The organism is Cupriavidus sp. PB-02, from assembly GCF_058252315.1.
Genome location: NZ_CM177695.1, coordinates 1639021 through 1696691, shown reverse-complemented (window position 1 = coordinate 1696691; position 57671 = coordinate 1639021). Strand labels below are relative to the sequence as shown.

Annotated in this window: 48 protein-coding genes and 1 pseudogene (2 of these 49 only partly in view); 26 read left to right on the top strand and 23 right to left on the bottom strand. The window is 65.6% G+C overall.

The window, feature by feature from the left end; genetic code table 11:
• Positions 1 to 855, bottom strand: the 5' portion of a protein-coding gene (locus AC10V3_RS28520) for an alkaline phosphatase D family protein (RefSeq protein WP_022538720.1). Its footprint begins 1155 nt before the window's first position; the window shows 855 of its 2010 coding nt (coding positions 1-855); the start codon lies at positions 853 to 855; the stop codon falls past the left edge of the window.
• 267 nt (positions 856 to 1122) lie between these two features.
• The gene (locus AC10V3_RS28515; protein ID WP_022538719.1) at positions 1123 to 2646 is read right to left on the bottom strand and encodes a Fic family protein; all 1524 of its coding nucleotides are present in this window, start codon (positions 2644 to 2646) and stop codon (positions 1123 to 1125) included.
• A gap of 354 nt (positions 2647 to 3000) precedes the next feature.
• Here AC10V3_RS28515 and AC10V3_RS28510 point away from each other — a divergent pair, with 354 nt between their 5' ends.
• Entirely contained in the window at positions 3001 to 3384 is a 384-nt protein-coding gene (locus tag AC10V3_RS28510; protein ID WP_022538718.1) for a hypothetical protein, read from the top strand.
• A gap of 317 nt (positions 3385 to 3701) precedes the next feature.
• On the top strand, positions 3702 to 4280 hold the full coding sequence (locus AC10V3_RS28505) for a cysteine peptidase family C39 domain-containing protein (RefSeq protein ID WP_022538717.1): 579 nt from the start codon (positions 3702 to 3704) through the stop codon (positions 4278 to 4280).
• Between the two features lie 56 nt (positions 4281 to 4336).
• Here the strand turns inward: AC10V3_RS28505 and AC10V3_RS28500 are convergent, their stop codons facing one another.
• Positions 4337 to 5047 carry a DUF899 family protein gene (locus AC10V3_RS28500; RefSeq protein ID WP_022538716.1) on the bottom strand — a complete coding sequence of 237 codons (711 nt, stop codon included), beginning with the start codon at positions 5045 to 5047 and terminating at the stop codon, positions 4337 to 4339.
• A 371-nt stretch (positions 5048 to 5418) separates the two neighbouring features.
• Here AC10V3_RS28500 and AC10V3_RS28495 point away from each other — a divergent pair, with 371 nt between their 5' ends.
• The 5 genes from AC10V3_RS28495 (at position 5419) to AC10V3_RS28475 (ending at position 10677) form a co-directional block, all read left to right on the top strand.
• Entirely contained in the window at positions 5419 to 7746 is a 2328-nt protein-coding gene (locus AC10V3_RS28495; protein WP_490923818.1) for an FdhF/YdeP family oxidoreductase, read from the top strand.
• A 108-nt stretch (positions 7747 to 7854) separates the two neighbouring features.
• On the top strand, positions 7855 to 8727 hold the full coding sequence (gene fdhD / locus AC10V3_RS28490; protein WP_490923817.1) for a formate dehydrogenase accessory sulfurtransferase FdhD: 873 nt from the start codon (positions 7855 to 7857) through the stop codon (positions 8725 to 8727).
• The gene (locus tag AC10V3_RS28485; protein WP_022538713.1) at positions 8721 to 8897 is read left to right on the top strand and encodes a hypothetical protein; all 177 of its coding nucleotides are present in this window, start codon (positions 8721 to 8723) and stop codon (positions 8895 to 8897) included. The genes fdhD and AC10V3_RS28485 overlap by 7 nt, the downstream gene beginning before the upstream one ends.
• Before the next feature lie 66 nt (positions 8898 to 8963).
• Positions 8964 to 10424, top strand: a complete 1461-nt coding sequence (locus tag AC10V3_RS28480; protein WP_022538712.1) for an aminotransferase-like domain-containing protein — start codon at positions 8964 to 8966, stop codon at positions 10422 to 10424.
• Positions 10411 to 10677, top strand: coding sequence for a helix-turn-helix domain-containing protein (locus AC10V3_RS28475; protein WP_022538711.1), 267 nt, complete (start codon positions 10411 to 10413; stop codon positions 10675 to 10677). Before AC10V3_RS28480 ends, AC10V3_RS28475 begins: the two co-directional genes overlap by 14 nt.
• 18 nt (positions 10678 to 10695) lie before the next feature.
• Here the strand turns inward: AC10V3_RS28475 and moaA are convergent, their stop codons facing one another.
• The 9 genes from moaA to AC10V3_RS28430 form a co-directional block, all read right to left on the bottom strand.
• Positions 10696 to 11805, bottom strand: a complete 1110-nt coding sequence (gene moaA / locus AC10V3_RS28470; RefSeq protein WP_490923816.1) for a GTP 3',8-cyclase MoaA — start codon at positions 11803 to 11805, stop codon at positions 10696 to 10698.
• A gap of 150 nt (positions 11806 to 11955) precedes the next feature.
• A complete protein-coding gene (locus tag AC10V3_RS28465; RefSeq protein WP_490923815.1) occupies positions 11956 to 12783 on the bottom strand; it encodes an HlyD family secretion protein in 828 nt (275 codons plus the stop codon).
• The gene (locus AC10V3_RS28460; protein WP_490923814.1) at positions 12780 to 12992 is read right to left on the bottom strand and encodes a DUF1656 domain-containing protein; all 213 of its coding nucleotides are present in this window, start codon (positions 12990 to 12992) and stop codon (positions 12780 to 12782) included. Before AC10V3_RS28460 ends, AC10V3_RS28465 begins: the two co-directional genes overlap by 4 nt.
• Complete coding sequence (locus AC10V3_RS28455; RefSeq protein WP_490923813.1) at positions 12979 to 15075, bottom strand: FUSC family protein; 2097 nt, start codon at positions 15073 to 15075, stop codon at positions 12979 to 12981. The genes AC10V3_RS28460 and AC10V3_RS28455 overlap by 14 nt, the downstream gene beginning before the upstream one ends.
• Positions 15076 to 15079: 4 nt before the next feature.
• Positions 15080 to 15217 carry a DUF2474 family protein gene (locus AC10V3_RS28450; protein WP_022538706.1) on the bottom strand — a complete coding sequence of 46 codons (138 nt, stop codon included), beginning with the start codon at positions 15215 to 15217 and terminating at the stop codon, positions 15080 to 15082.
• The gene (gene cydB / locus AC10V3_RS28445) at positions 15217 to 16224 is read right to left on the bottom strand and encodes a cytochrome d ubiquinol oxidase subunit II (protein ID WP_041682086.1); all 1008 of its coding nucleotides are present in this window, start codon (positions 16222 to 16224) and stop codon (positions 15217 to 15219) included. Before cydB ends, AC10V3_RS28450 begins: the two co-directional genes overlap by 1 nt.
• A 13-nt stretch (positions 16225 to 16237) precedes the next feature.
• The gene (locus tag AC10V3_RS28440) at positions 16238 to 17686 is read right to left on the bottom strand and encodes a cytochrome ubiquinol oxidase subunit I (protein WP_022538704.1); all 1449 of its coding nucleotides are present in this window, start codon (positions 17684 to 17686) and stop codon (positions 16238 to 16240) included.
• 244 nt (positions 17687 to 17930) lie between these two features.
• On the bottom strand, positions 17931 to 18053 hold the full coding sequence (locus AC10V3_RS28435) for an MFS transporter small subunit (protein WP_022538703.1): 123 nt from the start codon (positions 18051 to 18053) through the stop codon (positions 17931 to 17933).
• Positions 18054 to 18091: 38 nt separating this feature from the next.
• A complete protein-coding gene (locus tag AC10V3_RS28430) occupies positions 18092 to 19522 on the bottom strand; it encodes an L-lactate MFS transporter (protein WP_022538702.1) in 1431 nt (476 codons plus the stop codon).
• Positions 19523 to 19830: 308 nt separating this feature from the next.
• On the opposite strand from AC10V3_RS28430, the gene AC10V3_RS28425 reads away from it, so the two are divergent.
• From AC10V3_RS28425 to AC10V3_RS28410, 4 genes and pseudogenes are all read left to right on the top strand, one after another.
• Positions 19831 to 21234, top strand: coding sequence for a sigma-54-dependent transcriptional regulator (locus tag AC10V3_RS28425; protein WP_490923812.1), 1404 nt, complete (start codon positions 19831 to 19833; stop codon positions 21232 to 21234).
• Positions 21207 to 23261, top strand: a complete 2055-nt coding sequence (locus tag AC10V3_RS28420) for a sensor histidine kinase (RefSeq protein ID WP_490923811.1) — start codon at positions 21207 to 21209, stop codon at positions 23259 to 23261. Before AC10V3_RS28425 ends, AC10V3_RS28420 begins: the two co-directional genes overlap by 28 nt.
• Before the next feature lie 175 nt (positions 23262 to 23436).
• Positions 23437 to 24194, top strand: a pseudogene (locus AC10V3_RS28415) (ChbG/HpnK family deacetylase).
• A gap of 347 nt (positions 24195 to 24541) precedes the next feature.
• A complete protein-coding gene (locus tag AC10V3_RS28410) occupies positions 24542 to 25039 on the top strand; it encodes a VOC family protein (protein WP_022538697.1) in 498 nt (165 codons plus the stop codon).
• Positions 25040 to 25198: 159 nt separating this feature from the next.
• On the opposite strand, the gene AC10V3_RS28405 is transcribed toward AC10V3_RS28410, so the two are convergent.
• The gene (locus AC10V3_RS28405) at positions 25199 to 26551 is read right to left on the bottom strand and encodes a dicarboxylate/amino acid:cation symporter (protein WP_022538696.1); all 1353 of its coding nucleotides are present in this window, start codon (positions 26549 to 26551) and stop codon (positions 25199 to 25201) included.
• A gap of 582 nt (positions 26552 to 27133) precedes the next feature.
• Here AC10V3_RS28405 and AC10V3_RS28400 point away from each other — a divergent pair.
• Positions 27134 to 27541, top strand: coding sequence for a PPC domain-containing DNA-binding protein (locus tag AC10V3_RS28400; protein WP_022538694.1), 408 nt, complete (start codon positions 27134 to 27136; stop codon positions 27539 to 27541).
• A gap of 45 nt (positions 27542 to 27586) precedes the next feature.
• Here the strand turns inward: AC10V3_RS28400 and AC10V3_RS28395 are convergent, their stop codons facing one another.
• Entirely contained in the window at positions 27587 to 27823 is a 237-nt protein-coding gene (locus tag AC10V3_RS28395) for a LysR substrate-binding domain-containing protein (protein WP_022538693.1), read from the bottom strand.
• Between the two features lie 682 nt (positions 27824 to 28505).
• Here AC10V3_RS28395 and ilvD point away from each other — a divergent pair.
• Positions 28506 to 30365, top strand: a complete 1860-nt coding sequence (gene ilvD, locus AC10V3_RS28390; RefSeq protein WP_490923810.1) for a dihydroxy-acid dehydratase — start codon at positions 28506 to 28508, stop codon at positions 30363 to 30365.
• 408 nt (positions 30366 to 30773) lie between these two features.
• Here the strand turns inward: ilvD and AC10V3_RS28385 are convergent, their stop codons facing one another.
• A complete protein-coding gene (locus tag AC10V3_RS28385; RefSeq protein WP_454753553.1) occupies positions 30774 to 31391 on the bottom strand; it encodes a LysE family translocator in 618 nt (205 codons plus the stop codon).
• Between the two features lie 79 nt (positions 31392 to 31470).
• Entirely contained in the window at positions 31471 to 32094 is a 624-nt protein-coding gene (locus AC10V3_RS28380) for an FMN-binding negative transcriptional regulator (RefSeq protein WP_454753141.1), read from the bottom strand.
• Positions 32095 to 32179: 85 nt separating this feature from the next.
• Here AC10V3_RS28380 and pdxR point away from each other — a divergent pair, with 85 nt between their 5' ends.
• A complete protein-coding gene (pdxR, locus tag AC10V3_RS28375; RefSeq protein WP_454753140.1) occupies positions 32180 to 33715 on the top strand; it encodes a MocR-like pyridoxine biosynthesis transcription factor PdxR in 1536 nt (511 codons plus the stop codon).
• A 30-nt stretch (positions 33716 to 33745) separates the two neighbouring features.
• Here pdxR and AC10V3_RS28370 read toward each other — a convergent pair whose 3' ends face one another.
• Positions 33746 to 35080 carry an aminotransferase-like domain-containing protein gene (locus tag AC10V3_RS28370; protein ID WP_490923809.1) on the bottom strand — a complete coding sequence of 445 codons (1335 nt, stop codon included), beginning with the start codon at positions 35078 to 35080 and terminating at the stop codon, positions 33746 to 33748.
• 86 nt (positions 35081 to 35166) lie between these two features.
• Between AC10V3_RS28370 and AC10V3_RS28365 the strand changes: the two genes are divergently transcribed.
• Complete coding sequence (locus AC10V3_RS28365; RefSeq protein WP_454753138.1) at positions 35167 to 35784, top strand: DJ-1/PfpI family protein; 618 nt, start codon at positions 35167 to 35169, stop codon at positions 35782 to 35784.
• A 187-nt stretch (positions 35785 to 35971) separates the two neighbouring features.
• Here the strand turns inward: AC10V3_RS28365 and AC10V3_RS28360 are convergent, their stop codons facing one another.
• From AC10V3_RS28360 to AC10V3_RS28345, 4 genes are read right to left on the bottom strand one after another with little or no spacing between them, the layout of a single operon-like run.
• Positions 35972 to 37030, bottom strand: a complete 1059-nt coding sequence (locus AC10V3_RS28360; protein WP_454753137.1) for a VWA domain-containing protein — start codon at positions 37028 to 37030, stop codon at positions 35972 to 35974.
• Positions 37027 to 38022, bottom strand: a complete 996-nt coding sequence (locus AC10V3_RS28355; RefSeq protein ID WP_454753136.1) for a DUF58 domain-containing protein — start codon at positions 38020 to 38022, stop codon at positions 37027 to 37029. Before AC10V3_RS28355 ends, AC10V3_RS28360 begins: the two co-directional genes overlap by 4 nt.
• Entirely contained in the window at positions 38000 to 39013 is a 1014-nt protein-coding gene (locus AC10V3_RS28350; protein ID WP_454753135.1) for an AAA family ATPase, read from the bottom strand. The genes AC10V3_RS28355 and AC10V3_RS28350 overlap by 23 nt, the downstream gene beginning before the upstream one ends.
• Positions 39014 to 39025: 12 nt before the next feature.
• Complete coding sequence (locus AC10V3_RS28345) at positions 39026 to 39949, bottom strand: S1C family serine protease (RefSeq protein ID WP_490923807.1); 924 nt, start codon at positions 39947 to 39949, stop codon at positions 39026 to 39028.
• A 74-nt stretch (positions 39950 to 40023) separates the two neighbouring features.
• Between AC10V3_RS28345 and AC10V3_RS28340 the strand changes: the two genes are divergently transcribed.
• Positions 40024 to 41088 carry a VWA domain-containing protein gene (locus AC10V3_RS28340; protein WP_454753134.1) on the top strand — a complete coding sequence of 355 codons (1065 nt, stop codon included), beginning with the start codon at positions 40024 to 40026 and terminating at the stop codon, positions 41086 to 41088.
• Between the two features lie 136 nt (positions 41089 to 41224).
• On the opposite strand, the gene AC10V3_RS28335 is transcribed toward AC10V3_RS28340, so the two are convergent.
• Complete coding sequence (locus tag AC10V3_RS28335; protein WP_490923805.1) at positions 41225 to 42931, bottom strand: sigma-54 interaction domain-containing protein; 1707 nt, start codon at positions 42929 to 42931, stop codon at positions 41225 to 41227.
• Between the two features lie 212 nt (positions 42932 to 43143).
• On the opposite strand from AC10V3_RS28335, the gene AC10V3_RS28330 reads away from it, so the two are divergent.
• From AC10V3_RS28330 to AC10V3_RS28315, 4 genes are all read left to right on the top strand, one after another.
• Positions 43144 to 44691 (top strand): acyl-CoA carboxylase subunit beta, encoded by a 1548-nt coding sequence (locus tag AC10V3_RS28330; RefSeq protein ID WP_454753132.1) that lies wholly within the window; start codon positions 43144 to 43146, stop codon positions 44689 to 44691.
• A gap of 102 nt (positions 44692 to 44793) precedes the next feature.
• Positions 44794 to 48111, top strand: a complete 3318-nt coding sequence (locus AC10V3_RS28325; RefSeq protein ID WP_490923803.1) for an acetyl-CoA carboxylase family protein — start codon at positions 44794 to 44796, stop codon at positions 48109 to 48111.
• Positions 48112 to 48148: 37 nt separating this feature from the next.
• The gene (locus tag AC10V3_RS28320) at positions 48149 to 50620 is read left to right on the top strand and encodes a CaiB/BaiF CoA-transferase family protein (protein WP_490923801.1); all 2472 of its coding nucleotides are present in this window, start codon (positions 48149 to 48151) and stop codon (positions 50618 to 50620) included.
• A gap of 45 nt (positions 50621 to 50665) precedes the next feature.
• Complete coding sequence (locus AC10V3_RS28315) at positions 50666 to 51685, top strand: Bug family tripartite tricarboxylate transporter substrate binding protein (RefSeq protein WP_022538677.1); 1020 nt, start codon at positions 50666 to 50668, stop codon at positions 51683 to 51685.
• A 166-nt stretch (positions 51686 to 51851) separates the two neighbouring features.
• On the opposite strand, the gene AC10V3_RS28310 is transcribed toward AC10V3_RS28315, so the two are convergent.
• Positions 51852 to 52802 (bottom strand): LysR family transcriptional regulator, encoded by a 951-nt coding sequence (locus AC10V3_RS28310; protein WP_022538676.1) that lies wholly within the window; start codon positions 52800 to 52802, stop codon positions 51852 to 51854.
• Between the two features lie 158 nt (positions 52803 to 52960).
• Here AC10V3_RS28310 and AC10V3_RS28305 point away from each other — a divergent pair, with 158 nt between their 5' ends.
• From AC10V3_RS28305 to AC10V3_RS28280, 6 genes are all read left to right on the top strand, one after another.
• Positions 52961 to 54421: a form I ribulose bisphosphate carboxylase large subunit gene (locus AC10V3_RS28305; protein WP_490923799.1), complete on the top strand. Its 1461-nt coding sequence runs from the start codon at positions 52961 to 52963 to the stop codon at positions 54419 to 54421.
• Between the two features lie 47 nt (positions 54422 to 54468).
• Entirely contained in the window at positions 54469 to 54900 is a 432-nt protein-coding gene (locus tag AC10V3_RS28300) for a ribulose bisphosphate carboxylase small subunit (protein WP_022538674.1), read from the top strand.
• Between the two features lie 151 nt (positions 54901 to 55051).
• Positions 55052 to 55984, top strand: coding sequence for a CbbX protein (cbbX, locus tag AC10V3_RS28295; RefSeq protein WP_022538673.1), 933 nt, complete (start codon positions 55052 to 55054; stop codon positions 55982 to 55984).
• A 3-nt stretch (positions 55985 to 55987) separates the two neighbouring features.
• Entirely contained in the window at positions 55988 to 56752 is a 765-nt protein-coding gene (locus tag AC10V3_RS28290; protein WP_022538672.1) for an HAD family hydrolase, read from the top strand.
• 1 nt (position 56753) lies between these two features.
• On the top strand, positions 56754 to 57479 hold the full coding sequence (rpe, locus tag AC10V3_RS28285; protein WP_490923797.1) for a ribulose-phosphate 3-epimerase: 726 nt from the start codon (positions 56754 to 56756) through the stop codon (positions 57477 to 57479).
• Between the two features lie 48 nt (positions 57480 to 57527).
• Positions 57528 to 57671 carry the beginning of a class 1 fructose-bisphosphatase gene (locus AC10V3_RS28280; protein ID WP_022538670.1) on the top strand. 951 nt of this gene lie beyond the right edge of the window, so the window shows 144 of its 1095 coding nt (coding positions 1-144); its start codon is at positions 57528 to 57530; its stop codon lies beyond the right edge, outside the window.

Here is a 57671-nt window from a genome sequence, read left to right as displayed (position 1 = left end):
CGCCTGGCTGGCCGCGCGCCGGCGTGCGGTGTGTGGCGTCAGGTCATCGTCCGAATCGTAGGTCTGGCGATCCTGCCAGCAGTTGTCCGAGAACTCGTGGTCGTCCCAGATGGCAATCATCGGGAACGCGGCATGCAACGCCTGCAGGCGTGCGTCGCTGCGATAGCTGCGGTACAGGTAGCGGTAGTCGTCCAGCGTGGTGGCGTAGACACTGCCATCCGGCAGCGGGGTGCCATTGGGCAACGTCAGCACAGTATGGCGATCCTCCACGTTGCCGGCACGCGAGCCACCCGGCACGGCCTCGTAGATGTAGTCGCCGACGTGGACGATAAAGTCCAGATCCTGCTGCATCAGCTCTTCCATGCCGGCCCAGTGGTTGGCATTCCAGTCCTGGCAGCTGACAAAGGCGAAACGCAGCTGCGCCAGGGGCGTGCCGGCGGCGGCCGCGGTGCGCGTGCGCCCCACGGTGCTGGGGCGGTTGCCCAGCAGGAAGCGGTAGTAGTAGCGCGTGCCCGCGTCAAGGCCGGTGACCTTGTTGCGGATCGTGTAGTCCCACTCCGGCAGCGCCATCAGCGGTTCGTTGACCAGCAGGCTCGACGGCGCGAAATCCTGCTGCGTCGACACCTGCAGCCGCACCACCACCGGCCGCTTGCCGTTGTTGCCCTCGATGCGGGTCCACACCACCACGCTGTCCGGCTTCGGGTCACCCGAGGCAACGCCATGCAGGAAACCGAAGTTCTCCGGATTGCCCGTGTCGGGCGGATCGTCGCCGCCGCCACCGCAAGCGGCCAGGCCGCCGGTGGCAATGGAGACGGTCAGGAAACTTCCCCATTTGAGAAACTGGCGGCGGTCCATGGCTGTTCTTCCTGTTCGGGTTGCGAGGTGCGCAGCGTGGCCCTGATGCCGTTCGCGGCATCAGGATGGGGGCGCTGGCGGCCGACTTGTATCTGGATACTAGTGTCTCGCCGGCACGCTCGCTGTCGGTGACTCGCCGACATCGATATAGGAAGAAGATGACTGGGCTGGCTGCCTTTCCGTCTCTCGCGCAATGCGCGCGCAGTGAGCGTGTGTGCGCTCCGCGTATTAAGGACAGGGCGAGGATCGGGCGTGATGCCCGGCCAGTCAGGCGTTGGCGTGGAGATCGAGATATTCGGCAAACTCGTCGCGCACCACGCTCTCGATGCGTGCGAGTTCATCGTCCGTGACGTCTTCGAACAGCTTGCGCTTGCGCTTCGACAGCTCGCCGTGGTTCTGGACAATGAGGTCGATCAGGTTGGACAGGCGTGACTGGCGCAGGTCGAGCCAGCTTTCCAGGCGCGTGACACTGGCGTCGTAGGCGCGCAGGTACTGGATCTCCTGCGCGAGGTCTTGCTCCACGCATTGCTCGATACACTCGAAGACGAATTCGCACAGCGCCGTCGCATCGAAGGACGCGTAGAGCCAGCAAGGCTGCGGCGACTTGATCAGGATCGTGTCGCTGTCCGAGTCCAGCGCGTAGTTGAGCAAAGCCGTGCGCGGCGCAGAGTAGGACTTCAGTAGCGCCGCATAAATATCGATCTGCTTGAGCATCCGCGCGGACACCGGCAGCACCACACCCTCGGGCGTGACACCGGCCTGGCGCAGCAGATGATGGATGAGAAATCGATGGAGCCGGCCATTGCCATCGTAGAACGGGTGCGCAAACACGAAGCCAAAAGACACGCAAGCCGCGATCACGATCGGGTTGGCCGCCTGTGCCGGCGCAAGCTCGGCGACCGTGGCAATCCCATCCATCATCGCGTCGAGTTGTTCCGGCGGCGGAGGGATGTAGTCCGCGATATTGCGCATGCGCCCGCCGCGGGAGAGCCAGTTCTGCGTATCGCGAAACGCGTATTCAGCCCGCAGCCCGGAGATGATTTCGTTCTGCCATTCGCACAGGCGCTCTTCGGTGAGACGGCCCGGTTCGCCGGCGTACTCGAGCAAGCGCCGGAATTTGGCGACCCGCTGGTTATCGGGAACCTCGTGCTCGATGGAATAGGTCGATCGTGTTTCCGCGAGATACAGGTAGTCGACCGCGCGTGCGAGCAATTCCGGCTCCAGCCGCTTGATTGCCGCGGACACCCGGCCCGGGAGATCGGCGGCAATCAACGACGCCAGTTTCCCGGTGCGTCGCACCAGCGGGCAAAAGGCGGCCGGGCCCAGGTGGTTGTTCTGGATCCCGAACTGCAGGTCCGTCGTCACCGGGCCGGTCACGTACTCAGCCTCGTCGAGCGCCAGTATCCGGGGCGCGCCGGTGGGCAGCTTGTAATCGAACTGCGCGCCGGCGAGCCATTTTGCATAGAACGCGCTCAACCTCGCATAACGGGAGGAGGGCGTCGCCGCCAGCCACGCCCGGACCGCCTCCACCGCCTCCTCGTGCTCGAACAGGGCCGCGAGCACGGTCAGGTCCAGTTGTTCCTTCTTCAACGCGAAGGTCAGGTGGTCGACGGTCGTGTCACCGCCGCGGTAGCGGTTCCTGGGATAAACGGTGCGCGTGGTGCCGTCCGGGCCGGTGTGCGTGCTGAGAACGCCGGTTTTGTCGGCCAGGGCGGAGGTGGAGCGCAGAGGCGGGACGCGCAGGCCGAACTTGCGGATCAGGGCGTCGTAGCCGAGTGGCGCATGGGCCATATCAGGGGTGGTTGGTGGGGTTCTGGGGTGCTCCGGAGCTTACCAGAGTTTCTACCCGAATTACCAGACTATCTATTTTTTGCGCTTTTGATTGAAGATCTGTCTATGTCATTCGCGGGGGCTGCGAGGTCTGCGCAGCTTGCCAAAGCTTCTACCTCGCTTACCGTTTCGTCTATTTTTGCGGGCGGTATAGGCGATTCAGTCTACGTGACCGGTCAGGCCGGGGTTCGGAACTGCAGTCAGCAAAGTTGTATTCTTTGATGAACAGCGTGCCGGACGCATCGCGCGGCCGGGCTGGCATCAAGGCCTTCAGCACGTTCTCAGTCACGGCACAAAAAGTACGGCGGTGTCGACATGAAGCGTGCTCACGCACTGATTGTGACTTGCGTCATGTTGGTTGCCTGTGTATCGACAGGCGTCGACGTGAAACCGGAGCATATGTCGAACTTCATGCTCGGCTTCTCGACGCTTGACGACGTTACCACCCAGCTCGGGAAGCCCTCATCCCAGACGACGCTGAAAAACGGAGCCACGATACTGATCTATTCCTTTGCGACCTCCAGGCCTAACCCTGAGAGCTTTATTCCATTCATTGGCCCGCTGTTTTCCGGAGGCGAGATCCGCTCGTCGACGGTCCTTTTCGAGTTCGACGAGAACGGTGTCCTCAGGAGTCAGCGCAGGACGACCTCGAGCGGGGCTTCAGGCTGGACCGTAGTACCTCCCGGAACGCTGCAGTAAGGCGCTTGGACCAAGCCGCCGCCGGCAAGCCAGCGGCGTGTTTCAGCGCTGAATCAGTCTTGCCCGGCTGTACTTCTAGCCTGTTCGAATGATGGGCCCGCGCTTGCCGATGCACTACGCTCGTAGCAAAGATCACACCACTGAAACCGGGGGGAGTCATGGGTGAAGGGAATCCGTGCGGAGGGCACGAGTCGGCTGGCCTTGCGCTATGCGAGGCGCCGGCACAAGACATAGAGGGCGCATCAACGCCGTGGCGGCGGACACAGCGAATCAAGACCACGCCCGCCGCGCATCCAGGGACCTCCAACTTGTCCCTCATGGCTGGCCGCGGGGAGCCGGCTGCCGCCATAGACCAGCTGACGGGTGCGGATGATCCGCTGCTGGGCAGCCTGCTGTTGCTGAACCGGGCCTTGCACCGGCCGGTTCCGTCCGCAGTTCTGCTCGAAGGGCTGCCGCTTAAAGGGCAGGGCATGACGCTGCCGCTGCTCTTCGCCGCGGCGGCGCGCGCTGGGGTGTCGACCTGGCTGGTGGAGCGGGATCTCGACGGGATCCCGGATAGCTCGCTGCCGGCCATCCTGTTGCTGGACAAGCGCAAACCCTGCGTACTGTTACAGCGCCGCGAGCACGAACGGTTTCTCGTCGCGCTGCCAGGCTGGGGCGGCGGGGAGCAGGAAGTCAGTCGCGAGGAACTGCTGGCCCAGTACAGCGGGTACGCCGTCCTTGCGCAGCCCGCGCTGCAAGCGGAAGTGTCGGCCGACACGGCGCCGGCGCAGCCGTGCCAGTCGCCGCGCGCCGCGATGCGGCCATCATGGTGGCGGCTGGCAGGTTCGACGCTCAGGGGGCTGTGCCTGCGTGGCAGGCAGCCGGCTGGAGACGCGGCCCGCGTCGGTGGCTGACTGCGCAGGGGAGGGGCCCTTACGTTGACTTCGTCTCGCCGCCGACGTTGCAGACGCTAATTCTTCCCCGGGTATTCCAGCTCCGGATACCAGTCGGTGCCGCGGCCTTCCGGCGTGGTGTCCAGCAGGGTCCACAGCGGGTCCAGATCCGGCGCGCCGCGTGGGTCCTGGCCGGGGTCTGACGGGACGCCGTAGATCTCACCGCTCCAGAAATGGCGGATCTTGCCGTCCCGCCGCGTAAACACCGTGTAACCCGGGACATCGGCATCCTCGCGACTGACATAGTCGCGGGTGAAATTGCCGTCGACGTCCGCGTAGACCTTCAGCTTGGTCCAGCCCCGCGCCTTCCTGGCCGCCATAAGACGATCAATGGGCGAGCGAGCAACCATCGCCAGCGCCACGCGCTGCTCAATGTCCGGAACCTTGTGATCCCACGATGCCATTATCGACGTGCACATGGGGCAAGGCTGTTCCCGCTGCGGTCCGAACATATAGCTGTAGATGACGAGCGTGTCCTTGTCGCCAAACAGCTCGGCAAGCTTGACCGGCCCGTGTTCGCCCTGGAAGGTGTAGGGTTTGGTGACCTCGCCGCCTGGGGGCAGCTTGCGGCGCTGTTCGGCCACGCGCTCAATGTGGCGCCGTAGCTCGATCTCCTCTGCAAGCAGCGCATTGCGCGCCTTGCGATACTCCGCGCTTTCATTGGGCAACCGGATGGGGTTGCCTCGCGCCAGTTCAGTTGACGGGATGAGTTTTGCCGTTGCGTTCATATCGGCCCTCCTGCAGGATAAAGTCCCCGTGAATGGCCGGGAATGTGAGCTTGCCGCCGCCGGACGGGCTCAACATTTCCACGGCCCTGTCATGGTTCGTGTCAGCCCAAGGCGAATCGTTCCGCACCATGCAGCGCGCAGAACCGGCCGGCTCCCGACCCGAGGCGTTCCGGGAAAGTTTTCAATGGCGAGACCGAAGGTCATCAAACGAGGCGGCGTCTGGCCCGAATGGGACTGTGCTCCCCGGTCAGGCTGCAGTTTGTACGTACCCGGACACACCCGGGAGCCCTAATCTGGTGTCACCGCAACCATCCGGACCCAACCCACGGGCCGGGCCGGACGCGGCTCCAGCGGTTACAGGACACCACGCAATGAGCTCCCCGACACCTGAAAAAGGCCACATCGCCCCCTACACTCACCCCGCCGCCGGCTGGGGTGCCCTGAAGTACGTTGCCATCAACCTGATCAAGGAGAAGGTTGCCGGTGGCAAGTACAAGATGCTGTTCAAGCAGAACCAGGCGGATGGCTTCGACTGCCCCGGCTGTGCGTGGCCGGACCGGCAGCACGCCTCCACCTTCGAGTTCTGCGAGAACGGCGTCAAGGCCGTGGCCGCCGAGGCCACCAGCATGCGCGTCACGCCGGAATTCTTCGCGCAGCACACGGTCACGTCGCTGATGGCGCAGACGGATTTTGAGCTGGAGCAGCACGGACGGCTGACGCACCCCATGGTCTACGACCCGCAGACCGACAAGTACCGCGCGATCGCCTGGGACGAGGCCTTTGCGCTGATCGGGCACCACCTGCGCGCACTGCCGGACCCGAACCAGGCCGCCTTCTACACGTCGGGACGTGCCAGCAACGAGGCCGCGTTCCTCTACCAGCTGTTCGTGCGTGCCTATGGCACCAACAACTTCCCCGACTGCTCGAACATGTGCCACGAAGCTACCAGCCGCGGCCTGCCACTGACGATAGGCGTGGGCAAGGCGACCGTGGTGCTGGACGACTTCGAGCATGCCGACACCATCCTGCTGTTCGGCCACAACGCGGCGACCAACCACCCGCGCATGCTGGGCGAACTGCGCGAGTGCGCGCGGCGCGGTGCCACCATCGTTTCGATCAATCCGCTGCGCGAACGCGGGGTGGAACGTTTTACCAGCCCGCAGCACCCGGTGGAGATGCTGACCGGTTCCAGCACGAAGATCGCCTCGATGTTCGTGCAGCCCACGCTGGGCGGCGATTTTGCGCTGATCAAGGGCATCGCCAAGCGCCTGGTCGAGCTGGACGACGATGCGGTAAGGCACGGCCGCGCGCGCCTGATCGACGTCGACTTCGTACGCGAGCACACCATCGGCTTCGGCGACTTTGTCGAAAACCTGCGCGCGGAAAGCTGGACGGACATCATCGCGGAGTCGGGCGTATCGCAGGAGGATATCGACGCACTGACCCAGGTCTACGCCAGGGGCAAGCGCGTGATCGCATGCTGGGGCATGGGCCTGACGCAACACAAGAATTCGGTGCCGACGGTGCAGATCCTGTCCAACCTGATGATGATGCGCGGGAACATCGGGCGCCCCGGTGCCGGGCTGCTGCCGGTGCGCGGGCATTCGAACGTGCAGGGCGACCGCACGGTGGGCATCGAGGAGCAGCCGGACGATGCCTTCCTGGACCGCCTGGGGGCCGCCTTTGGTTTCGAGCCGCCGCGCAAGCATGGGTATGACGTGGTCAACACCATCTCGGCGATGCTCGCGGGAAAGGTCAAGGTCTTCATCGGCCTGGGTGGCAATTTCTCCACCGCCACGCCCGACACGCCCCGCACCTTCGAGGCGTTGCGCCAGTGCGATCTGACCGTGAACATCGCTACCAAGCTCAACCGCAGCCACCTGGTGCACGGCAAGGCGTCGCTGATCCTGCCCACGCTGGGCCGCACCGAGATCGACCAGCAGGACGGCGTGCCGCAGGGCGTGACCGTCGAGGATTCGGTCTGCATGGTCCATATTTCCTTTGGCATGAACGCGCCGGCGTCGCCGCAACTGCTGTCGGAGATTGCCATTGTCGCGCGCATGGCCGCGGCCACGCTCGGCTCGGAGAAGATCGACTGGCTGTGGTACGCGCAGGACTATGCGCGCATTCGCGATGCCATCGAGCAGGTCGTCGAGGGCTTCGACAACTACAACGAGCGCGTCGTCGTGCCCGGAGGTTTCCACCTGACGCCCGCGTCGCGCAACCGCGTCTGGCAAACGCCGTCGGGCAAGGCGCAGTTCCTGGTCAATCGCATCGATAAGGACACCCCCATCCACCGTGCCCGCGAGCAGTATGGCGACAAGCTGATGGTGCTGATGACCACGCGCTCGCACGACCAGTACAACACCACGATCTATGGCCTGGACGACCGCTACCGCGGCGTGTTCGGCCTGCGCCGGGTGGTCTTCATCAATCCCGCCGACCTGGCCCGGCTAGGCCTGAAGGCAGGGCAGCACGTGGACATCACCAGTGTCTGGGATGACGGCGTGCAACGCCATGTCGAGGACTTCGCGCTCGTCGAATATGACATTCCGCAAGGGTGCCTGGGCGCGTACTACCCCGAAACCAATCCGCTGGTGCCGCTGGAAAGCACTGGCGATGGCTGCGGCACGCCTACATCGAAGTCGGTCCCAGTGTTGCTGACCCCGTCCCGTCGCCAACCTGCGGCGGCGGCCTGACCGCAGCTACAGAGCCATGAGTTTGGACAGAAAGCCCGGCGCCCGGCCGGGCCAGGGCCTGGTGCGCGCTCCCCGAGCCGGTGTGCCATCAACCTTCGCGAGATTTCCATGCATTGCACCGAATTGATCGAACACTCAGGCTATGAAGCGCGCAGCATCGTGCGGCACAAGGACAGCGCGGCGCGGCAGGCCACCGACAACGTGGCGGAAGAACTCCCGGTCGCCCTGGTGTACAACGGCATCTCACACGCCGTGATGATGGCAACGCCGCTGGACCTGGAGGCGTTCGCGGTCGGTTTTTCGCTGACCGAGGGCATCGTCAGCCGCAACGCACAGATCTATGACGTCGACGTGCGCGTGCACCGGCACAGCGCCGAAGTGCAACTGCAGATCAGCGAGCATGCCTTTGCCGCCATGAAGTCACGCCGGCGCGCGCTGGCGGGCCGCACCGGCTGCGGCGTCTGCGGCATCGAAAGCATCGAGCTGCTCGACCTGGAGCCCGCGCGCATGCCCTTGCCGGCAAAGCGGCTGACGCCGTCGCGCGAACTGATCGAGCGCGCCGTCGCGGCGCTGCCGTCGCACCAGCGGCTGATGCGGGCCACCGGTGGCGTCCACGCCGCGGCCTGGTGCAATGCGCGCGGCGAGATCCTGCATGTCTTCGAGGATGTCGGCCGGCACAACGGCCTGGACAAGCTGATCGGCCACCTGGCGATGCAGCGCGTGGCGATGGACGACGGCTTCGTGCTGCTGTCCAGTCGCGCCAGCTATGAACTGGTACGCAAGGCGGCACGCATGAATATCCAGATGCTCGCCACGATCTCGGCGCCGACCTCGCTGGCGATCCGGATCGCGGAGCAGGCCGGCCTGCACCTGCTCAGCTTCTGCCGCAAGGACGGCTATGTCGACTATACCGGCGCCGCATTGGGCGTCGGCAACGATGCGCAATCCCCGGGCGCTCCTGAGGGCGGCGCCGCATGCTGAGCTTCGACGAGGCGCTCGCCGCGGTCATCGACACGCAGGCGGCGGACCGCAGCGCCACCGATGGCTACGCGGTCCGCTCCAGCGGCTTTGTGCGCGTGGGGCCGCACAGCGCCGGGCAACTCCATCATGTGCCGCAGCCATACTATGATTCCCATCGTTGGCGCAGCTGACGGCAGCCCGCTGGAGGGCAGCCCCGGCGCGGGCGGAAGGGAAACGGCAGGCAAGGGGGGCGCGGCGTGAAGCTATATGAAAAACTGGCTGCGGATATCGAGGCGTTGGTGCAACAGGGTGTCCTGCTGCCCGGCGAGCGGATTCCCTCGGTGCGGCAGACAAGCCAGCACCACCGCATGAGCATCACGACGGTGATCCGGGCCTATGTCATGCTGGAGAGCCGCGGCATTATCGAAAGCCGGCCACAGTCCGGGTACTTTGTGCGTGCGCGGCCGGGCGAGCCGGCGATCGAGTTGCGGCCGTCCAAGCCCAGTGCCAAGCCTTCGGCGGTGGACGTCAGCGCCCTGGTCCTGTCCACGCTGCGCTCGATCCGTTCCGATGACGCCGTACCGCTCGGTTCGCCCTATCCGGACCCTTCGTTGTTTCCCTGGCAGCGCATCAACCAGTACGCCAACAATATCGCGCGCCGCTATGCCAAGTGGACCATGCTGGACGACCTGCCGCCCGGCAGCCCCGAGCTGATCCGGCAGATTTCGCGCCGCTATCTGGAGAACGGCTACGCCATCGATCCCAACGAGGTGATCGTCACGATCGGTGCCACCGAGGCCATCAACCTCTGCCTGCAGGCGGTGGCCAGGCCGGGCGACACGATCGCGGTGGAGTCCCCGACTTTTTACGCGATGCTCCATGCGATCGAACGCCTGGGCATGCGCGCCATCGAGGTGGCGACCGATCCGGTGGAGGGGATCGATATCGACGCGCTGGCGCGACTGATCGACGAGAAGGGCGTGAAAGCCTGCATGGTGATGCCCAACTTCCAGAACCCGCTCGGGTTCCAGATGCCCGATGACAAGAAGCGCAGCCTGGTGGCCATGCTGACCGGGAAGGATATCCCGGTCATCGAGAACGACGTCTACGGCGAGCTCTACTATGGCGAGGCCCATCCCAGCTCGCTGAAGGCCTACGACACGGCCAGCATCGTGCTGCATTGCGCTTCTTTCTCCAAGACGCTGACCAATGCCTACCGGATCGGCTGGGCGCTGCCGGGCCGCTACCGCGAAGCGGTGGAACGGCTCAAGTTCCTCAATACGCTGACGACGCCTGCGATCCCGCAACTGGCGATCGCGGAGTTCCTGAAGAACGATGGCTACGACTTCCACCTGAGGCGGGTGCGCAAGAACTATGCTCAGCAGGCCAACATCATGGCCGCTGCAGTGCGCCGGTTTTTCCCCGAGGGCACCACTACCTCGCGGCCTGCGGGGGGCTATGTACTGTGGGTGCAGTTGCCGGAGGGCATCGATGCCATGGAGATGTACCACGCCGCGCTGGAGCATCGCATCACCGTTGCGCCGGGGCATATGTTCGCGCCCGGCGCCACTTACAGCAACTGCATCCGGCTGAACTACAGCGGGGAGTGGTCGCAAGACATCGAGTCCGCCGTGCACACGCTGGGCAAGATCGCCCAGCACCTGCTTGCGCGCGGCCGCCAGTCGGATGAGGACAACCAGGACCATGCAAGACACTGATATCGATCCCGCCATCCTCGCAGTCCTCCAGGTCCTGTGCCAGGCCGGCCGCGAGGGCGGCGCCAGCCCATGGTCGCTCGCCAAGATCGCCAAACGGGCGCAACTGCCGATGAGCGTGCTGCGGCGCGTGCTGACGCAGCTCCAGGCCGCCGGACTGGCCGACTTTGAGACCGACGAGGAAGGCCGCGGCCACGCCAGCCTGTCGCAAGCCGGTGCGGAGCTTGCCGCGCAAGTTTTCCCGGATACAGCCTGAGACCTGCGCCCCAGCGGCTTAGCCGCCCACCAGCGACATGCGCACCGTGGGGTACTGCCGCTTGCCGCTGGCCACGCGGGTCGCGCGCAGCTCGGAATAGCGGTCGCTGCGTGCCTGCCACGCTTGCCGGATTGCATCGGCCACGGCTTCGGCCGGGCGGGCGGCAGACAGGTGCCGGCGCAGGTCGACGGAACGCGTGGCGAACAGGCACAGGTGGAGCCGGCCGTCGACCGAAACGCGCGCGCGCGTGCAATCGCCGCAGAAGGGGTGCGACACGCTGGAGATAAAGCCGAGCTTCAGGCTGCCGTCCGCCAGCGCATAGTTGCTGGAGGTCTCGCCGTCCCGCCGGGCTATCGGCACCAGCGCATGCGCGCGCTCGACCATGCCGCGGATCTCTTCGGAGGGGACCACGCGTGACTGTGACCACGCGCTCGGACCTTCCACATCCATGTATTCGATGAAGCGCAGCGTGACGCCGCTGCCGCGGAAGTGTTCGACCAGCGCCAGCACCTGCGCGTCATTGGTGCCGCGCTCGACCACGCAGTTGACCTTGACCGGCGCCAGCCCCGCCGCGCACGCCGCCTCGATCCCCTCCAGCACGCGCCTGACCGGGAACTCCACGTCGTTCATGGCGCGGAAGATGCCGTCGTCCAGGCTGTCCAGGCTCACCGTGACCCGGCCGAGGCCCGCGTCCCGCAGCGAGCGGGCCTTGCGGGCGAGCAGGCTGCCATTGGTGGTCATGGCCACCTCCACCTGGCCGCCGTCGAGGGTGCGCATGGCGGCAATGCCTTCGACCAGCGACTCGATACCCTTGCGCAGCAGCGGCTCGCCGCCGGTCAGGCGCACCTTCTGCACGCCAAGGCTGACAAAGGCGCGCACGATCCCGAGCAGCTCCGTATCAGACAGGCGTTGCTGGGGCGACAGGAACGGATAGTCGCGCCCGAAGCGTTCCTTGGGCATGCAGTAGGTGCAGCGGAAGTTGCACTGGTCGATCACGGAGAGCCGCAGGTCGCGCAGCGGACGGCCCAACTGGTCCCGGCATGCGGCCGATGCCTGGTCCGGTACGAGCGCCTCAAGGCTGTGGGGGCCGGAGGCGGCGGGCACTTCTTGCACAAGCGCGGCTTGCATGGCGAATCTCCCTGGACAATGGCGTGGAGGCGGGGCGCGGCAGCCGGGTGCCCCTGCCATGGCGTCCATGGTAGGGACGGATGCCTGCCCGGCAGGCGCACAAATTGACGGAACTGGCAGCAGAACAGTTCGGGCGGTGCAGGGGCTGCCTCATTCGCGCGGCTCCCGGATGCGGACCGAGGCGGTCTGGCCGGCGATCAGATGTACCCCGGGCGGCACCGGGTCCAGCGCGATGCGCACCGGTATGCGCTGCGCCAGGCGTACCCAGTTGAAGGTCGGACTGACGCTGGGAAGCAGGTTCGGCCCGCTGCTGCGGTCCTGGTCCTCGATGCCGGGCGCAATGCTCTGCACATGCCCGCGCAGGGGCGCGCGCTGGCCCATGATGTGCACTTCGGCAGCGCTGCCGACGCGAATCGCGGGCAGCTTGGTCTCCTCGAAATAGCCCTCCACGTACTGCGAGCCGCTGGCCACGACCGACAAGGCGGGCTTGCCGCGGGTGGCAAAGTCGCCCGCCCGCGGCAGGCGGTCGCTGACGTAGCCGTCCACCGGGCTGGTCACGCGGCAGCGGGCCAGGTTGAGCCTTGCCACTTCCACTGCTGCGTCGGCTTCTTCCACGCGCGCCTGGGCGGCTGCCACGGTGTCGGCGGCGCCCGCCCGGGTGCGCCGGGCCTGGACCAGCGCGGCGCGCGTGGATGCCGCCAAAGCCTGCGCCTGCCTCAATGCCAGGGTGAAGCGGTCCTGGTCGACCACGAACAGGACCTGGCCGCGTTGCACCCGGGCGTTGTCGCCGATGAGTACGGCCGTGACCAGGCCGGAGACGTCCGGGGCCACCTGGACCACGTCCGCGCGCACATGGCCGTCGCGCGTCCAGGGGGCTTCGGTGTAGTACCGCCATAGCTGCCAGGCGGTCAGCGCCGCGGCGGCAACGGCCACCAGGGTCACCGCGGCGGGACCGAGCAGCGAAAGCTTGCGTTTCATGATGGAGCCTGCCAGACGAGCGCGACGATCGCGCCGAGTACGAGGATGTAGAGCGAAAAATTGAACAGGGACCGGTGCCACACGATGCGGTAAAAGCCGATCCGGGCGAGTACGGCGCGCGCGCCGGCGGTGATGGCGAACGCGGCCAGCATCCACACCACGGTGGCCGGCACGAATACGCCGTACAGGTCGAACTCAGTGGCGTGCATGGCGGTCTCCGTCGGTCTGTGGGTACAGGGCAAGCCGGATGGTGGCGAGCGCCGCCAGCGTCGGGCGGAGGCTGCCGTGCCCCGTCGCGGGCAGTGCCGCGAAGGCTGCTTCGACCTGCGCGGCCAGGGCCGGCGCGGGCGTGGAGGCATGGCCCGCACGCGCGCACTGGCGGTAGTGGCGCGCGACGCCTGCCAGCACCCGCTCCACGGCGCGCCTGCGCGGCGCCGGCAGGGTTGCGCAGGCGCGCCGCAGCGCGAGCGCGGCGGACTCGACCAGGAAGTCGGCGACGGCGCTGTCGGCCTGCTTGCCAGTCGGACTATTCCGGCGTGTCAATGGTGGCCACTGGCGCAGCAGCCGGTCCAGCATGCGCCCGCGCAGCCGGGCACTGTTGACTGGCGCGCGCGGATGCGCGGCCAGCGCGATCTCGTCCCAGTTGGCCCTGGCCAGCCGGTACGCCACCAGCTGCTGGCCGAAGGGTTGCATCAGCACGGCCCACCATGCGGCGAAGGCCAGCGCTGCCAGGCTCGCCAGGCTGCTGTTGAAGATGTTCGCAAAACTGGCGGCATCCAGGTGCTGCGGCCCTGGGAACGACGCCGCCGTGACCGCCAGCAACACCCCGAACAGCGCGAAGCGCGGCTGCGTCGTCATCGCGCCGATGAACAGGTAGGGGCCGAACAGCAGGGCGGCCAGCGAGCCAAAGTCATGCGCTAGCGCCAGCACCACGAACTGGTAATACCAGGACAGCAGCGTACAGGCGACACTCCAGGCGATTACCCGGCCGGCAACCAGCCGCGGCTCCTCGGTGGTGGCAATGAAGCAACTGGCGAGGGCGGCCAAGCCGACCGGGCCGGCGCCGTCCTGCCAGCCCGACACCATCCACAGCAGGCCCGCCACGAACGTGGCCGTGCCAGCCGTGGCAGTGCGGATTAGCAGCCGGGCGTGATCATGGTGCCGTGCCTGGCCGGCGGGTTCCACGCGATAGCGCAGGGCGGCGGACTCGTTCCCGCCCTGGCGCAGGCTGGCCTGCAGCAGGCGGCAGTCGTGCCAGAGGTCGGCCAGCTCATCGAGGTAGGTACTGGTAGCCGTGACCAGCTGTGCGTGCCAGTCCGCGGGCTCGGTCTGTGCCGTGCCCGGCGCATAGGGGAAAGGGACAGGCCGGCACGCGCCTTGGTCGCCGGCGATCCATGCCAAGGTGGCGCGCATTCGCTGCGCGACGGTGTCGGGCATGCCCGCGGGATGCCGGCGCAAGGCGCTGGCAGCATCGGCAAGTGCCAGCACCAGCGGCAGCATGGCCGTCATGCGCTGGTGCAGGGCCCGTGCGCGCCGCAGTGTCGCTGCGCCGTCGGATTCATAAGACAGCTGGGCAATCTGTGTTTCCATCGCCAGGATATCGGCGGCAAGCAGGCTAAAGCTGTCATGGCGCTGCGCCGCACTCGCACCGGCGACCAGCATGTCGCTGACCCAGCGCGAGGCGTGGACCAGCCAGGCGCCGGCGCGCGCGGCCAGCGCCGGCGTCGTTCTGGCGGGAAACACCACCGCGCTGACCACGCTGGCGCAGACGATGCCGATCACGATTTCCTCGATGCGGGCAAGCGCCATGTCGAAGACGCTCGCCGGGTTGGATACCGTCGGCAGTGCCACGATCGGCAGCGTATACGCGGCCAGCAGGCAGATGTAGTTGCGCGGCGCCGGTTCCAGCAAGGACAGGTAGAGCAGAGTGCCGGTCCAGCACGCGATCGCCGCCATCAGCAGCACGGGTTCGTCGACCATCAATGGCACCAGCGCCACCGCGCACACGGCGCCCAGCAGCGAACCGATGACGCGGTAGGTGCCCTTGGCATGGGTGGCGCCGGCCAGCGGGCTGGACACCAGGTAGACCGTGGCCATGGCCCAGTAGGGCCGCGGCAGGCCGAGCGCCAGCGCCACGTAGAGCGCCAGCATCGCGGCGCCGAACACCTTCAGCGAATGCATCCACGGCGCGGGACCCGGGCTGCCCGCGCAAGCTGACGCGAGCAAGTCGAGCATGCTGCGCGCATTGCGCGCGGGCAGCGTGGCACGGGAGAGCGGGCTGGAGGACGGCATGGCTTCAGCTGGCCAGCCCGGCCGCGCGCATCGCCAGCCGCATCAGGCTGGCGCAGGCGAAGACCGTGCCCACGCCCGCCAGCCAGAGTGCCAGCAGCCAGCCAAGGCGGGCCGCCAGCCGTGCGCGCAGGATCCTGGCCATCAGTGGTACCCCTCCCCGCGCTTGACCTTGCCGCGGAACACGTAATAGGACCAGGACGTGTAGGCCAGGATGATCGGCACGATGAACAGGGTGCCGACCAGTGCGAAGCCCTGGCTTTGCGGGGCGGACGATGCATCCCAGATCGAGATCGACGGCGGGATGATGTTGGGCCAGACGCTGATGGCTAGCCCGGTATAGCCCATGAAGATCATCAGCAGCGCGTACAGGAACGGCGACACGTTCGGGCGGCTGCGCAGGGCCCGGTAGATGCCGGCGGCCGAGGCCAGCACCAGCAGCGGCACCGGCAGGAAGAAGAACAGGTTGGGCAGCGCGAACCAGCGTTGCGCGATTTCGGGGTGGGTCAGGGGTGTCCACACACTCACGGCCGCGATCATCGCCAGCATCACGCCCGTCAGCACGTTGGTCACGCGCAGCATGGTCCATTGCAGCCGGCCCTCGGTCTTCATGATGAGCCATGTGACCCCGAGGAAAGCGTAGGTGATCACCACGCCCACGCCCGCGAAGATGGGGAACGGCGCCAGCCAGTCGAGCGCGCCGCCGGTGTAGGTGGTGCCTTGCATGGCAATGCCGTCGATGTAGGCGCCCAGCGTCACGCCCTGGAAGAACGCGGCGACCACCGAGCCCCACGTGAAGGCGGCATCCCACCAGGGGCGGCTGCGGTCGCTGGCCTTGAAGCGGAACTCGAAGGCCACGCCGCGGAAAATCAGGCCGAGCAGCATGAACATCAGCGGCAGGTAGAACGCGCTGAGCAGCACCGAATACGCCAGCGGGAAGGCACCGAGCAGCGCCGCGCCCCCGAGCACCAGCCAGGTCTCGTTGCCGTCCCAGACCGGCGCCACGGTATTCATCATGACGTCGCGGTCATAACGGTCGCCGACGAAGGGAAAAAGAATGCCGATGCCAAGGTCGAATCCGTCCATGATGACGTACATCATCACGCCGAAGAAGATCAGGCCGGCCCAGATAACGGGAAGATTGATGCCCATGTCGATCACCTGTTCAGAATTTGCGCTGGCCGTGCGGGGCCATGGCGCTGGATGCGGAAGCCGCGGTGATGGCGGCAGGAGCGGCACCGAGGCTGCCCGGCCCGTAGGAAGGCGGCACTTCGTGCGGGTGCGGGTCAGCCACGGGGCCGGCGCTCGCCAGCTTGAGCATGTAGCGGATGCCCACGCCGAAGACGATGAAATAGACCACCACGAACAGCGCCAGCGACAGCGCGACCGGGCCCGCCGCATGCGCGGAAACGGCATCGCTGGTGCGCATCAGTCCATAGATCACCCACGGCTGGCGGCCGATCTCGGTGGTCATCCAGCCGGCCAGCAGCGCGATCAGGCCGGTGGGCCCCATCAGCACGGCGAACCGCAGGAACGCGCGGGACCGGTACACGACGCCGTTGCGGCGCAGTACCCATCCAAGCAGGCCGAACAGGATCATCAGCACGCCCAGGCCGACCATGGCGCGGAAGGTGAAGAACAGCACGGTGGCATTGGGGCGGTCTTCCTTCGGGAAGTCCTTCAGGCCGCGGATCTGCCCGTCAAGGCTGTGTGTGAGGATCAGGCTGCCCAGGCGCGGGATCTCGATGGCGTAGCGCGTTTCCTCGCGTTCCATGTCCGGGATGCCGAAGACGATCAGCGGGAACCCGCCCTTGTCGTCCCTGGCGGCGGTGTTCCAGTGCCCCTCCAGCGCCGCGATCTTGGCGGGCTGGTGCTCCAGCGTGTTCAGGCCGTGGGCGTCGCCCACCACCGCCTGCAGCGGCGCCGTGACCAGCACCATCCACAGCGCCATCGACAGCATCGTGCGGGCGGCGGGTACGGCGCGGTCGTGCAGCAACTGCCAGGCCGAGGATGCCGCCACGAACAGTGCCGTGGACAGCAGCGCGGCGATGACCATGTGCGCGAGGCGGTAGGGGAACGAGGGATTGAAGATCACGGCCAGCCAGTCGGTAGGCACCACCTTGCCGGCGACGATGGCGTAGCCCGCGGGCGTATGCATCCAGCTGTTGGAAGCCAGGATCCAGGTGGAGGAAATGATGGTGCCGAGCGCGACCATCACGGTGGAGAAGAAATGCAGCCCCGGCCCGACGCGGCTCCAGCCGAACAGCATCACGCCGAGGAAACCCGCTTCCAGGAAGAAGGCGGTCAGCACCTCGTAGGTCAGCAGCGGGCCGGTGATGCCCCCGGCAAACTGCGAGAAGAACGACCAGTTGGTGCCGAACTCATAGGCCATGACCAGGCCGGAAACGACCCCCATGCCGAAGTTCAGGGCGAAGATCTTGATCCAGAACTGGTACAGGGTCCGGTATACGGTGTCCTGGGTGCGCAGCCAGCGCGCTTCCAGGAACGCCAGGAAACATGCCAGCCCGATCGTGATGGCAGGAAAAAGGATGTGAAAGGAAACCGTGAATCCGAACTGGATTCGAGCGAGTTCCAGCGCTGTGAGTCCGTGCATCGATGTGCTCTCCGTGGGGTTGCCGCCGGCACGACGGCGTGTCGCGCGACACTACGGACAATGTACGGATGACAGCCTGCCTGCGAGGGATACAGTTCTGGCGCAACCGCTGAAGCTCAGTTTGCGTTGGTGAGCCGCACTTGCCATGCGCAATCGCGCCACCAGTACAGATGGCGCGATTGCGCAGGATCACAGTCATGGATGGACCCCGCCGTATCGACGATCCGGGGCCCGGCGCGGGTGCTCAGCTAAACAGGGTCATGGCCTTCCCGAGGGTCGACCAGATCCCCGCGCCCAGCGGGATAAGCACGTAGGCCCAGAACGCGAGCAGCAGCATGGTCTTGCCGAAAGTGCGGTCGTTGTGCATGGTTGGGTGTTCCTGTGTATTGACGGCAGAGGATGCATTCAGGCTGCGCTGGTCGCTTCGCGCAGGTGATGCCGCGCATGCACCGGCCGGATCAGCAGGTTGCAGACGAAGCCCGCCACCAGCAGGCCCGCCATGATGTGCAGGGTATCGACATAGACCTCTGACCTGGGCACGCCCAATGCCAGCTTGTGCTCGCGGATGTAGTTCACCAGCGCTGGTCCGGCGATACCGGCGGCGGCCCAGGCGGTCAGCAGGCGGCCATGGATGCCACCGACGTAGGCCGTGCCGAACATGTCGGCCAAGTAGGCGGGAATGGTGCTGAAGCCGCCGCCATACATGGTCAGGATCAGGAAGTAGCAGGCCACGAACAGGGCCACGTTGCCGGACGCGCCGATGGCCGGCACGGCCAGGTAGAGCGCGGCGCCGCAGGCGAAGAAGATGGCGTAGGTGGTCTTGCGGCCAAAGTAGTCGCTGGCGGAGCTCCACAGGAAGCGCCCGGTCATGTTGCCGATGCTGAGCAGCCCGACGAAGCCGGCCGCGGCCGCGGCGGTAATGCTCCCCTTGAAGGTTTCCTGGATCATCACGGCCGCCTGGCCCAGCACGCCGATGCCGGCCGTGATGTTCAGGAACAGGATCAGCCAGAGCAGGTAGAACTGCGGCGTCTTCAGCGCCTGGTCGATGTGCACGTTGGCGTGCGTGACCATCTTGCCGGCCTTGGCGGTGGGGACATAGCCCGCGGGCGCCCAGCCCGGGGCAGGGATGCGGATGGCCAGCGCGCCAAGCGACATCGAGATGAAGTAGACCACGCCCATGACGAGGAAGGTCTGCGCCACGCCCGCGCTGGTTGCGCTCTTGAAGTAGTTCATCAGGGCGACGGACAGCGGCGCGCCGATCATCGCGCCGCCGCCGAAGCCCATGATCGCCAGCCCGGTGGCCATGCCGCGGCGGTCCGGGAACCAGCGGATCAGCGTGGAGACCGGGGAAACGTAGCCCAGCCCGAGCCCGATCCCGCCCAGCACGCCGTACCCCAGGTACAGCAGCCAGATCTGGTGCAACCAGATACCCAGCGCCGAAACCAGGAACCCGCCGCCGAAGCAGCACGCCGCCGTGAACATGGTGCGCCGCGGCCCGACCTTCTCCAGCCACTTGCCGGCAAAGGCGGCCGAGATGCCCAGGAAGAAGATCGCCAGCGAGAACACCCAGCCCAGCGTGGTCAGTTGCCAGTCGCCCGGCGCGGATTGCGTGACGCCGAGGATCCGGGTCAGCGGTTCATTGAAGACCGAGAAGGCGTAGGCCTGGCCGATGCACAGGTGCACCGCCAGCGCGGCAGGTGGCACCATCCAGCGGTTGAAGCCGGGACGGGCGATGATGGCTTCTTTGGAGAAGGGCGACGGCCGCGACGTTGGCCGGGATGGCGATGCGTGTTGGGACTTTTGCGATGGCGTTTGCGCTTGCGCGGGATATGACATGAACTTGTCTCCTACCTGGAAGTGGCAGCCTCTTCTTTCGTCGGGTGCGATGGGCTGGGTGCGCATCGTTGAGCAAGGGCCATGCCCATGGCGGATTCCGTTTGCCGTCAACGGCTTGCAGCGCGTAGCCCGCGCGGTGAGGCGAGGCCATGGACAAAATGTCCAGGCAGCGGCCCGGCGCGCGGGCCAAACTGTCCATCTCCGGGCCGCGGCATCGAAGGCTGGCTCGGTTTACTCCCAATACTGCCGAATAGCGCACTGTCGCTAGACTGCTCCTTCGCCCTGACCGGGCCGTAACAGCCAAAGTGATGAGCGAACGACAAACCAACGCAGCCGAATCCGACAACTGGCAGCGCCGCACGATCCTGGTGGTGGACGACGAGGCCGGCATGCGTTCGTTCCTGTCCCGGGCGCTGGAAGGCAAGGTGGACAGCGTGGTGACGGCTGACAGCGCCGAAGCAGGCGCCGCGCTGTTGGAGCAACGCCATTTCGACCTGATCCTGCTGGATGTGGCGCTGCCCGGTGCCAGTGGGATGGAGTGGCTCAAGGCGCTGCGCGCAGCCGGCAACCCCGCCGATGTCATCCTGATGACCGCCTTCGCCGACATGGACACGGCCATCGCCGCGCTACGCTCGGGCGCAGCGGACTTTGTCGTCAAGCCGTTCCGCGTCGACCAGATGCTCAACGCCATCCGGCGCTGCTTCGACCGGACCCGGCTCGCGCGCGAGAACTACCTGCTGCGCCGCGAGCTGGACAAGTACACCATCCACAAGGACTTCATCGGCGAATCGGAAGCCATGAAGAAGGTGATGGCGCTGGTGGCACGGGTGGCACCGATGCCGTCGACGGTGCTGGTGACGGGCGAGTCCGGCACCGGCAAGGAAGTGGTGGCGCGCGAGCTGCATCGGCTCAGTGGCCGGCAGGGCCAGTTCGTGCCGCTGAATTGCGGTGCGATGGCGCCCGAGATCGTCGAAAGCGAATTGTTCGGCCACGCCAGGGGCGCCTTCACCGGGGCGGCCGGGGCACGCCACGGCCTGTTCCTCTATGCCGACGGCGGCACGCTGTTCCTGGACGAGATCTCGGAGCTGCCACTGGCCATGCAGGCCAAGCTGTTGCGGGTGATCGAGGACCGGCGCATCCGGCCGCTCGGTACCGAGCGCGAGATCGCCGTGGACGTGCGCATCGTCGCGGCCTGCAACCGCAACCTGGCCAACGAGGTCGCCGCCGGGCGCTTCCGCCAGGACCTGTACTACCGGCTCGACGTGGTATCCGTCGCGATCCCGCCGTTGCGCACGCGCCCGGAAGACATCGTGCCGCTGGCTGAGCATTTCTCGGAGCAGTTGTCCGCCCAGCTCGGGCTGCCCATGGTGCCGCTGTCGCCTTCGCTGGCGCGCCTGCTCAAGGGCTACGACTGGCCAGGCAATGCGCGCGAACTGCGCAACCTGGTGGAGCGGGCCTTGATCCTGGGCGAATACCCGGTTGAACTGCTGGCGCAGCCGGCCGATCCGGCGCAGGCCAGCCTGCTGGCAGCGGCCGGGGAGGGCACGGCCACGCCGGCGGATGAAGCCACGCTGCTGGAGACGGTGGAACGGCTGCACATCCTGCAGGTGCTGGCGGTGGAGGGCGGCAACCGGGTGGAAGCCGCGCGCCGGCTGGGCATCTCGCGCCGCACGCTGGACCGGAAATGCCTGCAGTGGGGCCTGCGTCCTTGAACCTCATTCGCCCGCTTGGCCCGGCCACGCTGCTGCGCCGCTATCGCGCCTCGTTGCGCGCCAAGCTCGTCTCCATTGTCATCGCGCCCTTGCTGGTGGCGCTGGTGGCACTGCTGCTGCTGATGGCGCTATGGGGCGATCGGGTGTTCCAGGCGCTGCTGACGTACAAGGTCAACAGCGACCTGCTGGTCGCCCACGAGTACTTCGAGCATATGGTCGGCGGTGTGGAGGACCGGGTCCTGCAGGAGGCCAGGTCGCATGCGCTGGTGAATGGCCTTGGCCGCGGCGGCGCCATGCCCGGCATCCTGGCCGAAGCGCGGCGCACGCACGGGCTCGATTTCCTGCAGTTGCTCGATCCGCAAGGGCGGCTGCTTGCCGCTGCGCCGGCCAGTGCCGCGGGTACGGACTACGCCGCCTGGCGCGTGGTGGCCAGTGCCGCGGCCGGCCGCGCGGATGCCGCCACGGATGCGTGGTCCGCCGCGCAGCTGGCTGCCGTTTCCGGCGACCTTGCCCGACGCGCACAGGTGGCGCTGCGCCCCACAGCCAATGCGGCGCCCACCGACAGGACCCTGGAAACCCGCGGCATGGTGGTGCACGCGGCGGCGCCGGTGTTCGATGAAGCGGGCGCACTGGTGGCAATCCTGCACGGCGGCACGCTGCTGAACAACAACCTCGGCTTTATCGACACGATCAACGCGCTGGTCTACCAGCCGGAATCCCTGCCCCGGGGCAGCCAGGGCACGGCGACGCTGTTCCTGGACGACACGCGCATTGCCACCAACGTGCGGCTGTTCCATGGCGAACGCGCGCTGGGGACGCGGGTCTCCCGCGAGGTACGCGACAAGGTGCTGCTGCGCGGCGAGAAATGGCTCGACCTGGCCTTCGTCGTCAACGACCGGTACATGAGCGCCTATGAGCCGATCGCGGACAGCCGTGGCCAGCGCATCGGCATGCTCTACGTGGGCTACCTGGCCAGGCCGATCAGCCAGGCCAAGGACCTGGCGCTGGGCGTGCTGGTGGGATTGTTCCTGTTGCTGGCCGTGGCGGGAGCGTTGTTCTCGCTGCTGTGGGCCAGGCGTGTGTTCACGCCGATGACGCGGATGGTCGGCACCATGCGCGCGCTCAAGGCCGGCAATGCCGAGGCACGCGTAGGCCCGGTGGGCAGCGAGGACGAGCTGGGCCAGCTCGCCGGCCAGTTCGACCAGTTGCTGTCGGACCTGCAGCAGCGCAATGCCGAGCTCAGGGACTGGGCCGACTCGCTCGATCGCAAGGTGGCCGAACGCACCCGGGAGCTGGAGGATGCCAACACCGTGTTGCGGGCCACCCGGCAGCAACTGATCACGTCGGAGAAGCTGGCGGTCGCAGGACAGCTTACGGCGGGCGTGGCCCATGAGATCAACAATCCGATCGCGGTGATCCAGGGCAACCTTGACGTGGCTCGCGAGATCCTCGGCCCGGCGGCGGAACCGGTCCGGCACGAGCTCCGGCTGATCGACGAGCAGGTGCGGCGCATCTACCTGCTGACCAACCGGCTGCTGCAGTTTATCCGGCCGGAGGAGTTCGCCGGAAATATGGAGCGGCTGGACGTGGGCGAAGTCGCGGCCGGTTGCCTGGACCTGGTCCGGCACCTGATCAAGGGGCCGGAGATCCGGATCGAGCAGGACTGGCAGGCCACGCGCCACGTGCGCATCAGTCGCGGCGAGCTGCAGCAGGTGGTCGTCAACCTGCTGACCAATGCCATCCACGCCATGCCCGAGGGCGGCACGCTCACGCTGGCCACGCGGGACTGGGAAGGGCACGGCGTGACGCTGCATGTTCGCGACACGGGCCGCGGCATCAGCGAAGAAGACCTGCCCAATCTGTTCAATCCGTTCTTCACCACCAAGAAGCAGATGGGAACCGGCCTCGGATTGTCCATCAGCTTTGCGCTGGTGGAGCGCTATGGCGGCCGCATCACCGTGGAGAGCAAGGTGGGGCAGGGCGCCGAGTTCATCGTGTGGCTGCGCGAAGACGGGGCGCCGGCGTAGCACTCCTGGCGGCAGCTGTGCTGGCTCTTATTGTATTGAAAATAATGCAATCAGGGCTGGCATAAATGTATGGCATCACACTCAGCGCCGTTGATGGTGCCCGCCGCAGCGCCAATAATTACGCTGTGATGCACGCCATGTGCCATTTATCCAAACGAACCCGGAGCGCCAGACCATGCGAAGCCTGATCGTGAATGCCGACGACTTTGGCTACAATGACGATACATTCGACGCCACGGTTTCCTGCTTTGAGGGCGGCCTGTTGACCAGTGCCACCATCCTCGCCGGCATGCCTGCATCAGCCCTCGCGTACGACTACGCCAAGCAGAACAGGAGCGGTTCTCCTTCGGCCTGCACCTCAATCTCGCGGAAGGCCGACCCCTCTCTGGCCACCGCCGTTCGCTGTGCCATTCGGATGGGACGTTCCGAAACGAACGTGCACAGCGCTTTCGCGGCATGTTTGGTCTGCTTTGGGAGCGCGATATCCGGACCGAGTTTCGCCACCAGTTGACTGAGTTGTTGGACCATGGCGTCAAGGTAAGCCATGTCGACGGGCATTTTCACCTGCACAAGCTCCCGTTCGTGATTCGCGCTATCAAGAAGGAGATGCAACACTTCGGTATCCACTGGGTTCGCCGGCCCCAGAACCTGTATCCCGACAAGCAGCGGCGCGGCGCGATGAACAAGCTCCTGCTCCAGCAGTTCCGGGGCTTGCGCTACCCGGACTATTACATTGGCGCGGATACGCGCGGCACCGACTGGCATCAGAGGATCCCCGACGTGCTACCGGCCGGTGTCACGGAGATTTCCATTCATCCGGGATATCGCGTACCCTGGCGCAAGAAAGAGGCAGAGCCCTTCCTCCAGCCTGACGACTTGAGGAAATGCCTGGCCCGCCATGGCATTGCGTTAAGGCGCCACGGCGCCGTTTAGGGGCACCGCCAAAGCAGTTGCCGCTGATCCATGGCAACAAGGGACTGAAGCTGGGCGGCGCCGGCGGTAAGGATCGCTTTGATCTCGCGATACAGTCCGGCCTGCTGCAAAGCCTCCGAACGACCCTAAGCGGTCATTTCGGCCATCGGATTCGATGGCCGAATTACAGCCCTTCGCGACAAGGGTCCACCCTTCAAGCTGCCTGCGCCCGCCGCGAGAGTGTGAGACATTGGAGTCTCGACAACGGCATCGGTCTCATTCGACAGGCCAAGGTCACCCGATGTGGACGATTGGAGTTGTTTTGACGGTGGCGGATGCCCGGTGCTCAACTTTCCAGGAGACACAGAATGAGTAGCAAGAACACGATCTGTTTGTGGTACGACGGCGACGCCCTTGACGCCGCAAACTTCTACGCCGAAACATTTCCCGACAGCGCTGTCCGCGCCGTCCACCGCGCACCGGGCGACTATCCCGACGGCAAGCAGGGCGATGTCCTGACGGTCGAGTTCACCGTCGCCGGCATTCCCTGCCTCGGGCTGAACGGCGGCCCGCATTTCAAGCACAACGAGGCCTTCTCTTTTCAGATCGCGACGGACGACCAGGCCGAAACCGACCGATTGTGGAATGCGATTGTCGGCAATGGCGGCCAGGAAAGCGAATGCGGCTGGTGCAAGGACCGGTGGGGCTTGTCATGGCAGATCACCCCGCGCGCCCTCACCGCGGCGATAACCGACCCAGATCGCGCAGCGGCCAAGCGCGCATTCGAGGCGATGATGACGATGAAAAAAATCGACATCGCCGCGATAGAGGCGGCACGGCTGGGCCGGAACTCATCCTCAAATTGATCGTTGAAATAACGCTGGCTCACCGGTCGAAATTGACGGTGAGCCTTTACCTGCCCATCGCGCGATGAGCTAGCTTCGAGGCACTAAGACATTCAAAAGGGCGCGACCAGGTAGTGGCCACAGCCCGCTTTGTGGTGATGTGTGTTTGCGCGCTGCCGCTCACCGGCTTACCGTGGTGTCGGCGACCGGCATATGGGTCGCGACTTGGTCGAGCACCACTTCCGGCTCGTCGGCCTCAATGTCCGACTCGGCATCAAGCCTGCGCCGCATCCGCTCGATATCGAGGTCGCCGGTCCATTTCGCCACCACCACCGTGGCCACGCCGTTGCCGATCAGGTTGGTCAGGGCGCGCGCCTCCGACATGAAGCGGTCAATGCCGAGGATCAGGGCCAGCCCCGCCACCGGAACATGCCCCACCGCCGAAAGCGTGGCCGCCAGCACGATGAAGCCACTCCCCGTGACGCCGGCGGCGCCCTTGGAGGTCAGCAGCAGCACGCCGAGCAGGGTGATCTGCTGCGTCAGGCTCATGTCGGTGTTGGTTGCCTGGGCGATGAACACCGCCGCCATGGTCAGGTAGATAGAGGTTCCATCCAGGTTGAAGGAGTAGCCAGTCGGGATCACCAGTCCGACGACGGACTTGCGGGCGCCCAGGTTCTCCAGCTTGGCCATCATCCGCGGCAACACGGATTCCGACGACGACGTGCCCAGCACGATCAGCAGTTCCTCCTTGATGTACTTGATGAACTTCCAGATCGAGAAGCCATGCAGCCGCGCGATGGTGCCCAGCACGACGAAGATGAAAAGCAAGCAGGTGGCGTAGAAGGTCGCCATCAGCTGGCCAAGCTGCAGCAGCGAGCTCACGCCGTACTTGCCGATGGTGAAGGCCATGGCGCCGAAGGCGCCAATCGGCGCGACCTTCATTATGTAGCCGACGATGGTGAACAGCACGTGCGAAAACTTCTCGATAAAGTCGAACACCAGCGTGCCGCGGCCGCCGAACCTGTGCAGCGCGAAACCGAACATCACCGCGAACAGCAGCACCTGGAGGATCTCACCCTTGGCAAAGGCATCCACCACCGTGTTCGGGATCACGTGCAGGAGGAAATCGACCGTGCCTTGCATCTTGCCGGGCTCGGTGTAGGCGGCGATGCCCTTCGTGTCGAGGGTGGCTACGTCGACGTTCATGCCGGCGCCGGGCTTGACGATGTTGATGATCAACAGGCCGACCAACAGCGCAATGCTGCTCACGATCTCAAAGTACAGCAGCGCCAGCCCGCCGGTCTTGCCGACCTTCTTCATGTCCTCCATGCCGGCGATGCCCACCACGACCGTGCAGAAGATGATCGGCGCGATGATCATCTTGATCAGCTTGATGAAGCCATCACCCAACGGCTTCATCGCCTCGCCCGTCTGCGGATAGAAATGGCCGAGGATGACGCCGATGACAATGGCGGTGATGACCTGGAAGTAGAGGGATCTGTAGAACGGCTTCGGGTGATCGTCTTTATCCATCATCGTCTCCATGGCTGGTTCACCGACGGCATCCGGATGCCCGGCCGGGTCAATCGAGGGTACATGCCTGAGCGCGCTGCGCGTTGGCATCAACCGTCGCCACCGCCAAGGTTGGCGATGCGGCGAACGGTCGAGGATGATGTCAGTATATGCACGGGGCGCACGGCGCCAAGAAGGATGCCGCCCGCCGTGATGCCGCGGAAGGGGAACTAGCCGTGCTTTTCGACCGTGATCGTATGCTCTGCTGATTCACTAACACTGAACGCGAGCACGGATTCATAGAACTCTCGCGTTTGCTTGAGGTCGCTGCAACGGAGCAGAAGGGGCAGAGGCATTTGCACTCCATAGTCAATGGCCAGGATCATGTTCCCGGCACGGCAACGCGTCGGCGTGTTCCGCCATGGGTCACATTCTGGCTGCCGGCGACAAAGGTCACTGGCCGGACCCGGCACGATGCCGAACCTCCCCAGTTGCCCGTTTGTCGCCCCTACGACGCCTGTTATGCGCGAGTGCTGGCGCTCGATTGCGATCGATCTCAATTCGCCTTAACCTGTCACGGAGCCCCCTACCTGGAACCGCGCGATGCAAGCACATCCTCTGCGCCTCGCTCCCGGCGCCGATCTGCGTGTCGCACTCGAAGACGTGCTGCGTCAGCTCAGGTTGCGTGCGGCCTTCGTAATCCAGGGCATCGGGAGCCTCAGCGTTGCCCAATTGCGATTTGCCGGGGACGAGGATCCTACCGAGCTGCGTGACAGTCTGGAAATACTGACGCTCGCCGGGTCCATATCAGCTGATGGAGCGCACCTGCACATGTCGGTTGCCGACCCGCGCGGTCGCGTGTTTGGTGGTCATGTGGCACGCGGTTGCACGGTCCGTACAACCGCGGAGATATTGCTGGCGCTTCTTCCCGAACATCGTTTCTCCCGGGAGTACGACCTGAGTTCAGGGTTCATGGAACTGGTGATACGAAATGAACCGCCCCAGGAGTAGGCTCGAAGCATACACCCGGGGCGGCGTGGATGAATGTGGCATTTCTCACCCGGTCTGGAACATCTGGCCGAAATCGCAGTTCTCCTGAGCTAGCGCGGCGATGGCCGATACAAGCATGCTCTTCCTGTCGCTCTTGCAGATGGCGGCATACGGCGCCGGCGGCAACGCGGGGCTCACCGTAAGAACCTCCAGCGCACCAGAATCGACCATCGGTGCAAGGCACTTCCTGGGCAGGTAGCTGATGCCCATGCCCGAGACCGTGAGGCCGATGATGGCAACCAACGCTGTTGGTGAACAGCGCTTACGTCGACGTGCGGCTCAATGATCACTCGCGAATAACCGACCTGGATCGCGCTCATCAGGCATCTGCTAGGTCCCAGTTTCGGCCGTTCAACTGCCAGCAAGCCGGTGACCCGCGTATGCGGCGTATGTCCGTGATCCCGACGGGAACAAGATCTGTACCTACTGCTTTGCCCCTGCGTAACTTGCCTGCCGCCTCCGGGGCTACCCGTCCGGACGCGGAGGCGGCACCCCCGTGGAGGTATATCCACCACTGATGCCTCCCGGCTCATTCTTATTTGTCTCCCGAAGCCCTGCGGGGAAGAGTGTTGCTGGCAGGCCAGTTATCGGCCGATAGGTTTGATGCAGTGTGCGCTGTCCCGAAGGCAGGTACGTAGCTGGCGCATTGGCATGACGCGGTGATGTCCATCTGACCGGAACGCAAACCGAGGAACATGCCATCCTACCGGCGCTTCTCACCACCAATCCTCACCACCTTTGGGCGCGCGGCCTGTTTTTCCTCATGGCTCAGGCGGGCAGGTGCGTCGCGGTTTGACAGACCGAGGGGTGTGGGATAATGCCGCCTTTGCCCAGAGCGCAGCTCAAGAGGTTGTTCGCAAGGGCGCGCGAGGGGCCTATATTCCCGTGGCCCGCTTCCTTTCTGCGATATTTCTTTAGCAACACGATGCCCGCATACCGTTCCAAGACCTCCACCGCCGGCCGCAACATGGCAGGGGCGCGCTCCCTGTGGCGCGCCACTGGCATGAAAGACGAAGATTTTTCCAAGCCAATCATTGCGGTGGTCAATTCGTTCACCCAGTTCGTGCCTGGACACGTGCACCTGAAGGACCTGGGCCAACTCGTCGCGCGCGAGATCGAGGCCGCGGGCGGCGTGGCCAAGGAGTTCAACACCATCGCGGTCGATGACGGCATCGCCATGGGCCACGATGGCATGCTGTATTCACTGCCCAGCCGCGACATCATCGCGGACTCGGTGGAGTACATGGTCAACGCGCACTGCGCCGACGCCATGGTGTGCATCTCCAACTGCGACAAAATCACGCCGGGCATGCTCATGGCTGCCATGCGGCTCAACATCCCGGTGATCTTCGTCTCCGGCGGCCCCATGGAAGCCGGGAAGACGCGCCTGGCCAACCCCATCACCAAGGCCATGGAGTTCAAAAAGCTCGACCTGGTGGACGCCATGGTGATCGCCGCCGACAGTGCCTATTCCGACGCCGACGTCGCCGAGGTGGAGCGCTCCGCCTGCCCCACCTGCGGCTCGTGCTCGGGCATGTTCACGGCTAACTCCATGAACTGCCTCACCGAGGCGCTGGGCCTGTCGCTGCCGGGCAACGGCACGGTGGTGGCCACGCACGCAGACCGCGAGCAGCTCTTCAAGCGCGCCGGCAGCCGCATCGTGGAGCTGGCACGCCAGTACTACGAGCAGGAGAACGGGTCCATCCTGCCGCGCGCGGTGGGCTTCAAGGCGTTCGAGAACGCCATGACGCTGGACATCGCCATGGGCGGCTCGACCAACACCATCCTGCACCTGCTGGCGATCGCGCGCGAGGCGGGCATCGACTTCACCATGACCGACATCGACCGCCTCTCGCGCGTCGTGCCGCAGCTGTGCAAGGTGGCGCCCAACACCAACAAGTACCACATCGAGGACGTGCACCGCGCGGGCGGCATCATGGCGATCCTGGGCGAGCTGGAGCGCGCGGGCAAGCTGCACACCGACGTGCCTACGGTGCACGCCGCCACGCTCAAGGATGCCCTGGAGCAGTGGGACATCACCCGCACGCAGGACGAAGCCGTCAAGAACTTCTACCTGGCCGGCCCGGCGGGTATTCCCACGCAGGTGGCATTCAGCCAGAACACCCGCTGGCCCAGCCTGGACCTGGACCGCGCCGAGGGTTGCATCCGCTCCTACGAGCACGCCTTCTCCAAGGAAGGCGGTCTGGCGGTGCTTACGGGCAACATCGCGCTCGACGGCTGCGTGGTGAAGACCGCCGGGGTGGACGAGAGTATCCTCGTGTTCGAGGGCACGGCCCACGTCACCGAATCGCAGGACGAGGCGGTGGAGAACATCCTCAACGACAAGGTCAAGGCCGGCGACGTGGTGATCGTGCGCTACGAAGGCCCCAAGGGCGGCCCCGGCATGCAGGAGATGCTCTACCCCACGAGCTACATCAAGTCCAAGGGCCTGGGCAAGGCCTGCGCGCTGCTGACGGATGGCCGCTTCTCGGGCGGCACCTCGGGCCTGTCCATCGGCCACTGCTCGCCCGAGGCGGCGGCCGGCGGCGCCATCGGCCTCGTGCGCGATGGCGACAAGATCCGCATCGACATTCCCAACCGCACGATCGACGTGCTGCTGTCCGACGAGGAACTGGCGCGCCGCCGCGAGGAGCAGAACGCCAAGGGGTGGAAGCCCGCCAAGCCGCGTCCACGCAAGGTGTCCGCCGCCCTCAAGGCCTACGCCAAGCTGGTCATGTCGGCCGACAAGGGCGCGGTGCGTGACGTGTCGCTGCTGGACGATTGACGCTGCGGCGAGCTTCGCGTTCGTTTGCCCAAGGGTCACCTGCCGATGGCGGGGCCCAAGGGCGCACCGGCATCTCGACGCCGTAGGCCGCGTTGCTCGTGAACTGTACCCGGAAATGTCCTTGTGAAAGAAGGGCTGGCGCCGCGGGGCGCCTACATCCTCAGCATCACTGCCTTGACCTGGGTGTAGGCGTCGATCGACTCTTGCCCGAATTCGCGCCCCCAGCCTGATTGCGCGCATGCCGTTGGTCACACCGTCGAACACGGTCGGCTCGACGAAGTAGCCGCCGCTGTTGGCGGGGGAGATTTCGTCCGGCTTCCTTCGGTCAGCACCAGCGCGCTAGGCGGCGACGCTTTTTGCCCGCGTCTTGAGGTAATCGAGAGCTACTTTTAGCCGAACTGCCCATATTTATGCGTCGCGCCGAGCCAGCGCCAGGAAGGCGCCCAGGCCCAGCATCGTGACACCCGACACACGGGTCATCAATCGGGCGCGTGCCGCGCGGGCGGCGCCAGACTTGAGCAAACGATGAGCGGCAAACACTGCAACAACGTCCACCAGCGTGTTGAGCGCAACGCAAGTGCTGCCCAGCAGCGCTAGCTGCGGCATCAGGGGTTCGCCCGGCGAGACAAACTGCGGCAGGAACGCCAGAAAGAATAGTGCGGTCTTGACATTCAGGACCTCGATCACGACGCCCTCGACCAGGGCGCGGCGCCCACCTTGAGACGGCACGGCATCGACCGTGATCGGCTGTTCCTTGCGCATCAACATGCGAATACCCAGGTACACCAGATAGGCCGCACCAAGGTACTTGAGCAGGTTGAACGCCATGGCGGACTGGGCAATGACCAGCGACAGGCCCAAGGTCCCCGCGAACACATGAAGCAACCCTCCAAGGCCGGTGCCAAAGCATGAAGCCAAGCCCACTGATCGGCCGCCAGTCACCGTTCGGGCAACGACATAGGCGATGCCCGGACCAGGGGTGATGGCAAGGACGACGGCAGCGATCAGGAAGGGGATGAATGACATGGTGTTGGGGGGCTTCAATGGTGAAGTCTTGCTTTGCCCGGACCGGGCCAGTCATGCACGGATTTCAATGGCCGCTTACTCATCCAGCCTTGCGCATGGACTGCGCCAGTTCGCCGTACCCCCGCACCTCCAGGGTGTTGGCGGCACTGAGGCGATCACGCGGCTCCCTGTTCTGGCTGAGCTTGATCTTGCCCACCAGCGAATTGATGGCGATCTCGATGCCAACGATGTTGCGCAGCATGCTGTCGATGAACTCGGGCGCGGAGTCCCCCATCTTCCAGGGCTTTGGTTCAGCCGCCTCATGTCGCCGTGTCAGGCGCGCGACGAGACGGCGAACGAAGCGCTCGTCGTCATGCACGGCGAGCGTGCCATGCGCGTGTACCACCTCGTAGTTCCAGGTCGGCACCTGGCGGTGCGCCTCATGCTTGCTCGGGTACCAGTTGGGCGAGATGTAGGCCTCTGCGCCGCGAAACACGACCATGACCGGCGTGCCCGTGGGGCAGCGCTGCCAGAGCGTGTTGGCACGGGCCACGTGGGCTGTGAGTACGCCGTGCGTTCCCTCGCCGGCATCGAACTCGAACGGGATGTGGTCGGCATCCAGCCCGTCGCTTCCTTGTGTGACCAGCATCCCCAGCGGGTGCTCGCGGATGATGCGGGCGAGTTCCTCTGGTCGGTTTTCAGCAAAGTGGGCAGGGATGTACATGGTGGGCGAACCAGGGGGCGATGGAAACATCGATACTTTCGCCAACAACTGGCACAATCGGAAGGTCCAGTTTTCAGGATTTTTTATGGGCCAGTCTCGCCAGCCGACCGGTAACCGTCCTGGAGCCACGGGGGCGGGACGCCGCATCTACGGCCTGCTGCGCGCTCAAATCGCAGACGGCACGCTCTCCCCGGGAGCACGGGCGCCGTCCACGCGAGCCCTGGCGGCCGAGCTGGGGGTGTCGCGCACCACCGTCACCGCCACCTACGAACAACTCGCGGCCGAGGGCTTTCTCGTCACGTCCATGGGGCGGGCGGCCCGGATCGCCAGCCCGCTCGTGGCGCCGGCACCCACCGGGGTGGCCGCGGGCCGGCGTGCCAAATCTGCCCCAACCCTGTCCGAGTTCGCGCGCCGCGTGGCGGGATCCGGCATGCCGGGACTGCCTCAGGCCGAACCGGTTCGCTTCGACTTCCTGTATGGCGCGGTGGCTTCCCGGGACTTTCCAATCCTGGCCTGGCGGCGTGCGTACCAGGCCGAACTGCTGCGTCAGCAAAACAGCCTGTACTACGCCCCGCCCGAAGGTGACGCGTCGCTGAGACGCGCCCTCCAGGGATATTTGCGGCGTGCCCGGGGACTTGCCTGCGAGGCCGAGCAGATCGTGGTGGTGCATGGCTCGCAGCAGGCCATCGACCTGTGCGCCCGGCTGCTGCTCGATGCCGGTGATGCTTTCGTCTTCGAAGACCCGGGTTACCTGATGGCGAGGCGCTGCTTCGAGGCCACCGGCGCCAGGTGCCTGGCCACGCCAGTGGACGGGCATGGCCTGGATACCGCCAGCCTTCCCCGGGGCGACCGTGTCCGCCTGGCGTACGTAACGCCTTCGCACCAGTTCCCACTGGGGGGCGTGCTGCCGATCGGCCGGCGCCTGGACCTGCTGCAATGGGCGCAGCGCCATGACGCCTGGATCATCGAGGACGACTACGACGGCGAGTTCCGCTACGGCCAGCGCCCGATCGACACGCTGCAGTCGATCGATACCGACGGCCGCGTGATCTATATCGGCACCTTCTCCAAGGCGCTGTCTCCGCAACTGCGGCTCGGCTACCTGGTGCTGCCGCCTGAGCTGGTGTCGGTGTTCCGGCAGGCCAAGCGGCTGGCCGACCGCCATGCGCCCGTGCTGGAGCAGCGTGTGCTGGCGTCACTGATCGAAAGTGGCGCCTACGAGCGCCATGTGCGGCGCATGCGTCGGGAGAACGAGCGCCGCCGTGCGGCCTTGCTGGATGGCATTACGCGCCACCTGCCTCGGGACGCCGAGGTCAGCGGTACGGCGGCCGGGCTGCATGTGGTGCTGTGGTTGCCGTCCCTGCGGCCCCAGGACGAGCCGGCGCTGGTGGCCGCTGCCCGCAGCAAGGACGTGGGCGTCTACCCGGTATCACCGTTGTTTGCCAGGCCTCAGCCGCACAGCCAGTCTCGGCCTGCCGGGTTGGTTCTGGGCTATGCCAGCCTGACGACCGAGCAGATTCAGCAGGGAATGCGTACTTTGGGCGCAGTGATTGCGGCGATGGGCCGGGGTGAGCTGGCAGGCGAGGCGAGTTTCCGCAGTCGGCGCATTGGTCGCTTGTAGAAACAGGGAATCTTCGCCGCTTTCCGAGGCTTAGTACGAGTACGCACCGATTACTCGTTTCACCTTCTCCAGCGCCTCCCTTAGCGACTCCAGCTCCACGGATCCGAGGGCCAGACGGACAGCATGCGGGACATTTGCGGATGTCGCAAACGGTTCCGCGGTCGAGACGGAGACGCGTTCGCGCATAAGAGCCATAGCCACCTGGTCGGCGCGGACCTCGTTTGCCAGCGGCAACCACAGGAAATAAGATGCAGGATGGCGAATGCACCGAAGCCCGGCGAGGATGCCGGCAGCTACCGATTGCCGGATTGCCGCATCCCGTCGTTTTTCTGCCTCAAGCCGACTGACCGTTCCATCCTCCAGCCAACCACAAGCGATCGCTGTCATCACACCGGGTGTGTTCCATGTGGTCGCCCTGATTGCTCGCTCGATCTCGGGGACCCATTGCCTGGGGGTGGCAACGAAGCCGACGCGCAATCCGGTGGCGACGCTCTTGGAAAGCCCTGAGACGTAAATCGTAGTCTCCGGTGCCAATGCTGCGAGCGGCGCCGGCGGCGCCTCTGCAAGAAAGGCATACGCCGCATCTTCTATGATGATGAGCCCGTGCCGGCGTGCCATCGCAACCAGGTCATGGCGCTGGGTCTCACTCATTACCCATCCGAGCGGATTATGGATTGTGGGCATGGCGTATACCGCGCGTACCCGACGGCTCTTGCACAATCGATCGAGTGCATCCAGGTCTGGACCATTGTCTGTCACAGGAATCGATGCCAGATCCAGGCGGTGCACAGCCGCCAAAACCTTGAATCCGGGATAAGTCAGCGCATCGATCGCTACAACGTCGCCGGGTTGCAGCAGAGCCATTACCGATGCGGCCAAACCATGTTGCGCCCCGTTGACGATCAACACCTGGTCGGCAGCTACGGTCAGCCCGCGGGATTCAAGGTGGCGCGCCACCGTAGCACGTTCGTGCTGGCGCCCGCCGTGTGCCTGGTAGCGCAGGAGAGCCTCCAGGTCGCCGGACGCGGCAACCTGCCGTAGCGCGGCACGCAATAACTCCGCTTGGCCAGGCAGGGAAGGGTAATTGAAGTTCAGGTCCAGCATGCCAGCTGCTGTCGCATGCTGGTCAATGCCCAGGCCACGAGGCAAGATGGTTTCTCTGACGAATGTACCGCGCCCGACCTCTCCGCTGACCAGGCCCATGGCTTCCAGCTCCGCGTAGACGCGTGTCGCGGTAACCAGTGCCAGCCCTTCCTTGGTCGCCAACTGGCGGTGGGTCGGCAAGCGTGTTCCCGGCGGCAGCCGCCCCGAGCGGATATCGGCGGCAAATGCATCAACCAGCACCTTGTAGCGGGCAACTGCCATGCTGACTTGTATCCATGACAATTATTTGATTGTAGCGTGTGGTGGTCATACGATGCGTCATCGCAATCCCTTAGGACGACGACACCATGCATATCGCCATACTCACCTTCGAGGGCTTCAATGAACTCGATTCAATCATTGCGCTGGGCACCCTCAATCGCGTGAAGAAGCCGGATTGGCGCGTGTCGATCGCCAGCCCGACTGCCCGCATTACATCGATGAACGGGTTGGTCATCGAAGCACAGGCTTCCCTTGACGATGCAAGGGCTGCCGACGCGGTCATCGTGGGTAGCGGGGTGCAGACGAGGGAAGTTGTCGCGGACGCCAGGCTGATGTCGCAGCTCCAGTTCGATCCGGCCAGGCAACTGCTCGGCGCCCAGTGCTCGGGCACACTGGTGCTAGCCAGGCTTGGCCTGCTTGATGGCGTTTCTGCCTGCACGGATCTGATGACGAAACCCTGGGTTCAGGAAGCCGGTGTCAACGTGCTGAATCAACCGTTCTTCGCCAGAGGGAACATCGCCACGACCGGTGGTTGTCTTGCGTCGCATTACCTCGCCGCGTGGATCCTTGCGCGCCTGGAGGGTGTCGAGGCCGCTGAAAGCGCGCTTCACTATGTCGCTCCGGTTGGCGAAAAGGAGGAGTACGTTTCGCGCGCAATGCGACATATCACGCCGTTCCTGAGCGCTACGCCGGCTGCTGTCTGAGGACGCGGGCAAGGCCTGCGTACAGGCGCGTGCGAGACGACGTGACACGCACCATCGGATAACACCGGCGTTAACCGCGTGCTTGAAAATGGGGAGTACGCCGCGCAGAACCTTCAGCCAGTGTTCCACCGGTCGTGGCATCAGGAATTTCGGAAAGCCAGATCGCGCGCGACGACTGGCGATCGGGCTACATCACGCGCCCGAACCACCACAGTGACAGCAGCCCTGCACAGGACGCCAGCAGCGCGCCCAGCGCGGCGAAGAGCGCGGTGATTTCGACTTGTTCGCGCTTGTCGAACGCCAGTCTCGCGTGGAGCGCCCGGTACACCTTCTTCAGCTTGGCGGCATCCTCGAGACGAAAGTACTCGGCCCCGGTAGCGTCGGCGACTTGCTTCAATACCTTCTCGTCCAGCCTGACGCGGGCCGACCAGCCGTCGACCCTGAGCACGACGCCTTCGGTCGTGCCGACACCCACGGTATAGATGCGCACGCCGTGCGCGGCGGCAAGTTGGGCCGCCTGCATCGCGCCCGGGCCGGCGTTGCTTTCGCCGTCGGAGAACAGGACGATCGCACCGGCAGCATAGGAGCCGGGCGTAACGGTGTCGCCGCCGTCTGATGTCTCAGGCTTCTTCGGCGGCGTGGCGTCGTCGTTCATCAGGCGCTCGGCGTCGTCGCCCGCCTGCGGCAGCAGGGTCGTGAGCGCGATGAGCAGGCCGTTGCCGAGGGCGGTGCCGCCTTGCGGCTGCAGGCGGTCGATCGCCTTGGTCACGTCATCCTTTCTCCGGCTGGGAGCCTGCGCCACACCGGCTGTGCCGGCCATCGCGACCACGCCCACGCTGACGCCCGCGGGCTGTGCGTCCAGCAGGACTTTGGCTGCTAGTTGGGCGGCGCGGATGCGGCTGGGTTTAACATCCTGCGCTCGCATGCTGCCGGACAGGTCGATGACCAGGATCACGGTTTCGATGCGAGAGGGCAGCGTCATCACGGCCTGGGGACGGGCGATGGCGAAGATTAACGCGGCCAGGGCCAGCAGGGTCAGCGCGGGTGACACGTGGCGGCGCCAGCTCGCGCCGCCCTTGATGGCGAGGCCGACGGTTTTCAGGGCGGGATAGTGCGCCGTCGGGCGCCGCCGGCGCGCATCCAGCCAGACATAACCAGCGGCCAGCATGAGGACGAACGCCAGCAACCACAGCATGCCGGGCCACAGGAAGCTGAAGACGGGCAATCGACTCATCGCATCGATCATGCGACCCCCTTGGCGGCGCCTTGCTGACGACGGCGCCGGCAGGCGAATTGCAGCAGGGCCAGGTCCAGGCGGGCGTAGGTCGACAGCGTCAGGCACTCCACGCCGGCCAGCGTGAAGCCCTGGCGCAGTTCGGCCTCGCGCGCCTCGGCGGCGGCGGCGAAGCGTTTCCTGAAGGCCGGGTCATGCGTGTCGACGAACATCTGCTCTCCGGTTTCGGCATCCTGCATCACGACCAGGCCCAGGTCGGGCAGGGCCATTTCCAGGGGATCGACCAGCCGCACGGCGACGACTTCATGACGCCGGGCCAACATGCCGAGCGACGCTTGCCAGCCCGGGGCGCTAATGAAGTCGGAGATGACGAACAGCACCGATCGGCGTTTGGCGACAGCCCGTGCGCACTCCAGCAGGTCGCGCAAGCGGGTGTCGCCCGGGGACGCGGCTGGCGTGGCGTGCATGCGGTCGAGCAGGTGCAGCAAGTGGCGACGCCCTGCGCGCGCCGGTACCACGGACGCGGCCATGTCTGTGGCCCCGCCATAGAGCACTGCGCCGACCCGGTTGCCATAGCGCGTCAACAGGAGCGCCATGACGGTGGTGAAGTCGCTCAGCAGGTCGCGCTTGCGCACGCTGCCGGAGCCGAAATCGACCGATCCGCTCAGGTCCAGCAGGAACCAGGCGCAGACCTCTCGGTCTTCCTGATACTCACGCACGTGCGGCGTCTGCAGCCGCGCTGTCACGTTCCAGTCGATGTGCCGCACGTCGTCGCCGGGACGGTATTCGCGCAGGTCGGCAAGGTCCAGCCCAAAGCCGCGAAACAGCGTGCGATAGTCGCCCTGCAGCAGGCCGTCGAGGCGGCGGACCACCGTCCATTCCAGGCGGCGCAACAAGGCCTCGGTCTGGTTTGGGCCGACGCGGGCAAGCGCCCCGTCGGCAGGTGCGCCGTCGGGTGCGGCGTCCGGGCCGCGCCGGCGCCTAGCCCGCAGCCGCCCGAACATGGGATTCCAGCGGCCGCTCGGGGACCGGCAGGGCCTGCGAGATGCGGGTGACGAGCTGGTCGGCGGTCACGCCATCGGACATGGCCTCGTAAGAGAGCACCAGGCGGTGGCGCAGTACGTCTGGTACGAGGTCGATCACATCTTCGGGCAGGGCATAGTCCCGGCCGCGCAGGAACGCCAGGGCGCGCGCGCCTTCGATCAGGCCGATGGTGGCGCGGGGGCTGGCACCGAAGGAAATGTAGCGATCCAGGTCGGCCAGGCCGTAGGTCCCTGGTTTGCGGGTGGCCGCCACCACGCGCACCGCGTACTGGATCAGGCCCGGATCCACGTAAACCTTGCGGCATACTTCCTGCAGGCCGGCCAGGTGCTCGGGCGTGGCGATCGGGCTCACGCTGATCTGGGGGCCGGTGACGCGGTTGACGATGACGACCTCCTCCTCCTCGCTGGGATATCCCACCAGGACCTTCATCATGAAGCGGTCGACCTGCGCCTCGGGCAAGGGGTAGGTGCCTTCGGTTTCTATCGGATTCTGCGTCGCCATGACGAGGAAGGGCGTGGGCACCAAATGGGTTTCGCCGGCGATGGTGACCTGCTTTTCCTGCATGACTTCGAGCAATGCGCTCTGCACCTTGGCCGGCGCACGGTTGATTTCGTCGGCCAGCAGCAGATTGGCGAAGACCGGCCCCCGCACGGTGGAGAATTCGCCCGTGCCCTGGTTATACATGCGGGTGCCGATCAGGTCGGCTGGCAGAAGGTCCGGCGTGAACTGGATGCGCTTGAAGGAGCCGCTCATGGTCCTGGCCAGCGTGTTGACCGTCAGCGTCTTGGCCAGGCCCGGCACGCCTTCCACCAGCAAGTGGCCGCCGGCAAGGATGGCCACCAGCACCCGTTCGAGAAAGTGGTCCTGACCGACCACCACACGCTTTACCTCATACAGCAGGCGTTCCATCAAGTTGGCGCTGTCCACAGCGCCCCTGGTCTGGTCGTTCATAGGCCTCCGCGTTTAGAAAGGAGAAGATCCGATGGCAACGCCGGCGCTTTCGATCGTGATGGCAAAGCCAATGCCGAGGAAGGTGCCGCTCTTGTTGGGGTTGAGGATGGCGGTGACGATCCCGATCACCTCGCCATCCATATTCACCAGCGGTCCGCCGGAGTTGCCTGGATTGGCGGCGGCGTCGAACTGGATGAGCTTGTCCAGGTTCTGCTTGTTGTCTGGTGAAACGAACTTGCGGTCGAGTCCGGACACCACGCCGGCAGACACCGACGGGCCGATGCCGAACGGAAAGCCGACCGCGACGACTTCGGTGCCGGGCGCGAGACCCCGGCTGGAGCCGAGCGTCGCCGCCGGCAGGTCGTCGGGGATGGACTTGGCCTGGATGATGGCGAGGTCTTTCTCCGGGTTCGTCTGCAGCACAGAGGCCTCGGACGTGTGACCGTCATGGAACCTGATCTCCAGGCGTCGGGCGCCGGCGACGACGTGGTAGCAGGTGAGGACGATGCCGCTTTCGGTCACGACCACGCCCGAACCGATGTGGCGATCTTCGGGCTGGCCCTCGGCCTCGTCCTTGCCACCGGGTCGGTCGCCCATGGCGAACTCGTCGCGCGGGGTGGGTGGGGCTGGCGGGGAGGATTCGGGACGTTTGGCAGGGGGAGCACGCCTGGCCTGGGGAGAGGACGCCGCCTCCGCTTTCTTTTCCGCTGGCGTAAAACTGCGAATTTCCACCACCGATTCGCGAACCGCCTCGGCCGCCCTGGCCGTGCGCGACGGCAGGCTCTTGGTTTCCAGCGTGTGCAGCACGGCCGCGTCGATGTCAGCTTGCGTGAGAGCGCGCTGCTTCGGCTGCAGCAGCCAGGCGGAGCCCACGCCGGCAGCGAGAACCAGAGCGACGGCTGCCGAGACCCATCCGTAGATCGCCACCCGTTTCATCGCAGCCCCCGAGGTCCCGTCCCGCCTTGGAAAATACAGTACCATCCTCTTACCCACGCGCCAAGGAGCAGGGCATGCAGTTTCTCTGGCCGCAAATGCTCTGGCTGCTGCTTGCGCTCCCACTGCTGGCAGCCGCTTACCTGTATCTGATCGCGCGGCGCAAGAAAGCCGCCGTGCTCTATGCAAGCCTTGCATTGCCCCGCGCGGCCCTGTCTCCCGGCCAAAGGCTGCGGCGCCACATTCCTCCCTTGCTCTTCCTGCTCGCGCTGGCCACGGCCCTGCTGGCATGCGCCCGCCCCAGCGCAACCGTCACCCTGCCGGCCGACACGGTCACCCTGGTGCTGGCCATGGACACCTCCCGCAGCATGGAGGCGGCCGACGTTGCTCCCACGCGAATCAGCGCCGCCCAGCAGGCCGCCCGGGACCTCATCGTGGGCCTGCCGGCCAGCGTGCGCCTGGGCATCGTTTCCTTCGCCGCCACGGCGACCGTGGTGCTGCCCCCCACCAACAACCGGCAGGACATGCTCGACGCGATCGATCGCTTTCAGCTCCAGCGCGGCACGGCGACCGGCAGCGGACTGATCCAGGCGCTGGCAGTGTTGTTTCCCGACGATGGTATCGATCTGGAGGCGATCCTGTTCGGCAGCGTTTCGCCCCGTTCCGGGCGTCGGGCCGAATCGCTGGACGAGGCCGCCGCGGCCGACGCCGCCCGCATGCGAGAGCAGGAGCGGCCGCCGGCGCAGCCCGGCACGTATCGGCACGGTGCGGTGATCCTGCTCAGCGATGGTCGCCGTACCGCCGGCCCGGACCCGGTGGACGTCGCGCGCATGGCCGCCGAGCGTGGCGTGCGTGTCTATACGGTGGGCTTCGGTTCGCCGCAGGGTGGGGCCGCAGGCGAGTCGAGCCTGTCTTACTTCATGCAGCTCGATGAAACCGCCTTGCGCGCGGTAGCGACGATGACGGGTGGCCAGTACTTCCAGGCAGGCTCGGCTGCCGACCTCACCCAGGTGTATCGCCAGCTCAGCGCCCGCTTCGCGCTCGAGCGCAAGGAAACCGAGCTGGGTGCCTTGCTTGCGGCAGCCTCGGTCCTGCTGCTGGTGGCGGCGTGCGGGCTCTCTATGTTGTGGTTCCGGCGGTGACCATGGTGCTCAAGCGCAGGTGACGTCACCCAGCTTGCCACGGCCGACCCGATGAAACGCCTTGCCCCTCGGCAAAGGATAGCGGAATGAACGTCTGCCCTCCGGGCATAGACTCGGCAGTGCGCGACCAGGCTGGTTACCGAGCCGCCCCCCGTTCCAGGATCTTGTACAAGTGCGACCGCGATATCCGCAATTGCTCCGCGGCCCGCTTCTTGTTGCCACCATGGCGCGCGATGGCGTCGACCACCGCTGCATAGGCGAGCTCGCTCATGCCGGCACCAGCCTCGCTCGATACCCCCGGCTTGGATGAGGGGGATGGCAGGTCCCCCTCGTCGATCTCCTCATGCGGATACGCTTGTGCCGGTGGATTCACACTGAGTTGGCTTTCCATGCTCACTGGCCCGCGTGCCGCTTCCCCACGTGCAAAATCCGCCACGCGCAGCGTGCGGCCATCGCAGAACACCAGCGCCTCCTCGATGCGCTGGCGCAACTGGCGCACATTGCCGGGCCAGGGCTGGCCGGCCAGGTGTCGGGCTACGTCGTGATCGACCTTAGGCACGGGCACGGCATTGCGCGCGCAGAAGGCGCCGACGAAGTGCTGCAGCAGCGCCGGGATATCTTCGCGCCGCTGACGCAAGGCCGGAATGCGCAGCACCACGCCGCTAAGGCGGTAATACAGGTCGAGGCGGAAGCGCCCGGCGTCGACCAGGGTGGGAATGTCGCGATTGGTGGCAGAGATCAGGCGGAAGTCCACACGCTGCGCGCGGCGGCTGCCAAGGCGTTCGACCATGTGGTCCTCCAGCACCCGCAACAGCTTGACCTGCATTTCCATGGGGATGTCCGCGACCTCGTCCAGGAATACGGTGCCGCCGGCCGCCAGTTCCAGCTTGCCGGCCTGCCCCTGGCGCCGGCTTCCGGTAAAGGCGCCGGGCGCATGGCCGAACAGTTCGGATTCGATCAGCGTGGCAGGCAGGGCAGCCAGGTTAAGGCTGACCAGCGGCCTGTCGCTGACCGGCTCCTGGCCCGCGCTGTGGATGGCGCGGGCCACCAGTTCCTTTCCGGTGCCGCTTTCGCCCAGGATCAGCACGGGCACGTCCAGGCGTGCCACGGTCTGGATCTCGCGGCGCAGCCGCTGCATCGGTGCGCTTTCGCCGATGAGCGCGAGCAGGGGCTGGCTTTCTCGCAAGCCGTCCAGTTCGCGTTGGTAACGCGCCACCTGCGAGCGCAGTTCCGACAACTCCTTGTGCATGCGCACAAGCGCTTCCGGTCCCTTGAACATGATCTGGCCGATGGCCCCGACCACATTGTCGTTCTGTCGGACGGGGATGCGGTTGACCACGCGGGTGACGCCGTTCATCTCCTGCAACTGCCCGATCTCCGCCTTACCGCTCGCGACAACCTGTGGTAGCCGTGAATTCGGGATGACGCTGGCGGCTGGGCGGCCGATGCCCGCGCCGGCTTCCAGGCCCAGGAACTTCTCGTGCACCGGGCTGATAAAACGCACCAGGCCATCCTGGTCGACCACCGTGATCGCCTGGTACGGGTCGGTCAGGAAGTGGTCGAGGATTGCGCCTGCAAAGGGCACCGTGCCAATGAAGTCGAACAACACCGTTTGCGTCTCGGCAGGGTGCAGGAGGATCAGCTGATGGCTGCCGTCTTCCAGGCACAGGCCGATGTAGCGGTGATCGCCGGCCTCGACAGGAAAAAGCCTGCGCCCGTTGGCTAGGTCCGTTGCGCGCTTGCAGGCGGATTCCGCCGCGTCCGCAATGGCGGGGTCCGCACAGATCCCTACCGTGGCGACCCTGCCGCCGGACGAACGCACTACGGCACCCAGCGCAGCCATTTTGGCTGCCGTTCGCGGTGTTGTTCCTGAGGACACTGCTTGTCTCCGTGGGTGTCCTCAATGCGGACGCCTCATGTCTTTAATGCGGACATGGTACGCGGGCGTTGGAAATTTCTCAATAAATTCAAGGGCATTGCGAGTGTCGTCAGGGTGGCACGAGTCGTGCGGTATGGAAGCCAGCATGTATCCGTCGACATCGAAGAGACAACACCATGACCTGGCAACCCGAAATCGACGAACTGGCCTACCGCCGGCGGCTCGCCGCCCGTATGGGAGGCGAAGACAAAGTGGGGCGCCATAAGGCGGCCGGAAAGCTCACGGTGCGAGAGCGCATCGATAAGATTTCCGACCCCGGATCGTTCCGGGAGGTGGGCGGGCTGACCGGCAGTGGCCGCTATGACAGCAACGGGCGGCTGGTGGACCTGGTCCCTTCGAACCTGGTGATGGGCCGGGCCCAGGTCGGCGGGCGGCCGGTTGTGCTGGTGGGCGACGACTTCACCGTGCGCGGCGGTGCCAATGATGGCGCAGTGGGCGACAAGCTGATCCACGCCGAGAAGATGGCGCACGATCTGCGCCTGCCGATGATCCGGCTGGTCGACGGCACCGGCGGTGGCGGCTCGGTGCGCAATATCGAGATCAAGGGCCACACCCTGATCCCCACCATGAAGGTCTGGCAGCACGTGGTGGAGAACATGTCCGTGGTGCCAGTGGTGTCCCTGGCGCTCGGATCCGTGGCGGGCATGGGGGCGGCGCGTGTGGCAGCCAGCCATTATTCGGTGATGGTCAGGGAGACTTCGCAACTGTTCAATGAAGGTCCGTCTGTGGTTGCGCGCGTTGGCCAGAACCTGACCAAGAACGAACTGGGAGGCAGCCAGATCCATACCCGCAACGGCGTGGTGGACGACGAGGTGGCCACCGAGCAGGAGGCCTTCGAGCGCGCACGTCGATTCCTGTCCTACCTGCCGGGGTCCGTCCATGAACTGCCGCCGCGGATCGAGCCGGCCGACGATCCGGCCCGTCGCGACGAATGGCTGCTGTCGGCCATTCCGCGCGGCAGCCGTGCTACCTACAAGATCCGCCCGATCGTGCAGGCACTGGTGGATGCCGATTCCTTCTTCGAGATCGGCATGAACTGGGGCTGCGCCATTGTCACCGGCATGGCCAGGCTGGATGGCTGGCCGGTGGCTGTCATCGCCAGTGATCCGTCCTTCCATGGTGGCGGCTGGGACAGCGAGAGTGCGGAGAAATTCACGCGTTTCGTCGACATGGCCCAGGCTTTCCACCTGCCCGTGGTCAACCTTGTCGATATCGCCGGGTTCCAGATCGGCCTGGAAGCCGAGCGGGCAGGCACCATGCGCTACGGCGTGCGCGCGCTGGCCGCGGTCTACCAGAGCACGGTGCCGTGGTGTTCGGTGATCCTGCGCCGCGCCTATGGCGTCGCGGCAGCCGGCCACCAGCATATGGGGCGGTTCAATTTCCGCTATGCCTGGCCATCGGCCAACTGGGGCTCGCTGCCGATCGAAGGCGGACTGGAAGTTGCCTACAAGGCCGAGATTGAAGGCGCCGACGATCCGGTGCAGAAGCACGCCGAGATAGAGCAGCGCGTGCGCAGCCTGACGTCGCCGTTTCGCAGCGCCGAGGCGTTCGTCATTGAAGACATCATCGATCCGCGCGACACGCGCACGCTGCTGTGCGAGTTCGCCAATCTGGCGGCACCGCTGCGTGAAACCGGCATCAGCCGATTCGGCATCCGGCCTTGAGCGCTGCACAGCCCGCACGCCGCCCCACTGCTCAGTACTTGCCGCCAGGCCGCAATCGCGGCCTGGCACGGCTCTGACTTAGAAAACCGAAGGAGACATGAATTGAAAAAACTGCTGATCGCCAATCGAGGGGAGATCGCGCTGCGCGTCCAACGCGCCGCACGCGACCTGGATATCCGCACGGTCGCGGTCTATTCGCAGGACGACGCCAGTTCGCGGCATCGCATGCTGGCTGACGAGGCGCTTGCTCTCGACGGGGCCGGGCCGCCGGCGTACATCGACATTGCGGGCATCATTGCCGCGGCAAAAACATCCGGTTGCGATGCAATCCACCCAGGCTATGGCTTCCTGAGCGAGCGTGCCGATTTTGCCCAGGCGTGCATTGACGCCGGCATCACGTTCGTCGGCCCCACCGTAGAGCACCTTGCCCTGTTCGGGGACAAGGGCAGTGCGCTGCAACTGGCGGCCGAGTGCGATGTCCCGACCATGCCGGCAACGCGGGGCGGGGCGTCTCTCGATGAAATCGCCAGCTTCTTCGATGCGCAAGGCGAAGCCGGCATCGTCATCAAGGCCGTTGGCGGTGGCGGCGGCCGCGGCATGCGCGTGGTCCGGCGACGCGAAGACCTGGCGGAAGCCTACGCGCGCTGCCGCTCCGAGGCGAGCTCCGCGTTTGGCATCGATGCCCTGTACGCCGAGCGGCTGGTCAGCCGGGCGCGCCACATTGAAGTGCAGATTGCCGGCGACGGGGCGCGAGTCATCGCGCTCGGCGAGCGGGACTGCACCTTGCAGCGCCGCTTCCAGAAGCTTGTGGAGATCGCTCCCAGCCCGGCACTCCGACCGGAGCTTCGCGAGCAGATCATCAAGGCCGCGCTGAAGCTGGCGCGCCGCGTCAACTACCTGAGCCTGGGAACCTTCGAGTTCCTGGTCGAGGAAACCGAGTCTGGTGCGCAGAAGAATTTTGTCTTCATTGAAGCCAATCCCCGCTTGCAGGTCGAGCACACCATCACGGAACAAGTCACCGGCGTCGATCTCGTGGCACTACAGATCGGGCTTGCCGCAGGGCAGACCCTGGGTGACCTTGGCCTCAACCACGCTTCGCCGCCGCAACCGAAGGGATACGCGATCCAGGTGCGTGTGAATGCGGAAACGACCGACGCGCAGGGCCTTGCACGCCCGGCCCAGGGGCGCCTGGAACGCTTCGACCCGCCTTCAGGTCCGGACGTTCGTGTCGACACGCACGGCTACACCGGGTATGAGCCGTCGCCCAACTTTGACACGCTGCTGGCAAAGCTGGTTGTCACCAGTGCGACGCCCAGGTTCGAGGGCGCCGTGCGGCGTCTGCAGCGCAGTCTTGCGGAATTCCGGATCGTTGGGGTACCGACCAACCTTGACCTGTTGCGGGCCCTCACGCAGCGCGCCGATTTCCTCAGCCAGGATGTCCACACACGGCACTTCGAAGCGATCTTGCCGGACCTGACTGCATCGGCAGAGGACATTGCAAGGGCCGAGCGTGTGCAAGAATCCCTGCTCGGCGCCGCGGCGCCAGCGGCCACTGTAAGCGCGCCGCGCCTGGCGGATGCCGAGGAGGCCGTGGGCGAAGGGGCCGTGGCGATCCGTGCGCCGTTGACCGGCCGCGTAGTCGAGATCTCGGTGAATGTGGGCGACATCGTCCAGCCGGGGAAGACGGTTGCGGTTCTCGACGCAATGAAGATGGAACACGCCGTGACGGCTGAATGCGGCGGCCGTGTCATCGACCTGCGGCTGGAGGCAGGCGCCCTGGCGCCGGAAGGCCAGATCCTGATGGTGTTGGAGCAGGTCGAGGCCAATGGCGAGTCAGCGGACGTCGCCCGGGACGTCGACCTTCATGCGATCCGTGCGGACCTCCAACGCGTGCTCGACCGGCATGCCTACCTGTATGACGAGGGGCGCTCCGATGCGGTAGCGAAGCGCCGTTCCCGCGGCCAGCGCACGGCGCGTGAGAACGTCGCGGACTTGTGCGATCCGGATACCTTCGTGGAGTACGGCGCACTTGCTGTTGCGGCGCAGGCCTCCCGCCGTACCCAGCAAGACCTGATTGCCAATACCCCGGCTGACGGACTGGTTACCGGCATTGGCGACATCAACGGAGAACTTGTCGGCAAGGACAAGGCGCGCAGCGCGGTGATGGCCTACGACGCCACGGTCCTGGCGGGAACGCAAGGCAAACGCAACCACATCAAGACCGACCGCATCGTGGATGTCGCGCTGCGTGACGAGCTCCCGCTGGTGCTCTTTGCCGAAGGCGGTGGCGGGCGACCCGGTGACGTGGATTTCCCCTCGGTGTCCGGCCTGTATCAACCGTCGTTTGCCGCATTTGCCGATCTGAATGGGCATGTCCCGGTCGTCGGCATCGTGTCGGGTCGCTGCTTTGCCGGCAATGCGGCCTTCCTGGGCTGCTGCGACGTGATCATTGCCGACAAGTCAGCGAATATCGGCATGGCAGGGCCAGCCATGATCGAGGGCGGGGGTCTTGGGATCTTCCGTCCGGAGGACGTCGGTCCGGCTTCGGTGCAATTTGCCAATGGCGTGGTCGATGTCCTCGTTGAGAACGAAGCGCAGGCGGTCCAGGTGGCGAAGCACTACCTGTCGATGTTCCAGGGTCGCGTGGCGCACTGGACCGCACCGGATCCCCTCGACTTGCGCCACGTCGTGCCCGAGAACCGGCTGCGCGTGTACGACTCCCGCAAAGCTATCGAGGGGATCGCCGACGTCGGCAGCGTGCTGATGCTGCGCGGTGGTTTCGGCGCAGGCATTCACACCGCTCTCGCCCGCGTGGAGGGGAAGCCGGTCGGGATCATGGCCAACAACCCGCATCATCTCGGGGGCGCCATCGATGCCGATGCTGCAGACAAGGCGGCGCGCTTCATGCAGCTGTGCGACGCGCACGGACTGCCGATCATCTCGCTGATCGACACCCCGGGGTTCATGGTCGGGCCGGAGGTTGAGGCTCGCGCGCAGGTGCGCCATGTGTCGCGCATGTTCCTCACGGCCGCCAAGCTGCGCGTTGCCTTGCTGGGCGTCACGCTGCGCAAGGGGTATGGCCTTGGCGCCATGGCCATGGCGGGAGGCGGCTTCCGCTCGGCAAATTTCGTCATTTCGTGGCCGACCGGAGAATTCGGTCCGATGGGTCTGGAGGGTGCCGTCACGCTGGGCTTCAAGAAGGAGCTGGAAGCGGTTCCCGACGGGCCGGAGCGGAAAGCGCTGTTCGACAAGCTGGTTGCCCACGCCTACGAGCGTGGCCACGCGATCAGCACGGCCGCCGCGGTGGAGATCGATGCCGTGATTGACCCTGCGCAGACGCGGACGTGGATCGTCCAGGGTATCGCATCAGCCGACGTCCGACGCCGCCGGGAGCGCCGTTCGTTTGTCGATGCGTGGTGAACCCTGGCCCTGGATAGTCCATATACAAGAGGTTCCTATGACGATGAATGGTCCTGACACGGCTCGACTGGCGCTGCGCGGCCTGCGCGTGCTGGAGGTCGGCACTGGCCCGGCACTTGCGTACGCGGGCAAGTTGTGCGCCGATTTCGGCGCCGAAGTCATCAAGGTGGAAAGTCCTGCGGGTGACGCCTGGCGGCAGATGCCGCCTATGGTCTGCGCTCCTGGGGCAGAGCAGCCTGAAAGCGCGCTCTTTGCATGGCTCAACACCAACAAACGCAGCGTCACGGTCGATGGCGACAGCCCGGAGGACAGGGCATGGCTGGCACAACTGGCGCGGACCTGCGATGTCGTGCTGGATGCGCGGGCGCTGGCAGCAGGTGCGGGCATTTCCGCCAAACCTGTCTGGTCCGGTAGTACCGGCGGCAAGCAGGAGCACGAGCCGATCGAGGTCGTACTTACCTGGTTCGGGGAGAGCGGACCCTACAGCCAGTATGCAGGCGCGGAAGCCGTGTGTCGGAGCCTCGCCGGTGCCGTGCATGGCAGTGGCCCGGTCGAGGGGCCGCCACACATGCCGCACGACGTGCAGACGGCAGTGGTATTCGGGCTGATTGCGTTTTCGGCGGCTGTTGCGGGCCTGATCGGCGCAACGGATGGCAGCCGTCGCTATGTGCTGAGTGCGCATGAGGCCAGCCTCAGCGTCGTCGAAATGGAAGCCGGCATGGTCCCGGACCAGCGTCATCCGCTTCGGCGTCTCGGCGTTAACCGGTTCTGTGGCACGCACCCAGCCGGGATCTACCGGACCTCGGCAGGGTGGATCGGCATCTTCACGCACACGCTGCCGCAGTGGAAGGCGCTGTGCGAAGCGATCGGGCAACCGGAGCTGGCTGACGACCCTCGCTTCGCCAACGGCCAGGAGCGCATGGCCCGTGCGGACGAGATCGACGCGCTGCTTGAACGCGCGTTCCTGTCGCGGTCGGCCCAGGAGTGGTTCGAGATCCTGGGCGCGAAGAAGCACCCGACTGTCATCGTTCCGACGATGGAAGAGTTGCTCGGGCAGGACGTTCATCGGCAGCGTAGCGCGTTTGTCCAGGTCGCTGCAGGCGGCGTGACCTTCGAAGGCCCTGTGGTACCGCTGCGCCTCGATGCGGCCGGTCCGTTGCTGGGGGGAACGGCACCGGCGAAGGGCGCGCATGATGTTCTCTACCGGGCATCGGGCCTGGCATACCGCCCCCGTCTGCAGCGCCAGCGAGCATCCACTGACCAGTTGCCGTTGCAAGGGATCCGCGTCATCGATCTGACGATGGGTTGGGCGGGACCGCTCGCTTCCCGGACCCTGGCCGATTTTGGCGCGGAAATCATCAAGGTCGAGAGTACCGGCTATCCCGACTGGTGGCGCGGCGCCAACTTCACGGAGGAGTTCTATCGGGACCGGCTGTACGAGAAGAACTCAAACTTCAACCTGATGAACCGCAACAAGCTGGGGATCACCCTGGACCTGACGCGCCCCGAAGGAAAGCAGTTGCTGCTGCAGCTGGTGCAAGGCGCGGATGCGGTGATCGAGAACTACTCCGCGGAAGTCCTGCCGAAGCTGGGCCTGGATTACGAGGCACTGCGGGCCGTGAACAAGCGGCTGGTGATGCTGTCGATGCCGGCATTCGGGCTGGGGAACGCGTGGAGCAACACGCGCGCCTACGGCGGCACGCTGGAGCAAGCCAGTGGGCTGCCGCTTCACACCGGACACCCGCAGGGGCCGCCGGCCATGACGTCGTACGCCTATGGCGATCCGATTGGCGGCTTGAATGCGGGGGCCGCGATGTTGTTGGCGCTATTCGAACAGCAGGCCACCGGCGCGGGCCGACATGTGAACCTGTCACAAGTGGAGGCCATGTTGCCGATGGCGGCGCCGTTCATCCTGGAGCAGTCTGTCCGCGGAACGGTCTCCCCTCGCCAGGGCAATCGTCATCCGATGCATGCCCCCCACGGGTGCTTCCGCTGCGCGGGCGAGGACGCGTGGATCGTCCTGACTGTTACCGACGCGCATTGGCCTGCGCTGTGTCGTGCGATCGGAAGGGAGGACCTCGCCGCGGATGCGCTGCTTGCGCGAGCATCGGGGCGCCGTGCGCATCAGGACAGGATCGACGCGGCGATCTCCGCCTGGTGCGTGGATCGGGGCGCGGAAGATGCGATGCGCCTGTTGCAACAGGCCGGCGTTCCCGCCGGCGTGGTGCGAACCATGGCGCAAGTCCTGCAGGATCCCCACCTGCGCGCGCGGGGATTCTGGCGCGAAGTCGAGCGCGCCCACATCGGCCGCTACACGGCCAGCACCGCCTGGTTTCGCACTGGCATCCACCCCATGCCGATCCGCAACGTCGCGCCGACCCTGGGCGAACACAACGAGGAAGTGCTGGCTCGCGTGCTGGGGCTGAACGCTGCGCAGATTGCCGACCTGGAGCAACGGGGGATCACCGGCAAGACGGCGAAGCCCAGGCAATCGAGCGAGGTGCCGTAGGCCAGCTTGTGTTTCGAATACGACTAACGACAATCAGGAGACGACATGAAGGAACTCAATTTTGCGACGCGCTGCGTTCAATCCGCGGGCAAATTCAGATTTGCTGTGGCACTAAGCGTCTTGCTTTGCGCAATCTCCGGTCCGGCCGCGGCCCAGGATGCAAACTGGCCAAGCAGGCCGGTCAGGATGATCGTTCCGTTCCCGGCGGGTTCATTCACCGACACCGTGGCACGCATTGTTTCAGACCATCTCAGCAAGTCCTTGGGCCAGCCGGTGATCGTGGAGAACAAGGCGGGCGCCAATGGACTGATCGGCGTGGCAGAGGCTGCCCGGGCGGCGCCGGATGGGTATACCTTGTTGCTGACGAACTCCAGCAGCATCACCATCAACCATCAGGTCTACAAGAAAAGCAACTACAAGCCGAAGGATTTCACGCCGGTCACGCTGGTTCTGGAGGCACCCTTCATTCTGGTAGCGAATCCTGAATGGTCCCAGAAGAACTCGGTAGGGTCGGTAACGGACCTGGTGCGTTTTTCCTCGCAATATCCTGGCAAAGTCAGCTATGGATCGGCAGGCCCAGGCAATATCGCGCATCTCAGCTTCGCCATGTTGAACAACAGGGCGAAGATCAAGACCACGCATATTCCGTACAAGTCGTCTGCGCAGGCGCAGCTGGCAGTGGTCAGTGGCGAGCTGGATGCGGCATTTGACACGTGGACCGCGCTGCCTCAAATCAAGGCAGGGAAGCTGAAGCCGCTCGCGATCAGTGCATCGAAGCGAATGACACAGTTACCCGAAGTGCCTACGCTGGAAGAGGTCGGGATCACGCCGTTCAACGTGACGTTCTGGATCGGCATGCTTGCTCCGGCCGGCACGCCGCCGCAGATCGTTCAACGACTCCATTCGATCACGCGTGGCGTGCTTGATGACGGCAAGGCACGAGCCGCGTTGAGCCTGCAGGGCGAGGTCGTCATGGTTGACCCTGCGAACTTTGCCAGGCGCATTGAGAAGGAGGATTCCAGTTGGGCAGCTGTGATCCAGCGCGAAGGCATCACGCTGGATTGAACCATGCTTGCACAAGCCTGTTGGCCGGCCGTCGCGAACGAATATTCCGGAACCAGAATTTCGTGACGGCCGGTCGGGGACAACGTCAACTCTCAGCGGCAAGCCATTGGCACAAGCGCACTCAATGCGGCTGATTGCTTCCGAACACTGACCAATTCACTTGGCCTCAGGCCACACGCCGCCCGGGCAGCAGCCCGGCATATTCCTTCCCCAGGAACTCCGCGGTGTGCTCGAGCAGGTAGGCGCGGCAGCTCTCGCCGGCGGGAGACAGCCGTTTGCTTGCCATATGCGCCACATGCCAGACGCGCTCGATCGGCGTGCCGGTCACGTCCAGCAGCGCGATCTCGCCGGTGCGCAGTTCCAGCGACAGGGTGTGCAGCGACAACAGGCTGATGCCCATTCCCGCCATCACAGCCTGCTTGATGGTCTCGTTGCTGCCCAGCGTGATCACCTTGGCCGGCGCGAACAAGTGGTCCCTGAACATGAACTCCGCCACCGTACGGGTACCCGAGCCCGGCTCGCGCAGCAGGAAGGTCTCGTGACGGAGTTCCTGGAGGTCGAATCCCTTCTCGCCGTGCAGGGGGTGCCGCGTCGAGGCCACCAGCACGTACGGATGCGCGGCGATGGGCTCCGACACGGCGTCCAGCTCGCGCGGCGGACGGCCCATCAGCGCGAGGTCGATCGCATTGTCCTGCAGCAGCTGCAGCAGCGTTTCACGATTGCCTTCGGCGATGCGCAGGTCCACGCCCGGGTGCAGCGCGGTGAAGCCGGCGAGCAGCTTGGGCGCGAAGTACTTGGCTGTGCTGATCAGCCCGATCGTGATCGAACCCTGTTCGACGTCCTTGACTGCCTGCAGTCCTTCCTCCGCGTCTCTCACCTCGCCGAGGATCCGCGAGGCATGGTGCAGGAAGCGATCGCCGGGCTCGGTCAGCGTGAGCTGCCCCCTGACCCGTTCGAACAGCGCCAGGCCCACCACGGATTCGAGCTGCTTGACCTGCATCGAGACCGCCGGCTGGGTCAGGTGCAACTCCTCGGCCGCGCGCACGAAGCTGCCGTGCCTGGCCACCGTGACGAAGATCTGCAACTGGCGAAGGGTAAGGGCGCGCAGGAAGGACATGGGCAGTGGGGGCGGGTTTTAGTTGATGTGCGGCTTGGTGCGCACTTAAGGGATTGCTTATACAGGGGCTAAGAATATCTGAATTTACCTTATGTGGGTCGGCGGATATCTTTCCAACAACGCAGCCACGCCGTCAATCCACGCAAGGGAGACCAGCAATGAACGCACCTGAGACGATCCAAGCCAAGCCGCGCAAGCGCTACGACGCCGGCGTCATGAAGTACAAGGAAATGGGGTATTGGGATGGCGATTACGAGCCCAAGGACACCGACCTGCTGGCGCTGTTCCGCATCACGCCGCAGGACGGCGTGGACCCGGTCGAGGCCGCCGCCGCGGTGGCCGGCGAATCCTCCACCGCCACCTGGACGGTGGTGTGGACCGACCGCCTGACCGCCTGCGACATGTACCGCGCCAAGGCCTACCGGGTCGATCCGGTGCCCAACAACCCCGAGCAGTTCTTCTGCTACGTGGCCTATGACCTGTCTTTGTTCGAGGAAGGCTCGATCGCCAACCTGACCGCGTCGATCATCGGCAACGTCTTCAGCTTCAAGCCGATCAAGGCCGCTCGCCTGGAAGACATGCGCTTCCCGGTCGCCTACGTGAAGACCTTCGCCGGCCCGTCGACCGGCATCATCGTCGAGCGCGAACGGCTGGACAAGTTCGGCCGCCCGCTGCTGGGCGCCACCACCAAGCCCAAGCTCGGGCTGTCGGGGCGCAACTATGGCCGCGTGGTGTATGAGGGGCTGAAGGGTGGGCTGGACTTCATGAAGGACGACGAGAACATCAACTCGCAGCCTTTCATGCACTGGCGCGACCGCTTCCTGTTCGTGATGGATGCGGTCAACAAGGCCTCGGCCGCCACCGGCGAGGTCAAGGGCAGCTACCTCAACGTGACCGCCGGCACCATGGAGGAGATGTACCGGCGCGCCGAGTTCGCCAAGTCGCTGGGCTCGGTCATCATCATGGTCGACCTGATCGTCGGCTGGACCTGCATCCAGTCCATGAGCAACTGGTGCCGCAAGAACGACATGATCCTGCACCTGCACCGCGCGGGCCATGGCACCTACACCCGGCAGAAGAACCACGGCGTGTCCTTCCGCGTGATCGCCAAATGGCTGCGGCTGGCAGGCGTGGACCACATGCATACCGGCACCGCGGTGGGCAAGCTTGAAGGCGACCCGCTTACCGTGCAGGGCTACTACAACGTCTGCCGCGATGCCTACACGCAGACCGACCTGACGCGCGGGCTGTTCTTCGACCAGGACTGGGCTTCGCTGCGCAAGGTGATGCCGGTGGCCTCCGGCGGCATCCACGCCGGCCAGATGCACCAGCTGATCAGCCTCTTTGGCGACGACGTGGTGCTGCAGTTCGGCGGCGGCACCATCGGCCACCCGCAGGGCATCCAGGCCGGCGCCACCGCCAACCGCGTCGCGCTGGAAGCGATGGTGCTGGCGCGCAACGAAGGGCGCGACATCCTCAACGAAGGGCCGGAAATCCTGCGCGACGCCGCGCGCTGGTGCGGGCCGCTGCGGGCGGCGCTCGATACCTGGGGCGACATCACCTTCAACTACACGCCGACCGACACCTCGGACTTCGTGCCGACCGCGTCGGTGGCCTGAACCTGATACGACGCAACCACAGCGACCCCAAAGAACGAGAGGACATCATGCGCATTACTCAAGGCACTTTCTCCTTCCTGCCCGACCTCACCGACGCGCAGATCACCAGCCAGCTCGAATATTGCCTGGGCAAGGGCTGGGCGGTCGGCATCGAATACACCGACGACCCGCATCCGCGCAATACCTACTGGGAGATGTTCGGCCTGCCGATGTTCGACCTGCGCGATGCCGCCGGCATCCTGCTGGAGATCAACAACGCCCGCAGCACCTTCCCCAACCACTACATCCGCGTCACGGCCTTCGATTCGACCCATACGGTGGAGTCGGTGGTGATGTCCTTCATCGTCAATCGTCCCGCCGACGAGCCCGGCTTCCGCCTGGTGCGGCAGGAGGAGCCCGGCCGCACGATGCGCTACTCGATCGAGAGCTACGCCGTGCAGGCGAGGCCGGAAGGTAGTCGCTACCGCGGCATCGACTGAGCCGCTGCGCAGCGCTGCCACGGCGCTGCTGCCGGCAATTTTCCTGAATGTGCCATCCCACGGCTGCGCCGCCTGACGGCCGCGCACCGGGGGAAAGCTGCGCCCCGAATTCATCGAACCGATTGACCGATTGATCTTCACGGAGCCTGCCATGTCCGCACCCGAAACGACCGCACCGCTGCAGCGGCCTGCTGCCCTGGCCGGATCGCTGGCCGAATCGCTGGCCAGCTCGGGCATCACCGAGCTGCTGGCCCAGCTCGACCGCGAGCTGATCGGGCTGAAGCCGGTGAAAGCGCGCATTCGCGATATCGCCGCATTGCTGCTGGTGGACAAGCTGCGCGCCGCACGCGGCTTCAGCGCGGGCGCGCCCAGCCTGCATATGTGCTTCACCGGCAATCCCGGCACCGGCAAGACCACCGTGGCCATGCGCATGGCGCAGATCCTGCACCAGCTCGGCTACGTGCGGCGCGGCCACCTCGTGGCCGTGACCCGCGACGACCTGGTCGGCCAGTACATCGGCCATACCGCGCCCAAGACCAAGGAGATCCTGAAGAAGGCCATGGGCGGGGTGCTCTTCATCGACGAGGCTTACTACCTCTACCGCCCGGAGAACGAACGCGACTATGGCCAGGAGGCCATCGAGATCCTGCTGCAGGTGATGGAGAACAACCGCGAAGACCTGGTGGTGATCCTGGCCGGCTACAAGGACCGCATGGACCGCTTCTTCGAATCGAACCCGGGCATGTCCTCGCGCGTCGCCCACCATATCGACTTCCCCGACTACCAGCTCGACGAGCTGCGCCAGATCGCGGATCTTATGCTGGACGAGATGCAGTACCGCTTCGACGAGCAGAGCCGCGCCGTCTTTGCCGACTACCTGGCCCGGCGCATGGCGCAACCGCATTTCGCCAATGCCCGCAGCGTGCGCAATGCGCTCGACCGCGCGCGGCTGCGCCATGCCTCGCGCCTGCTGGACGATGCCGGCGCGGTCGCCGACGACCAGACCCTGACCACCATCACGGCCGCCGATCTGCTTGCCAGCCGCGTGTTCGCACCGGCCGCGCAAACCTTGGCGAGGGAGTAAGCCATGCAAGCCCTGATCTTCGATGTAGACGGCACGCTTGCCGATACCGAGACCGCCCACCTCCAGGCCTTCAATGCCGCCTTTGCCGAAGTCGGCCTCGACTGGTGCTGGGATGAGGCGCTCTACACGCGCCTGCTCAAGGTGGCCGGCGGCAAGGAGCGCCTGATGCACTACTGGCGCATGGTCGATCCGGAAGAAGCCCGCGGTTGCAAGGTCAAGGAAACGATCGACGCCGTGCATGCCATCAAGACCCGCCACTATGCCGAGCGCGTCAGCAGCGGCCGGCTGCCGCTGCGGCCGGGCATCGCCCGCCTGATCGAGGAGGCTGGCCGCGCCGGCATGCCGCTCGCCATCGCGACCACCACCACGCCGGCCAACCTCGATGCGCTGCTGCAGGCGCCGTTGGGTGCCGGCTGGCGCGAGCGTTTCGCCGCCATCGGCGATGCCGGCACCACCGCTGTCAAGAAGCCGGCCCCGGATGTGTACCTGGCCGTGCTGGACCGGCTTGGCCTGGAGGCCGGCGATTGCCTGGCCATCGAGGATTCGGAGAACGGGCTGCGCGCCGCGCAGGCGGCCGGCATCCCCACCGTGGTCACGCCCACCGCCTACACCGCGCAGGACCGTTTCGACGGCGCGCTGCTGGTGCTGCCGCACCTGGGTGACCCCGAGCGGCCGATTCCGCAGCACCTGCCGGGCGCGGACCAACGCTGGGCCGACCTGGCCGCGCTGCGCCGCTGGCATCGCGGCACCCTGTTCGAGGCAGCCTGATATGCACGCCACCGACCACCACACCGACCACGGCAGCCAGCGCGCCATCCGCCTGGCGCCCTCCATCCTGTCAGCCGACTTCGCGCGGCTGGGCGAGGAGGTGCGCGCAATCGAGGCAGCCGGCGCCGACGTCGTGCACTTCGACGTGATGGACAACCACTACGTGCCCAACCTGACCATCGGCCCGCTGGTGTGCGAGGCGATCCGGCCGCACGTTTCGATCCCCATCGACGTGCACCTGATGGTGGAGCCCGTGGATGCACTGATCCCGCTGTTCGCCAAGGCGGGCGCAGGGATCATCAGCTTCCATCCGGAGGCCAGCCGGCATGTGGACCGCACCATCGGCCTGATTCGCGACCACGGCTGCAAGGCCGGCCTGGTGCTGAACCCGGCCACGCCGCTGAGCTGGCTGGACCACACGCTGGGCCAGCTCGACCTGGTGCTGCTGATGAGCGTCAACCCGGGCTTCGGCGGCCAGGCGTTCATCCCCGGCGTGCTGAACAAACTGCGCCAGGTACGGGCGCGCATCGACCGGCAGCTGGAGGCCGGCGGGCGGCCAGTCTGGCTGGAGATCGACGGCGGCGTCAAGGCCGACAACATTGCCGGGATCGCCCGCGCGGGTGCCGACACCTTCGTCGCCGGCAGCGCCGTGTTTGGCGCGCCGGATGCCGACGGCGGCTACCGGGGCATCCTGCGCCGCCTGCGCGAGGCTGCCACGTACATGTAGCCCCCAGCGCCACACAAAAACACACAGCAAACCATGAGGAGACCTGTCATGCCCGAAGTCCAGAGGATGACCCTGACGCAGTTCCTGATCGAAGAGCGCCGCCGCTATCCGGACGCCAGCGGCGGCTTCAACGGCCTGATCCTCAACGTTGCCATGGCCTGCAAGGAGATTGCGCGCGCGGTCGCATTCGGC

What these genes read in the sequence shown, in the direction of transcription:
- AC10V3_RS28305 (WP_490923799.1), top strand. Translation starts at nt 52,961, where the DNA reads ATGAACGCACCTGAGACGATCCAAGCCAAGCCGCGCAAGCGCTACGAC.
- AC10V3_RS28510 (WP_022538718.1), top strand. Translation starts at nt 3,001, where the DNA reads ATGAAGCGTGCTCACGCACTGATTGTGACTTGCGTCATGTTGGTTGCC.
- AC10V3_RS28290 (WP_022538672.1), top strand. Translation starts at nt 55,988, where the DNA reads ATGCAAGCCCTGATCTTCGATGTAGACGGCACGCTTGCCGATACCGAG.
- rpe (WP_490923797.1), top strand. Translation starts at nt 56,754, where the DNA reads ATGCACGCCACCGACCACCACACCGACCACGGCAGCCAGCGCGCCATC.
- AC10V3_RS28310 (WP_022538676.1), bottom strand. Translation starts at nt 52,802, where the DNA reads ATGTCCTTCCTGCGCGCCCTTACCCTTCGCCAGTTGCAGATCTTCGTC.
- AC10V3_RS28435 (WP_022538703.1), bottom strand. Translation starts at nt 18,053, where the DNA reads ATGCACAACGACCGCACTTTCGGCAAGACCATGCTGCTGCTCGCGTTC.
- moaA (WP_490923816.1), bottom strand. Translation starts at nt 11,805, where the DNA reads ATGCAAGCCGCGCTTGTGCAAGAAGTGCCCGCCGCCTCCGGCCCCCAC.
- cydB (WP_041682086.1), bottom strand. Translation starts at nt 16,224, where the DNA reads ATGGGCATCAATCTTCCCGTTATCTGGGCCGGCCTGATCTTCTTCGGC.
- AC10V3_RS28385 (WP_454753553.1), bottom strand. Translation starts at nt 31,391, where the DNA reads ATGTCATTCATCCCCTTCCTGATCGCTGCCGTCGTCCTTGCCATCACC.
- AC10V3_RS28380 (WP_454753141.1), bottom strand. Translation starts at nt 32,094, where the DNA reads ATGTACATCCCTGCCCACTTTGCTGAAAACCGACCAGAGGAACTCGCC.
- AC10V3_RS28405 (WP_022538696.1), bottom strand. Translation starts at nt 26,551, where the DNA reads ATGGATAAAGACGATCACCCGAAGCCGTTCTACAGATCCCTCTACTTC.
- AC10V3_RS28315 (WP_022538677.1), top strand. Translation starts at nt 50,666, where the DNA reads ATGAAGGAACTCAATTTTGCGACGCGCTGCGTTCAATCCGCGGGCAAA.
- AC10V3_RS28425 (WP_490923812.1), top strand. Translation starts at nt 19,831, where the DNA reads ATGAGCGAACGACAAACCAACGCAGCCGAATCCGACAACTGGCAGCGC.
- AC10V3_RS28420 (WP_490923811.1), top strand. Translation starts at nt 21,207, where the DNA reads ATGCCTGCAGTGGGGCCTGCGTCCTTGAACCTCATTCGCCCGCTTGGC.
- AC10V3_RS28455 (WP_490923813.1), bottom strand. Translation starts at nt 15,075, where the DNA reads ATGCCGTCCTCCAGCCCGCTCTCCCGTGCCACGCTGCCCGCGCGCAAT.
- AC10V3_RS28370 (WP_490923809.1), bottom strand. Translation starts at nt 35,080, where the DNA reads ATGGCAGTTGCCCGCTACAAGGTGCTGGTTGATGCATTTGCCGCCGAT.
- AC10V3_RS28300 (WP_022538674.1), top strand. Translation starts at nt 54,469, where the DNA reads ATGCGCATTACTCAAGGCACTTTCTCCTTCCTGCCCGACCTCACCGAC.
- AC10V3_RS28410 (WP_022538697.1), top strand. Translation starts at nt 24,542, where the DNA reads ATGAGTAGCAAGAACACGATCTGTTTGTGGTACGACGGCGACGCCCTT.
- AC10V3_RS28430 (WP_022538702.1), bottom strand. Translation starts at nt 19,522, where the DNA reads ATGTCATATCCCGCGCAAGCGCAAACGCCATCGCAAAAGTCCCAACAC.
- AC10V3_RS28365 (WP_454753138.1), top strand. Translation starts at nt 35,167, where the DNA reads ATGCATATCGCCATACTCACCTTCGAGGGCTTCAATGAACTCGATTCA.
- ilvD (WP_490923810.1), top strand. Translation starts at nt 28,506, where the DNA reads ATGCCCGCATACCGTTCCAAGACCTCCACCGCCGGCCGCAACATGGCA.
- cbbX (WP_022538673.1), top strand. Translation starts at nt 55,052, where the DNA reads ATGTCCGCACCCGAAACGACCGCACCGCTGCAGCGGCCTGCTGCCCTG.
- AC10V3_RS28515 (WP_022538719.1), bottom strand. Translation starts at nt 2,646, where the DNA reads ATGGCCCATGCGCCACTCGGCTACGACGCCCTGATCCGCAAGTTCGGC.
- AC10V3_RS28400 (WP_022538694.1), top strand. Translation starts at nt 27,134, where the DNA reads ATGCAAGCACATCCTCTGCGCCTCGCTCCCGGCGCCGATCTGCGTGTC.
- AC10V3_RS28475 (WP_022538711.1), top strand. Translation starts at nt 10,411, where the DNA reads ATGCAAGACACTGATATCGATCCCGCCATCCTCGCAGTCCTCCAGGTC.
- AC10V3_RS28340 (WP_454753134.1), top strand. Translation starts at nt 40,024, where the DNA reads ATGCAGTTTCTCTGGCCGCAAATGCTCTGGCTGCTGCTTGCGCTCCCA.
- AC10V3_RS28440 (WP_022538704.1), bottom strand. Translation starts at nt 17,686, where the DNA reads ATGCACGGACTCACAGCGCTGGAACTCGCTCGAATCCAGTTCGGATTC.
- AC10V3_RS28355 (WP_454753136.1), bottom strand. Translation starts at nt 38,022, where the DNA reads ATGTTCGGGCGGCTGCGGGCTAGGCGCCGGCGCGGCCCGGACGCCGCA.
- AC10V3_RS28320 (WP_490923801.1), top strand. Translation starts at nt 48,149, where the DNA reads ATGACGATGAATGGTCCTGACACGGCTCGACTGGCGCTGCGCGGCCTG.
- AC10V3_RS28450 (WP_022538706.1), bottom strand. Translation starts at nt 15,217, where the DNA reads ATGGCCAGGATCCTGCGCGCACGGCTGGCGGCCCGCCTTGGCTGGCTG.
- AC10V3_RS28460 (WP_490923814.1), bottom strand. Translation starts at nt 12,992, where the DNA reads ATGCACGCCACTGAGTTCGACCTGTACGGCGTATTCGTGCCGGCCACC.
- AC10V3_RS28485 (WP_022538713.1), top strand. Translation starts at nt 8,721, where the DNA reads ATGCTGAGCTTCGACGAGGCGCTCGCCGCGGTCATCGACACGCAGGCG.
- AC10V3_RS28495 (WP_490923818.1), top strand. Translation starts at nt 5,419, where the DNA reads ATGAGCTCCCCGACACCTGAAAAAGGCCACATCGCCCCCTACACTCAC.
- AC10V3_RS28505 (WP_022538717.1), top strand. Translation starts at nt 3,702, where the DNA reads ATGGCTGGCCGCGGGGAGCCGGCTGCCGCCATAGACCAGCTGACGGGT.
- AC10V3_RS28350 (WP_454753135.1), bottom strand. Translation starts at nt 39,013, where the DNA reads ATGAACGACCAGACCAGGGGCGCTGTGGACAGCGCCAACTTGATGGAA.
- AC10V3_RS28465 (WP_490923815.1), bottom strand. Translation starts at nt 12,783, where the DNA reads ATGAAACGCAAGCTTTCGCTGCTCGGTCCCGCCGCGGTGACCCTGGTG.
- pdxR (WP_454753140.1), top strand. Translation starts at nt 32,180, where the DNA reads ATGGGCCAGTCTCGCCAGCCGACCGGTAACCGTCCTGGAGCCACGGGG.
- AC10V3_RS28500 (WP_022538716.1), bottom strand. Translation starts at nt 5,047, where the DNA reads ATGAACGCAACGGCAAAACTCATCCCGTCAACTGAACTGGCGCGAGGC.
- AC10V3_RS28360 (WP_454753137.1), bottom strand. Translation starts at nt 37,030, where the DNA reads ATGATCGATGCGATGAGTCGATTGCCCGTCTTCAGCTTCCTGTGGCCC.
- AC10V3_RS28335 (WP_490923805.1), bottom strand. Translation starts at nt 42,931, where the DNA reads ATGGCTGCGCTGGGTGCCGTAGTGCGTTCGTCCGGCGGCAGGGTCGCC.
- AC10V3_RS28345 (WP_490923807.1), bottom strand. Translation starts at nt 39,949, where the DNA reads ATGAAACGGGTGGCGATCTACGGATGGGTCTCGGCAGCCGTCGCTCTG.
- AC10V3_RS28330 (WP_454753132.1), top strand. Translation starts at nt 43,144, where the DNA reads ATGACCTGGCAACCCGAAATCGACGAACTGGCCTACCGCCGGCGGCTC.
- fdhD (WP_490923817.1), top strand. Translation starts at nt 7,855, where the DNA reads ATGCATTGCACCGAATTGATCGAACACTCAGGCTATGAAGCGCGCAGC.